52 protein-coding genes, 1 tRNA gene and 1 riboswitch (1 of these 54 running past the window's edge) are annotated in these 57551 nt (G+C 54.7%); of the genes, 14 read left to right on the forward strand and 39 right to left on the reverse strand.

Going from position 1 to position 57551, the window contains the following annotated elements; genetic code table 11:
• Positions 1 to 180 precede the first annotated feature (180 nt).
• The 7 genes from IMQ33_RS08775 to fabB all read right to left on the reverse strand — a co-directional run bounded on the left by IMQ33_RS08775 (position 181) and on the right by fabB (position 9785).
• On the reverse strand, positions 181 to 3324 hold the full coding sequence (locus tag IMQ33_RS08775; protein ID WP_196061804.1) for an efflux RND transporter permease subunit: 3144 nt from the start codon (positions 3322 to 3324) through the stop codon (positions 181 to 183).
• A complete protein-coding gene (locus tag IMQ33_RS08780; protein ID WP_196061805.1) occupies positions 3321 to 4763 on the reverse strand; it encodes an efflux RND transporter periplasmic adaptor subunit in 1443 nt (480 codons plus the stop codon). Before IMQ33_RS08780 ends, IMQ33_RS08775 begins: the two co-directional genes overlap by 4 nt.
• Complete coding sequence (locus tag IMQ33_RS08785) at positions 4760 to 6019, reverse strand: TolC family protein (protein ID WP_065683054.1); 1260 nt, start codon at positions 6017 to 6019, stop codon at positions 4760 to 4762. Before IMQ33_RS08785 ends, IMQ33_RS08780 begins: the two co-directional genes overlap by 4 nt.
• A 10-nt stretch (positions 6020 to 6029) precedes the next feature.
• Positions 6030 to 6350, reverse strand: coding sequence for a copper-binding protein (locus IMQ33_RS08790; protein WP_065683053.1), 321 nt, complete (start codon positions 6348 to 6350; stop codon positions 6030 to 6032).
• A 70-nt stretch (positions 6351 to 6420) separates the two neighbouring features.
• Positions 6421 to 6849, reverse strand: coding sequence for a hypothetical protein (locus IMQ33_RS08795; protein WP_065683052.1), 429 nt, complete (start codon positions 6847 to 6849; stop codon positions 6421 to 6423).
• 191 nt (positions 6850 to 7040) lie between these two features.
• Positions 7041 to 8051 (reverse strand): magnesium transporter, encoded by a 1011-nt coding sequence (locus IMQ33_RS08800; RefSeq protein WP_065683051.1) that lies wholly within the window; start codon positions 8049 to 8051, stop codon positions 7041 to 7043.
• Between the two features lie 59 nt (positions 8052 to 8110).
• A riboswitch (M-box (ykoK) riboswitch) is annotated at positions 8111 to 8281 on the reverse strand.
• A 289-nt stretch (positions 8282 to 8570) separates the two neighbouring features.
• Positions 8571 to 9785 (reverse strand): beta-ketoacyl-ACP synthase I, encoded by a 1215-nt coding sequence (gene fabB, locus IMQ33_RS08805; RefSeq protein WP_021806051.1) that lies wholly within the window; start codon positions 9783 to 9785, stop codon positions 8571 to 8573.
• A 170-nt stretch (positions 9786 to 9955) separates the two neighbouring features.
• On the opposite strand from fabB, the gene mnmC reads away from it, so the two are divergent.
• The gene (mnmC, locus tag IMQ33_RS08810; RefSeq protein ID WP_196061806.1) at positions 9956 to 11977 is read left to right on the forward strand and encodes a bifunctional tRNA (5-methylaminomethyl-2-thiouridine)(34)-methyltransferase MnmD/FAD-dependent 5-carboxymethylaminomethyl-2-thiouridine(34) oxidoreductase MnmC; all 2022 of its coding nucleotides are present in this window, start codon (positions 9956 to 9958) and stop codon (positions 11975 to 11977) included.
• A gap of 42 nt (positions 11978 to 12019) precedes the next feature.
• Here the strand turns inward: mnmC and IMQ33_RS08815 are convergent, their stop codons facing one another.
• The 6 genes from IMQ33_RS08815 to prmB all read right to left on the reverse strand — a co-directional run bounded on the left by IMQ33_RS08815 (position 12020) and on the right by prmB (position 16798).
• On the reverse strand, positions 12020 to 12301 hold the full coding sequence (locus tag IMQ33_RS08815) for a YfcL family protein (protein ID WP_024529153.1): 282 nt from the start codon (positions 12299 to 12301) through the stop codon (positions 12020 to 12022).
• Between the two features lie 32 nt (positions 12302 to 12333).
• Positions 12334 to 12879, reverse strand: a complete 546-nt coding sequence (locus tag IMQ33_RS08820) for an elongation factor P hydroxylase (RefSeq protein ID WP_024529154.1) — start codon at positions 12877 to 12879, stop codon at positions 12334 to 12336.
• A gap of 75 nt (positions 12880 to 12954) precedes the next feature.
• Entirely contained in the window at positions 12955 to 13755 is an 801-nt protein-coding gene (locus IMQ33_RS08825; protein ID WP_065683047.1) for a sulfite exporter TauE/SafE family protein, read from the reverse strand.
• 103 nt (positions 13756 to 13858) lie between these two features.
• On the reverse strand, positions 13859 to 14686 hold the full coding sequence (gene mepA / locus IMQ33_RS08830; RefSeq protein WP_021806056.1) for a penicillin-insensitive murein endopeptidase: 828 nt from the start codon (positions 14684 to 14686) through the stop codon (positions 13859 to 13861).
• A 9-nt stretch (positions 14687 to 14695) separates the two neighbouring features.
• Positions 14696 to 15781 carry a chorismate synthase gene (gene aroC, locus IMQ33_RS08835; protein ID WP_021806057.1) on the reverse strand — a complete coding sequence of 362 codons (1086 nt, stop codon included), beginning with the start codon at positions 15779 to 15781 and terminating at the stop codon, positions 14696 to 14698.
• 84 nt (positions 15782 to 15865) lie between these two features.
• Positions 15866 to 16798 (reverse strand): 50S ribosomal protein L3 N(5)-glutamine methyltransferase, encoded by a 933-nt coding sequence (gene prmB, locus IMQ33_RS08840; protein ID WP_024529156.1) that lies wholly within the window; start codon positions 16796 to 16798, stop codon positions 15866 to 15868.
• A gap of 182 nt (positions 16799 to 16980) precedes the next feature.
• Between prmB and smrB the strand changes: the two genes are divergently transcribed.
• The 3 genes from smrB (at position 16981) to IMQ33_RS08855 (ending at position 21899) form a co-directional block, all read left to right on the forward strand.
• Positions 16981 to 17511, forward strand: a complete 531-nt coding sequence (gene smrB, locus IMQ33_RS08845) for an endonuclease SmrB (protein WP_021806058.1) — start codon at positions 16981 to 16983, stop codon at positions 17509 to 17511.
• A 452-nt stretch (positions 17512 to 17963) separates the two neighbouring features.
• Positions 17964 to 20066 carry a filamentous hemagglutinin N-terminal domain-containing protein gene (locus IMQ33_RS08850; RefSeq protein WP_196061807.1) on the forward strand — a complete coding sequence of 701 codons (2103 nt, stop codon included), beginning with the start codon at positions 17964 to 17966 and terminating at the stop codon, positions 20064 to 20066.
• A 171-nt stretch (positions 20067 to 20237) separates the two neighbouring features.
• Positions 20238 to 21899, forward strand: coding sequence for a ShlB/FhaC/HecB family hemolysin secretion/activation protein (locus IMQ33_RS08855; protein WP_196061808.1), 1662 nt, complete (start codon positions 20238 to 20240; stop codon positions 21897 to 21899).
• Between the two features lie 56 nt (positions 21900 to 21955).
• Here IMQ33_RS08855 and sixA read toward each other — a convergent pair whose 3' ends face one another.
• The 4 genes from sixA to IMQ33_RS08875 form a co-directional block, all read right to left on the reverse strand.
• A complete protein-coding gene (sixA, locus tag IMQ33_RS08860) occupies positions 21956 to 22438 on the reverse strand; it encodes a phosphohistidine phosphatase SixA (RefSeq protein WP_065683044.1) in 483 nt (160 codons plus the stop codon).
• Positions 22439 to 22843: 405 nt separating this feature from the next.
• Positions 22844 to 25012: a fatty acid oxidation complex subunit alpha FadJ gene (gene fadJ, locus IMQ33_RS08865; RefSeq protein WP_196061809.1), complete on the reverse strand. Its 2169-nt coding sequence runs from the start codon at positions 25010 to 25012 to the stop codon at positions 22844 to 22846.
• Positions 25009 to 26322 (reverse strand): acetyl-CoA C-acyltransferase FadI, encoded by a 1314-nt coding sequence (gene fadI / locus IMQ33_RS08870; protein WP_196061810.1) that lies wholly within the window; start codon positions 26320 to 26322, stop codon positions 25009 to 25011. The genes fadJ and fadI overlap by 4 nt, the downstream gene beginning before the upstream one ends.
• Positions 26323 to 26520: 198 nt before the next feature.
• A complete protein-coding gene (locus tag IMQ33_RS08875; RefSeq protein ID WP_021806065.1) occupies positions 26521 to 26817 on the reverse strand; it encodes a YfcZ/YiiS family protein in 297 nt (98 codons plus the stop codon).
• 407 nt (positions 26818 to 27224) lie between these two features.
• Here IMQ33_RS08875 and fadL point away from each other — a divergent pair, with 407 nt between their 5' ends.
• Positions 27225 to 28547, forward strand: a complete 1323-nt coding sequence (gene fadL / locus IMQ33_RS08880; RefSeq protein ID WP_065683041.1) for a long-chain fatty acid transporter FadL — start codon at positions 27225 to 27227, stop codon at positions 28545 to 28547.
• Positions 28548 to 28627: 80 nt separating this feature from the next.
• On the opposite strand, the gene IMQ33_RS08885 is transcribed toward fadL, so the two are convergent.
• From IMQ33_RS08885 to ccmA, 12 genes are all read right to left on the reverse strand, one after another.
• A complete protein-coding gene (locus tag IMQ33_RS08885; RefSeq protein ID WP_196061811.1) occupies positions 28628 to 30415 on the reverse strand; it encodes a flotillin family protein in 1788 nt (595 codons plus the stop codon).
• Between the two features lie 51 nt (positions 30416 to 30466).
• A complete protein-coding gene (locus IMQ33_RS08890; protein ID WP_065683040.1) occupies positions 30467 to 31093 on the reverse strand; it encodes an OB-fold-containig protein in 627 nt (208 codons plus the stop codon).
• Between the two features lie 330 nt (positions 31094 to 31423).
• Complete coding sequence (gene mlaA / locus IMQ33_RS08895; protein ID WP_065683039.1) at positions 31424 to 32185, reverse strand: phospholipid-binding lipoprotein MlaA; 762 nt, start codon at positions 32183 to 32185, stop codon at positions 31424 to 31426.
• Between the two features lie 34 nt (positions 32186 to 32219).
• Positions 32220 to 33434 (reverse strand): c-type cytochrome biogenesis protein CcmI, encoded by a 1215-nt coding sequence (gene ccmI, locus IMQ33_RS08900; RefSeq protein WP_098930293.1) that lies wholly within the window; start codon positions 33432 to 33434, stop codon positions 32220 to 32222.
• On the reverse strand, positions 33434 to 33901 hold the full coding sequence (locus IMQ33_RS08905) for a cytochrome c-type biogenesis protein (protein WP_065683037.1): 468 nt from the start codon (positions 33899 to 33901) through the stop codon (positions 33434 to 33436). Before IMQ33_RS08905 ends, ccmI begins: the two co-directional genes overlap by 1 nt.
• Positions 33898 to 34449 (reverse strand): DsbE family thiol:disulfide interchange protein, encoded by a 552-nt coding sequence (locus IMQ33_RS08910; RefSeq protein WP_024529169.1) that lies wholly within the window; start codon positions 34447 to 34449, stop codon positions 33898 to 33900. Before IMQ33_RS08910 ends, IMQ33_RS08905 begins: the two co-directional genes overlap by 4 nt.
• Entirely contained in the window at positions 34446 to 36416 is a 1971-nt protein-coding gene (locus tag IMQ33_RS08915; protein WP_065683035.1) for a heme lyase CcmF/NrfE family subunit, read from the reverse strand. Before IMQ33_RS08915 ends, IMQ33_RS08910 begins: the two co-directional genes overlap by 4 nt.
• The gene (gene ccmE, locus IMQ33_RS08920) at positions 36413 to 36907 is read right to left on the reverse strand and encodes a cytochrome c maturation protein CcmE (RefSeq protein ID WP_024529171.1); all 495 of its coding nucleotides are present in this window, start codon (positions 36905 to 36907) and stop codon (positions 36413 to 36415) included. The genes IMQ33_RS08915 and ccmE overlap by 4 nt, the downstream gene beginning before the upstream one ends.
• Entirely contained in the window at positions 36904 to 37155 is a 252-nt protein-coding gene (ccmD, locus tag IMQ33_RS08925; protein WP_098930291.1) for a heme exporter protein CcmD, read from the reverse strand. Before ccmD ends, ccmE begins: the two co-directional genes overlap by 4 nt.
• Complete coding sequence (locus IMQ33_RS08930) at positions 37152 to 37889, reverse strand: heme ABC transporter permease (RefSeq protein ID WP_021178631.1); 738 nt, start codon at positions 37887 to 37889, stop codon at positions 37152 to 37154. Before IMQ33_RS08930 ends, ccmD begins: the two co-directional genes overlap by 4 nt.
• A 116-nt stretch (positions 37890 to 38005) precedes the next feature.
• Positions 38006 to 38665, reverse strand: a complete 660-nt coding sequence (ccmB, locus tag IMQ33_RS08935; RefSeq protein ID WP_021806074.1) for a heme exporter protein CcmB — start codon at positions 38663 to 38665, stop codon at positions 38006 to 38008.
• Positions 38665 to 39297 carry a cytochrome c biogenesis heme-transporting ATPase CcmA gene (ccmA, locus tag IMQ33_RS08940; protein WP_065683366.1) on the reverse strand — a complete coding sequence of 211 codons (633 nt, stop codon included), beginning with the start codon at positions 39295 to 39297 and terminating at the stop codon, positions 38665 to 38667. Before ccmA ends, ccmB begins: the two co-directional genes overlap by 1 nt.
• A 236-nt stretch (positions 39298 to 39533) precedes the next feature.
• Here ccmA and IMQ33_RS08945 point away from each other — a divergent pair, with 236 nt between their 5' ends.
• From IMQ33_RS08945 to IMQ33_RS08965, 5 genes are all read left to right on the forward strand, one after another.
• Entirely contained in the window at positions 39534 to 40484 is a 951-nt protein-coding gene (locus IMQ33_RS08945) for a formate/nitrite transporter family protein (protein WP_065683033.1), read from the forward strand.
• 145 nt (positions 40485 to 40629) lie between these two features.
• A tRNA-Arg gene (locus IMQ33_RS08950) sits at positions 40630 to 40704 on the forward strand.
• Between the two features lie 262 nt (positions 40705 to 40966).
• Complete coding sequence (locus tag IMQ33_RS08955; protein ID WP_065683032.1) at positions 40967 to 41227, forward strand: type II toxin-antitoxin system RelE/ParE family toxin; 261 nt, start codon at positions 40967 to 40969, stop codon at positions 41225 to 41227.
• A 61-nt stretch (positions 41228 to 41288) separates the two neighbouring features.
• Positions 41289 to 41648, forward strand: a complete 360-nt coding sequence (locus IMQ33_RS08960) for a helix-turn-helix domain-containing protein (protein ID WP_065683031.1) — start codon at positions 41289 to 41291, stop codon at positions 41646 to 41648.
• Between the two features lie 208 nt (positions 41649 to 41856).
• Entirely contained in the window at positions 41857 to 42396 is a 540-nt protein-coding gene (locus IMQ33_RS08965; RefSeq protein ID WP_065683030.1) for a DUF2058 domain-containing protein, read from the forward strand.
• A 158-nt stretch (positions 42397 to 42554) separates the two neighbouring features.
• Here IMQ33_RS08965 and IMQ33_RS08970 read toward each other — a convergent pair whose 3' ends face one another.
• From IMQ33_RS08970 to IMQ33_RS09000, 7 genes are all read right to left on the reverse strand, one after another.
• Positions 42555 to 42764 carry a hypothetical protein gene (locus tag IMQ33_RS08970; protein ID WP_021178640.1) on the reverse strand — a complete coding sequence of 70 codons (210 nt, stop codon included), beginning with the start codon at positions 42762 to 42764 and terminating at the stop codon, positions 42555 to 42557.
• A 159-nt stretch (positions 42765 to 42923) separates the two neighbouring features.
• On the reverse strand, positions 42924 to 43724 hold the full coding sequence (locus IMQ33_RS08975; protein WP_196061812.1) for a molecular chaperone: 801 nt from the start codon (positions 43722 to 43724) through the stop codon (positions 42924 to 42926).
• A gap of 7 nt (positions 43725 to 43731) precedes the next feature.
• Complete coding sequence (locus tag IMQ33_RS08980) at positions 43732 to 44865, reverse strand: fimbrial protein (protein WP_196061813.1); 1134 nt, start codon at positions 44863 to 44865, stop codon at positions 43732 to 43734.
• Positions 44856 to 47408 (reverse strand): fimbria/pilus outer membrane usher protein, encoded by a 2553-nt coding sequence (locus IMQ33_RS08985; protein ID WP_196061814.1) that lies wholly within the window; start codon positions 47406 to 47408, stop codon positions 44856 to 44858. The genes IMQ33_RS08980 and IMQ33_RS08985 overlap by 10 nt, the downstream gene beginning before the upstream one ends.
• The gene (locus IMQ33_RS08990) at positions 47374 to 48144 is read right to left on the reverse strand and encodes a molecular chaperone (RefSeq protein WP_024529236.1); all 771 of its coding nucleotides are present in this window, start codon (positions 48142 to 48144) and stop codon (positions 47374 to 47376) included. Before IMQ33_RS08990 ends, IMQ33_RS08985 begins: the two co-directional genes overlap by 35 nt.
• Before the next feature lie 52 nt (positions 48145 to 48196).
• Positions 48197 to 48742 (reverse strand): fimbrial protein, encoded by a 546-nt coding sequence (locus IMQ33_RS08995; protein WP_196061815.1) that lies wholly within the window; start codon positions 48740 to 48742, stop codon positions 48197 to 48199.
• 463 nt (positions 48743 to 49205) lie between these two features.
• Positions 49206 to 50108, reverse strand: a complete 903-nt coding sequence (locus IMQ33_RS09000; protein ID WP_196061816.1) for a transcriptional regulator — start codon at positions 50106 to 50108, stop codon at positions 49206 to 49208.
• A gap of 213 nt (positions 50109 to 50321) precedes the next feature.
• Between IMQ33_RS09000 and IMQ33_RS09005 the strand changes: the two genes are divergently transcribed.
• Both IMQ33_RS09005 and ypdK read left to right on the forward strand, forming a co-directional pair.
• The gene (locus IMQ33_RS09005; protein WP_065683026.1) at positions 50322 to 50768 is read left to right on the forward strand and encodes an antitoxin HicB; all 447 of its coding nucleotides are present in this window, start codon (positions 50322 to 50324) and stop codon (positions 50766 to 50768) included.
• A 525-nt stretch (positions 50769 to 51293) separates the two neighbouring features.
• Complete coding sequence (ypdK, locus tag IMQ33_RS09010) at positions 51294 to 51368, forward strand: membrane protein YpdK (protein WP_099782600.1); 75 nt, start codon at positions 51294 to 51296, stop codon at positions 51366 to 51368.
• A 68-nt stretch (positions 51369 to 51436) separates the two neighbouring features.
• Here the strand turns inward: ypdK and IMQ33_RS09015 are convergent, their stop codons facing one another.
• The 3 genes from IMQ33_RS09015 to IMQ33_RS09025 form a co-directional block, all read right to left on the reverse strand.
• Complete coding sequence (locus IMQ33_RS09015) at positions 51437 to 51961, reverse strand: cytochrome b (protein ID WP_098930270.1); 525 nt, start codon at positions 51959 to 51961, stop codon at positions 51437 to 51439.
• 553 nt (positions 51962 to 52514) lie between these two features.
• Positions 52515 to 53747, reverse strand: coding sequence for an alanine transaminase (alaC, locus tag IMQ33_RS09020; RefSeq protein WP_098930269.1), 1233 nt, complete (start codon positions 53745 to 53747; stop codon positions 52515 to 52517).
• Between the two features lie 119 nt (positions 53748 to 53866).
• Entirely contained in the window at positions 53867 to 54409 is a 543-nt protein-coding gene (locus tag IMQ33_RS09025) for a GNAT family N-acetyltransferase (RefSeq protein WP_196061817.1), read from the reverse strand.
• A 169-nt stretch (positions 54410 to 54578) separates the two neighbouring features.
• On the opposite strand from IMQ33_RS09025, the gene IMQ33_RS09030 reads away from it, so the two are divergent.
• Together IMQ33_RS09030 and IMQ33_RS09035 are read left to right on the forward strand one after the other, a co-directional pair.
• Positions 54579 to 55823: a DUF1479 domain-containing protein gene (locus tag IMQ33_RS09030; RefSeq protein ID WP_186528634.1), complete on the forward strand. Its 1245-nt coding sequence runs from the start codon at positions 54579 to 54581 to the stop codon at positions 55821 to 55823.
• A gap of 108 nt (positions 55824 to 55931) precedes the next feature.
• Positions 55932 to 57551 carry the 5' portion of a sensor histidine kinase gene (locus IMQ33_RS09035; RefSeq protein WP_065683022.1) on the forward strand. It continues 72 nt past the right edge of the window, so the window shows 1620 of its 1692 coding nt (coding positions 1-1620); the start codon lies at positions 55932 to 55934; the stop codon falls past the right edge of the window.

Here is a 57551-nt window from a genome sequence, read left to right on the forward strand (position 1 = left end):
CACAGGGAGAGGGGACCGATCGAGTTCGCTGATTTTTCTGTGTAATATGTGTGAGTCCAGTAAAAGTTGATATCCCATTCCCTCTCTTCTTACATTCCGCTTCCCGAAGTTGCACGAAACCAACCAACCACTCCGGTCAGCTCCCTCTCCCTGTGGGAGAGGGTTGGGGTGAGGGGCCGACTACTCTGCCTCAGCACCGGGTTTTTCATCCTTGCGGTGCAGCAGCGAATACACCGCCGGGATCACCAACATCGATAACAATGGCGCACTCACCATACCGCCAATCATCGGTGCGGCAATCCGCTGCATCACCTCTGAGCCAGCACCGCCGCCCCACATAATCGGCAGTAAACCGGCCATAATGGTCGCCACCGTCATCACCTTCGGCCTGACGCGCAACACCGCCCCTTCGCTAATCGCCGCCATCAGTTGCTGATGACTCAACGGCTGACCGGGCTGACGATGTTTCGCCAACGCCTGATTAAGGTACAGCACCATAATCACACCAAACTCCGCCGCCACCCCGGCCAGGGCAATAAAACCTACCGCCCCCGCTACCGACAGGTTGTAATCGAGCAGATACAGCAGCCAGACCCCACCTATCAGCGCAAACGGCAGCGTCGCCATGATCAGCAGCGCATCGCTCACGCTGTTGAAGGTGACAAACAGCAGCACGAAGATGATCGCCAGCGTTACCGGCAGCACAATCTTCAACTGGGCGCTGGCGCGTTCCAGATACTCAAACTGCCCGGACCAACTGAGGGAAACCCCGGCAGGCAGCTTCACCTGCTGCGCCACCACCTGTTGCATCTCTTCCACCGCCGATTTCAAATCGCGCCCGCGCAGATCGACATAGATCCAATCCGAAAGCCGGGCGTTCTCGCTTTTCAGCATCGGTGGCCCTTCGGTGATGCGAATATCCGCCAGTTCTGCCAAAGGTACTTGCCCACCCGTCGCCGTCACCACCGGCAATTCACGCAGCTTTTGCAGCGAATCACGGATCTCCCTTGGATAACGGACGTTGATCGGATAACGCGCGCGTCCTTCAATGGTTTCAGCGATGTTTTCCCCACCCACCAACGTAGAGACCACCGATTGCAGCTCTTTCACCGAAACGCCGTAACGTGCCGCACGCTGGCGATCGATATCGATATCCACATAGCGCCCTCCAGCCAGGCGCTCCGCCAGCGCGGAAGTCACACCTGGAACCTGCTTCACCACCTGCTCAATCTGGCTGGCCGCCTGCTCAATATCGGCAATATTGCTGCCGTTGACCTTGATACCTACCGGGCTTTTGATGCCGGTCGCCAGCATATCCAGACGGTTACGGATCGGCGGCACCCAGACGTTGGCAATGCCGGGCACCTTGACCACGCTGTCCAGTTCGGCCACCAGCTTGTCCATCGTCATGCCGTGCCGCCACTGGTCGCGGGGCTTAAAGCGAATGGTGGTTTCCAACATGGTTAGCGGAGCCGGATCGGTTGCCGTCTCCGCCCGCCCGGCCTTGCCAAAGACCGTGTCCACTTCCGGCACGGTTTTGATCAACCTGTCGGTCAATTGCAGCAGCCGTGCCGCCTCACGGGCCGATATCCCCGGCAGGGTCGAAGGCATATACAGCAGATCCCCTTCGTCCAATGGTGGCATAAACTCGCTGCCCAGGCGGCTGAGTGGGAATAAGGTCAGCACCAACAGCAGAGCGGAAATCCCCAGGGTGGTTTTAGGCCGCGCCAGTACCGCCGCCAGCAACGGCTGATACATGCGGATCAAGGCGCGATTGATCGGATTGGCATGTTCGTCCGGAATGCGGCCCCGGATAAAATAGCCCATCAGCACCGGTACCAGCGTGATGCCCAATCCGGCGGATACCGCCATTGCATAGGTTTTGGTGAACGCCAATGGCGCAAACATCCGCCCTTCCTGCGCCTGTAGCGAAAACACCGGAATAAACGACAGGGTGATGATCAACAGACTACAGAACAGCGCCGGGCCAACCTCCACCGCCGCCTGCTCTGAGATGTGCCAGTAATCTTTTGAGGTGGGCTGCTGGCCGGGATGACGTTGCCGCCACTGCTCCAGCACTTTGTGCATGTTTTCGATCATCACAATCGCCGCATCCACCATCGCGCCGATGGCAATGGCGATCCCCCCCAGCGACATGATGTTGGCATTAACGCCCTGGTAATGCATCACCACAAAGGCACCCAGGATCCCCAGCGGCAGAGTCACCATCGCCACCAGTGCCGAACGGAAGTGGGACAGGAATAAAGCGCACACCACCGCGACCACCAGGAACTCTTCCAACAGCTTGAATGACAGCGTATCGATCGCGTTTTCGATCAGTTGCGATCGATCATAAACCGGCACGATCTCCACGCCCGGCGGCAGGGTGTGCTGAAGCTGTTGCAGCTTGGCCTTCAGCGCATTAATGGTTTCCAGCGCATTCTTACCATAGCGCATCACCACAATACCGCCCGCCACTTCACCTTCACCGTTGAGTTCTGCCACGCCACGGCGGATTTCCGGCCCCTCACGTAATTCTGCGACCTGTGACAACAGGATCGGCACACCGTCGCGGGCAGTGATCACCACGTTATTAAAGTCGGCCAGTTTTTTCAGGTAGCCGGAGGTGCGTACCATATACTCAGCCTCCCCCATCTCCAGCAGCGCACCGCCGCCTTCCTGGTTGGCATCCTGAATGGCGCTCACCACCTGCTGATGGGTAATATTCAGCGCCCGCATACTTTGCGGATTTAATATCACCTGATATTGCCGCACCATGCCGCCAACGCTGGCCACTTCCGCGACGTTAGGCACGGTTTTCAGTTCGAACTTGAGCGTCCAGTCCTGCAAGGCACGCAGATCTGCCAGGCTGTGTTTACCGGTACGATCGACCAGCGCATACTCATAAACCCAGCCAACGCCGGTAGCATCCGGCCCCAGCGCCACTTTGACCTGCGGCGGCAGCGAGGACTGCACCTGGCTGAGTGACTCCAACACCCGCGAACGCGCCCAGTAAGGATCGGTACCGTCTTCAAACAGAATGTAGACGTAGGCGTCGCCGAACATCGAGAAGCCCCGCACCGTGCTGGCTCCTGGCACCGTCAGCATGGTGGTGGTCAGCGGGTAGGTCACCTGATCTTCAATCACCTGCGGCGCTTTGCCCGGATAGGTCGCCCGGACGATCACCTGCACGTCAGAGAGATCGGGCAGCGCATCCAGCGGTGCCTTCTGCAACGCCCATACGCCCCACCCGGCCAGTAATATCGAAGCCAGTAATACCAACAGGCGATTGCGTATCGACCAGCGGATCACGGAGGCGATCATTGGTGGCCTCCTTGCGGCATGATCTGGCTAATGTGCGAGCCGTTTTCATCCACGCTAAAGTGGAACATCACCTTGCTGCCGATACCAATCCCGGTGGGTAAGCCACCCGCAGGCAGGGTGAAATCCATGGTCATCGCGGGCCATTGCAACTCTGCGACCGGATCGTGCGACAGCGTGACGGTATCATTATCCACCGCCTCTACCACACCTAGCGTCTGATACTGTTTTACCCCCTCCTGCGCGGCCATCTGTGGCAAGGCGCTGCGCATGCTGGCTTCGGAATCAATCAGGAACTGGCCCGAGGTGACCACCTGTTGCCCGGCTTGCAGACCCTGTTTAATTTCTACCCAGCCGTCCTGTGCCAGGCCGGCGACCACGTCAACCGGAGCAAAGTGGCCGTTCCCTTCCGCCACCAGCACCCGGTTGCGATCGCCACTGCCGATCAAGGCCTCCTGCGGGATAGCCAGCACTGGCTTGGCCCCGGCGTTTTGGGCCAGTTGCACCTGCAAATACATGCCCGGTTTCAGGCGCTGTTGGGGATTTTTCAGCACGATACGCGCTTTAAAGGTACGGGTAAGCGGATCGACGTTAGGCAGCAGCTCGCTAACCTCCCCGGTAAAGCGTTCACCCGGCCAACTGGCGGAACTGGCTGCCACTGCATCGCCAACCTGTAACAGCCCGGCCTGCGCCTGCGGGTAATCAATCACCATCCACACCGGATCGAGACTGGCCAGCTCAAACAGTCCCTGCGTCGCGGTGACCTGCATCCCTTCCCGTGCGTCCAGCTTGTTGATAAACCCGCTCTCCGGGGCGGTAATGGTAATGCGGGTCTGAGGTTGGCCACTGCGTTCAACCTGGCGAATGATGGCTTCAGGCATAAACTGCAATGCCAGACGCTGGCGGGCGGCAGAGGTCAGTGCGCTATCGCCCAGTTTGCGGATCGCCAGGTATTCCTGCTGTGCAGCACTCCAATCCGGGATCCATAGCTGTGCTAACGCTTGCCCTTTTTTTACCTGCTGCTGGCTGGCACGCACATAGAGTTTGTCTATCAGCCCGTTGGCCCGGGCGGCAATGACCTGAACGCCGCGCTCATCGGTGGCAACGCTGCCATAGGCATCAAGCTGCAAATTCAATTCACGCAGTTGTGCTGCCGTTGTACGGACGCCCAGATTCTGCTGCTGGCGGGCGCTGATAGTGACACCACCATCATCCTGCTGCTCATCGGCATAGCGTGGCACCAGTTCCATATCCATAAACGGCGATTTGCCCGGCTTATCAAAACGCTGGCCTGGCACCATCGGATCGTACCAATACAGCACCTGCCGTTCGGCACCGCCGCTGGCGGGTTGCGCCGCGGTTTTTTCCCCGGCAAGCCAATAGCCGCCCATAGCACCGCCCAATAGGGCGACTAACAGCGTCAGGCTAAAACGCATTTTCATGACTTTGCCTCCTGCACGGTGAGATAACGGATGGCGGCCCACAGCTGAGCCAATTCACGCGCGGCCTTACCGGCGCTAAGGCGGCTGTCGAGCAAGGCCCGGCGCGCCTCCAACACCGAGGAGAGATCGCTTTTGCCACTGCGGTATTGCGCCAGTTGCAGTGCCACACGCTGTTGCTGCAGCGGGATCGCCTGCTGTTGCTGACGCTGCCATTGCGCCTGCGCGGCCTGATACTGCGCCAGCAGGGTATCCAGCTGGGCCTGATGATCGCGGATCAATAATGTCAGTTGGTCGTTGGCTTCCATCGAGCGGGAAACGTCAGCGGCATAGTCCTTATCCTGACGCTGTGAGCGGAACAGGGGCAGATCGACGGTAAACATCACACCCGCCATATCCTCATAGCCATCGGCCCGTTTGCCATACGACACCTCTATCCCAACGTCCGGAATGGCGGCCACCTCGGACTGTGCCGATCGCGCCTTGGCCACATCGGCCTCACGGCTCGCCTGCACTACCTCTGGATGCTGTTTGATCGCTTGTCGTAACAGGTTGCTCTCGGCGGGCAGGCGCTCGAAGCGTGGCAACGGGCCACCGATCCCCTCAACCTGCTGCCCGGTCAACTGGGTCAAGCGCGCCTGGGCGATGGTGACGTCACGCTGCGCCTCACTAAGCCGATCCTGCATCGCCAACAGCGTCAAACGAGCATCGATAACGTTAGCGGCTGGCGAACTGCCACTGGCTACTCCGGCATGTTGCGCGGCGATCTGACGCTCACTCTCCTTGAGCAAGGCCGTAGCATCCTTCAGCGTCTGCTGGCTCAACGCCAACTCCAACCAGGCTTGTGCCGTCTGCTGCTGCAAGCGGGCGCGGATCGTCGCACTGCTGGCTTCGGTTTTATTGGCCTCGGCCCGAAGGGTGTCCGCCTTACGTTGGCGTTTGGTGCTGCTGACATAATCCTGCATGATGCCAACCCGCTCCATGGTCATCCCGTCACGGGTCAAGCGCCGGGCGCTACTGCCTTGTACCGGCACGTTTTCAATGCCGAATTTCAGCTTGGGATCGGGCAGTTCCATCGCCGAATCCGCCATGTTTTGCAACGCATTCACCTGATGCTGATTGGCCGAAAGCTCGGCGGAATAGCGCTCCGCCGCCGCCAACGATTGCTCCAACGTCAGGCCGGTTGCCTGCGCACTCGCCGTCCAACAGGCGAGCAGCAGCCAGCCCACCCGCAATGGGTGAGAAAGTAGTCTGGACATGGTGCCCCCGTTAGTCTTGGCTGGCGCTGATGGCGGTCAGCTGATAGCCGCCGTCAACCTGACGGAAGCTGAACTCCACCGCAGTCCCGGCAACCAAGGCAGGCAACGGCGGCTGGGGCTGAAGGAAATTCATGGTCATCGGCGGCCAGTTCAAGGCAGGGATGGCAGGATGGGCGAGCGACACTTTCTGCTCACCCCAGGCCTTAACGGTCCCTTTAGAGTGATAGACGGCGGCGTCTTGGCTGGCATGTTGGTGATGTTGCATCTCCGCGGCGGAGACAAATGAAGAGAACATCAGAGAGATGAAAACGGCAGTGATCAGATTACGCATAACGATAGCTCCATAACATAGACAAAAACAACTCAGGTCGCCGTGCTGGACGGCAAAGCGGTTGGTTTGGCTATTCACGGAAGCGGCAGAAGACGATCTCTGCCGGTGGGCCTGCTATCGGAGGGGTTTGCCAATCGAGGCGTAAGAACTGTGCCTGAGGCTGAGGAGCGGCAACCAACAGCTCACTGCTGGCAGGTATTACTGCCGCCAGGGCAAGATTACCGTGGTCTTGCTGGGCCGAATCTGGAACGCAGTGCTTTTCACACACCGGCCCTTCGGCCTGCATCATCTCATTTGCTAGCGGATCGGCGGCCTGCATATGCATCGTATGCTGCGCGGCTGGCGCAACGGTGGTGAGTTGCAGGTCACAGTGATGGCTGGCGATCGCCAGTTGGCTGTTGAGCAGGAGCCAGCAGACGGCCAATAGCCATGCTGCGGCCCGCTTCTTGGCGAAGCGCAACCGATGCATAGATATTGAGATGGACGCCAAAGCCGACATGCAAAAATTCCAGATGAAGAAACTGCGCTGAGTATATCGGCAGAAAACTGCCGCAGGAACGGAATTTACACCCGCTGACAAAGCCGACTCGGAACAATCCTGCAAACTGGAAATGCTTTGATTTCAGTCAACTACACATCTTAAAAATCCCGCTAATCATAGCAAAAAACCGGCTTTCGCCGGTTTGCATATTAATTTAGCCCCAAGGTCCACTGGGCTATTTTGAAGTAGATGATCAAGCCGGTGCCGTCTATCAGCGTGGTGATAAACGGGGCGGAGACTACGGCAGGATCCACACCGAAGCGTTTCAGTGCCATTGGGATCACGGAAGAGACAATCGCGGCCCACAGCGTAATACAAACCAGGGTCAAGCTCACGATGAGCGTAATCTCATAGCCGATCCCCATCATCCAACCACGGAACGCGCCAGCACAGGCCAACGTTAACGCGATCATGATCGAGGTCGTCATTTCCTTGCGTAGCACGCGCCCCACATCGCGCATGCGGACCTCTCCCAAGGCCATGGCCCGCACAATGGTGGAGGTGATTTGCGTGCCGCTGTTACCACCTGTACCCACCAATAGTGGGATAAAGAAGGCCAGGGCAATCGCCGCTTCCAATGACTCTTCAAAATGCTGAATAACCGTGCTGGTATAAGCCTCGGCGACGAACAGCAGCAGCAGCCACACACTACGTTTTTTCCACAGTTCGAAGGAGGTCATTTCAAGGTAAGGCTTATCCAGCGGCAGGCTTGCCCCTTGCATATGGGCATCCTCGGTGTTTTCATCCTCGATAATCTGGGCTATTTCGCGCTCGGTTAAGCAGCCAACTAAACGGCCATTATCGACCACCGCCACAATATCTAAATTATTATTGTCCACCAGTTTAGCGATATGTTCACGTTCGTCCGTGGGTTTTACATGGAAGAAGGTGGTCTCCATCATATCCTTGATACGCTCGCCATTATGTTCTTCCTGCAATAAGCGTTTAACAGAAAGTACACCCACCAGTTTGGTGCCGTCTTCAATAAAGATTTGTGCGGGAATATCGTCGTTGGACAGTTGATTAACGAATATTTTCCTGGCTTCGCCAACGTAAAGATCTTGATGCAGAACAAAGACTTTTTTGTTCATATAACGCGCGATGGCGTCGTCTTCAAAGTTGGCGTTTTGGTAAAGGTCTTGCAATACAACATGTGACATTCTAGATACTCCCGATTGAAAGATGGAGTCTCATAGAGGCGACAAGACAGGACAGCGAAAGCCGATCCCCACGTCTTGGGTTTAGCACTATACAACGTATCCCCAGGGGGAAGTTACCTTAGCAATGCCTTGATTCGGCTAATGCTTGTTTTACCCTTGGTGGCCTCTCTCGATGCCATTAGAGCGGTAACTTGTGTTCGTATAGGAGCCTCGCCATAACGAGATCGTAAAGCTAGATAAAGCGTGGGCATTATGACTGGTTTGGTTATTCGTATCGGGAAAAGGGGTATTTTGTTGAGGTGTTATTTATTATTCGGGCCAAAAAATAACCGGATTAATTTATTATCCTTTCAGGCCACGGCTAAATTAAACGAAAAACCACCCGCTGTTTAAGTTATCTGCTGTCATTTTTTTGATCTGCGAAATCTTAATTCGTACTGATGTAGGGTATAGCTTTTAAAACGCAAAAAAAATCGGGCACCTATTACGGTGCCCGATTGATAATATGATGCTCTGCGCTTACTTCTGCAGTTTACGCATTACCAGCGTGGCGTTGGTGCCGCCGAAACCGAAGCTGTTGGACATGACCGTGGTCAGCTCACGCTTGGTTGGCTCTGTCACGATGTTCATGCCAGCCGCCTTCTCATCGAGGTTATCGATGTTAATGCTTGGCGCAATGAAGCCGTGCTCGACCATCAGCAGGCTATAAATCGCTTCCTGCACGCCCGCCGCACCCAGTGAGTGGCCGGTCATGGCTTTGGTTGAAGAAATAGCCGGGGTGTTATCGCCAAAGACTTCACGGATCGCGCCCAGTTCTTTCACGTCGCCGACCGGCGTAGAGGTGCCGTGTACGTTCATGTAGTCGATTGGGGTGTCTACGCCCTGCATTGCCATCTTCATGCAACGCACCGCGCCTTCACCCGATGGAGCCACCATGTCGGCACCGTCTGAAGTGGCACCGTAACCGATGATTTCCGCATAGATATGTGCGCCGCGAGCCAGAGCATGCTCCAACTCCTCAACCACGACCATGCCGCCGCCGCCTGCGATAACGAAACCGTCACGCGCTGCATCATAGGTACGGGAAGCTTTTTCTGGCGTGTCGTTATAGCTGGTAGACAGCGCGCCCATGGCGTCGAATTCGCAGGCCATTTCCCAGCACAGCTCTTCACCACCGCCAGCAAAGACGACGTCTTGTTTACCCAGTTGGATCAGCTCAACGGCGTGGCCGATACAGTGTGCTGAAGTTGCGCAGGCAGAGCTGATGGAGTAGTTCACGCCGCGAATTTTGAATGGGGTAGCCAGGCAGGCAGAAACGCCTGATGCCATCGCCTTGGTCACCATGTATGGGCCAACGCCACGCAGGCCTTTGGCGCGCATACCGTCAGAACCCGCCACCTGGTTACGTGGAGAACCACCACCGGAACCGACCACCAGACCGGTGCGATCGTTGGAAACCTGATCGGCTGCCAGGCCGGAATCTTGAATCGCTTGTTCCATGGAGAGATAGGCGTAAACCGACGCGTCGCTCATAAAGCGCATCACTTTACGGTCAATCAGACCGGTAGTGTCGAGTTTAACATCACCCCATACGTGACTACGCATGCCGGAATCTTTCAGCTCCTGAGAGAAGGTGATCCCAGAGCGGCCTTCCTGCAGACTTGCCAGGACCTCCTGCTGGTTGTTACCAATGCTGGAGACGATTCCCAGGCCAGTAATCACTGCACGTTTCATTCAAGTACCTCTTCCACAATTTACATTCGGGATTTTGCATCGCACTTTAGCGTACAGATGTACGCCGAACAAGTCCGATCAGAATAATTTTGCATTATCTTTACCCAGTTTGCACCTCGGGGCTACCCCCGTTAAAATCGCTTTATCCCTTGAATTACGAGCAACCTACCGTGAGCAATGCCCCCATCCAAACCGCAGCGTTAAGCTGGAATGAACAAGGTACACCTGTTTCGAAACAGTTTGATGACGTCTATTTTTCCAACCAGGATGGGCTGGAGGAAACCCGCTACGTCTTTCTGGGGGGCAACCGGTTGCCACAACGCTTCAGCGATCACCCACGCTCATTGTTTATTGTGGCAGAAACCGGCTTCGGTACCGGGCTGAATTTTCTGACTCTGTGGCAGGCCTTTGCCCGTTTTCGGCAGGAGACACCGGCGGCGAGTTTGCAGCGCCTGCATTTTATCAGCTTTGAGAAATACCCGCTGCAGTTGGAGGATCTGGCGGCAGCCCATGCCCAATGGCCAGAACTGGCCCCCTTTGCCGATGAACTTCGCGCCCAGTGGCCTTTGCCGCTGCCAGGGTGCCACCGCCTGCTGCTTGCCGAAGGGCAGATCACGCTCGATTTATGGTTCGGTGACGTCAATACCCTGTTGCCACACTTTGACGCCAGCATGAACGATCAAATTGACGCCTGGTTCCTGGATGGCTTTGCGCCGTCCAAAAACCCCGATATGTGGAGCGAACCGCTGTTTGCCACCATGGCGCGTTTTGCCCGCCCAGGCGGCAGCTTTGCCACCTTCACTGCCGCAGGGTTTGTCCGCCGTGGATTGCAGCAGGCCGGGTTTGAGGTCAGCAAATGCAAAGGCTTTGGCCAGAAACGCGAGATGCTCACCGGCCAGCTCCCCGCCGACACCCCGGCAAGCGTCAATCCAAGCCCGTGGTTCCTGCGCCCGGCAGCGGAGAATACCGACGATGTCGCCATTATTGGCGGCGGCGTAGCCAGTGCGCTCTCCGCATTGGCCTTATTGCGCCGTGGGGCCAGGGTTACCTTGTATTGCGCCGATACACAGCCCGCAGAGGGAGCATCCGGCAATCGCCAGGGGGCGCTGTACCCATTGCTGAATGGCCGGGGCGATGCGTTGGAAAACTTCTTCTCCGCCGCCTTCCCCTTTGCCCGCCGCCAGTATGACGCCCTGCTGCAACAGCAGGTTGAGTTCGATCACCAATGGTGTGGCGTCAGCCAATTGGCCTATGACGAGAAAAGCGCGGGGAAGATCGCCAAGATCCTGGCCGTTGCCTGGCCGCATACTCTGGCACAACAGGCCGATCGCGCTACGCTTAGCGCCCTGTGTGGGATCGATACGGGGTTTGGTGGCATTCACTATTCGCTCGGGGGCTGGCTGTGCCCTGCTGACCTGACGCGTGCCGCGATTGCCCTGGCCGAACGGCAGGGATTGGTTTGCCACTATCTGCATACGCTTTCCGATCTGAACCGCAATGATGAGGGTTGGCAGCTGCATTTTGCTGAGGGTGAAACTCACCAACATGCGACGGTGATCCTGGCTAACGGGCACCAACTCACCACTCTGGCACCTAGCGCCGCACTACCGGCATATGCGGTGCGCGGCCAGGTCTCACATATTCCCACTACGCCAATCTTAAGTGAGTTAAAGCAGGTACTGTGTTACGACGGTTATCTGACGCCGGTGAATCCTGACAATCAGCAGCACTGCATTGGTGCCAGCTACCAGCGCGGTGAATCAAACACTGAATATAGCCAGGCAGAGCAAGAAGAGAACCGCGATCGCCTGCTGCGCTGTCTGCCAGAACAGAACTGGACGCAAGAGGTGGATATCAGTGGCCAGCAAGCACGCTGTGGCGTACGCAGCGCTACGCGAGACCATATGCCGATGGTCGGTGCCGTGCCAGACTATCAAACCACTCTGGCGCTGTATGGCGATTTACAGCTGCAACGCCAGCGCGGTGAAGCAATTGCCGATGCGCCAATGTATCCGGGGTTGTTTATGATCGGAGCCTTGGGCTCACGCGGCCTGTGCTCGGCGCCGTTGGCCGCGGAGATTTTAGCGGCTCAGCTGTTTGGCGAACCCTTACCGGGGGATAGCGAGATGTTGGCAGCGTTAAACCCAAACCGCATGTGGGTCAGGAAGCTACTGAAGGGACGCGAGGTATAGTTCATTTGAGGGGCCAGCGTAATGCTGTCCCCTTTAAAGCAATTACTCAGTCGGCAACGCTGTCTGATACAGGTTTTCCCACATGCCCAGCACCAGTATCTGATCCGGCGGGGAAAGCTCCCCGGCCTTGATGGCCTTGTCCAGGCTGCTCTGCACCCGCACCTTGAGCTGCTCGGCGCTGTGTTCGGCATGTTCTTCCGATTCCGCCACCGCCAAAGTCAGATGACCGCGCAGGTAGCCACCGGCAAACAGTTCATCATCGCTGGCGTGCTCTACCATGTCATCAATCAGCGCCAGAATGCGCGCTTCAAATTCTGCGATCATCAAATTTCCTCGTTAACAAACAGACTCTGGCCTCAGAGATCTTCCGGGTAGGGAAAATGCTCGGCCGCCAGCGGAGGCGTATTGTAAAACGATTGCAGCGCCTGAATAAAGCGCGCAGGTCGTGTGGGTATTCCCCGTTCCAGCAATTCCAGCACTCGGGTACGGACTTTACGCTGAAAACCGATGCGATCCGGCTCGCAATCTCCACTGAGATTGTCGCAGCTGACGTTGAACGGGAAACCGGCCGCCACGCAGAACATCCACTCCAGCGCCTGCGGATTAATCTCGACCGCCTCGAATTCACTCTGCGTCTGGGCATCGCGCCCATCCGGGCAATACCAGTAACCGAAGTCCACCAGCTTGCGGCGTTCTGCTCCGGCGATGCACCAATGGGAAATTTCATGCATGCCGCTGGCATAGTAGCCGTGTGCAAAGACGATGCGATTATAAGGCAGCTCATCATCGGCAGGCAGATAGATAGGCTCATCGTCGCCTTTGACCAGGCGGGTATTGAACTCATCGCTAAAACACTGATTAAAGATTTCAATCAGTTGCGGATACTGGTGTGTGTTTGGCATAAAAAACTCAAATAACCACAAAATTAAGGAGGCCATTATAGCCGATATCTCTCAGCTTGCCGCCCCTTTGAAATGTTAAAAATGCAACGCCAACCACTGCTGGATTTCCGCACCGTGATTGTCGTACAGCAGTTTGCAGCTCATGATCAGAGACACTATCACGATCATCGGCCGGATCAGCTTCTGGCCCTTGGTCAGCACCATGTGCGCCCCAAGACGGGCTCCGAACACCTGCCCTACCAGCATCACCAGACCAATGCTCCAGATCACTTGCCCGCCGATAATAAACAGCACCAGGCTGCCCAGATTGGAGGTGAAGTTCAGCACCTTGGCATGGGCGGTCGCCTTGGCCAGGTTAAAACCGCACAGCGTCACATAGGCCAAAGCATAGAACGAACCGGCTCCTGGCCCGAAGAAACCGTCGTAGAACCCTACGCAGCCCCCAGCTACCAGGCCAAAGGGTAACGCCCCCAGCCGACGCTGGCGATCGTTTTCCCCCAGCCGTGGCGTCAGCAAGAAATAGACGCCGATACCGATCACCAACAGCGGCAGCATCTGGCGCAGTATATCGGCACGCATGTGCTGCACCAGGATCGCGCCGATCACTGAGCCCACCAACGTCAGGAAGATGGTCAGCTTCTGGGTATTAAGATCGACAGCCCGACGGCGGACAAAGTACAGGCTGGCGGAAAACGATCCCCCAACCGACTGCAATTTATTGGTCGCCAGTGCCTGCGTTGGCGGTACGCCAACGGCCAGCAGAGCCGGTACGGTCAACAGCCCACCACCACCGGCGATCGAATCGATAAACCCGGCGAACATTGCTACCAAAAACAGAATCCCGAGCAATTCGGGACCTAATACCAGCCCATCCATAAGTCGTCTGCCTGCAAAAGTGGAGCCACTTTGTTTGCCGCACACACTACGCCTTAAAACCCAAAAAATAAACGCCCCATTCGAGGCGTTTTTTTCCAGGCTATCAGCGGTTGGCGAAGTGGCTATCCAGCAACGCCTGACAGGTTGGCGGCAGCGGTGGTGGCTCCTTCTTGACCGGATTGGCATTCGGCTGATGCGGTTTGAACCAGCTGGCCAACTCGGCACCACAGCCATCGCCCACCGGCGGCGCATCCTGATCCAGACACTCCAGGCTACCCGCCGGGCAACGCAAGCGTACGTGCATATGCGCACGATGCCCAAACCAAGGCCGAACCTTATGCAACCAACCGCGATCGGCACCGGCATCCTGGCAAAGACGCTGTTTAATCGCCGGGTTAACGAAGATCCGCGTCACTTCGCTGTCCTGCGCCGCCATCTTGATCAAGGATTCGATTTGCGGCTGCCACTGGCGATCCACTACTTGCTTACCGTCGCCAGAGACCAGATCGATCGGCTGCGGTTTCAACAGTTGCTGAGCGCTCCAACGTTGGCGCGGCAACTGCAACCAGATATCCACGTCCAAACCGGATTGGTGGCTGGCATGGCCGCTGCTGAAGCGCCCACCGGCCGGCATTGCCATATCGCCGATCAACACCGTGCCCAGTGCTTTCTGGTTGGCCTGGCTGCTCAGGCGCTGAATAAACGCCAGCAGGTCAGGATGGCCGAAGTAGCGCCGCTGGTCGGTACGCATCACCTGATAATCCGGTGAGTTAAGCGGCAACGGATGCGCCCCGATGATACAACCATTGGCGAAACCGCCAACGGCCTGTGCAGTACCACTGACCGGGTGGTCAATCTTTTGCCATGGCGTTAACGCCAAGGCAGAGCTGGAAGCGATCAACGCAGCGAAGCCCAGCAGCCATTTTTTCATCGTAGTCCCTTACCAGCGTGGTACGTCGGAAATCACATCACCGTTTTGCGCACGCTGGCGCAGCAGATGATCCATCAGCACGATCGCCATCATCGCTTCGGCGATCGGCACCGCACGGATCCCGACGCACGGATCGTGGCGGCCACGGGTGACCATTTCCACCGCTTCACCCTGACGGTTGATCGTACGGCCCGGCACCATGATGCTGGAGGTCGGCTTCAGCGCCAGATGGGCAATCACCGGCTGACCGCTGCTGATACCACCAAGAATGCCGCCAGCGTGGTTGCTCTGGAAACCTTCAGGGGTGATTTCATCGCGGTTTTCGCTGCCACGCTTGGTGACCACGGCAAAACCGTCGCCAATTTCCACGCCTTTGACCGCATTGATGCTCATCAGCGCATGCGCCAAGTCGGCATCCAGACGATCGAACACCGGCTCGCCCAGCCCTACCGGGACGTTTTCCGCCACCACGGTCACTTTGGCACCGATGGAGTCACCCTCTTTTTTCAGCGCGCGCATCAGTTCGTCCAGGGCTTCAAGCTTGTCCGGATCCGGGCAGAAGAACGGGTTCTGCTCAACCTGATCCCAATCTTTCAGCTCGCAGCTCACATCGCCAATCTGCGCCAGATAGCCGCGCACCTGTACACCAAACTTCTGCGCCAGATATTTTTTGGCGATGGCACCGGCGGCAACGCGCATCGCGGTTTCACGCGCCGAAGAACGGCCACCGCCGCGATAATCACGCACGCCGTACTTCTGTTCGTAGGTGTAATCGGCATGGCCAGGGCGGAACACATCTTTGATCGCGCCGTAGTCTTGCGAGCGCTGATCGGTGTTTTCGATCATCAGGCCGATGCTGGTGCCAGTGGTGACGCCTTCAAAAACCCCGGAGAGGATACGCACCTGATCCGGCTCGCGGCGCTGGGTGGTATAGCGCGAAGTGCCAGGGCGGCGACGATCGAGATCGTGCTGCAAATCAGCTTCTGTCAGCGGAATACCTGGCGGCACACCGTCTACGATACATCCCAGCGCCACACCGTGAGATTCACCAAATGTGGTGACGCGGAAAAACTGCCCAATACTGTTCCCTGCCATCACGGCTCCTTACCGTTGGTTGTCATCCCGTTCGCGTGCAAACGGGGCATACAGGCCCGCACTATGGCGAGCCCAGGTTGTTGGTTAGCTGCGGTAGAGGCTGAAATGATCTTTGCAGTCAATCAGCTGCTGTTTCGTCAGCATGAAGACGCCGTCCCCGCCGTTATCAAACTCCAGCCAGGTGAACGGAATATCCGGATATTGTTCCATCAGATGTACCATGCTGTTGCCCACTTCACAAATCAGCACGCCGTCATCGCTCAGGAAGTCTGGCGCACAGGCCAGAATGCGGCGCACCAGTTTCAGGCCGTCGCTGCCAGCAGCCAGGCCCAGTTCCGGCTCAAAGCGGAACTCTTGCGGCAGATCGGACATATCTTCCGCATCGACATACGGCGGGTTGGTGACGATCAGATCGTATTGGATCGCAGGGACGTCACGGAACAGATCGGAGCGGATCGGGATCACCTGATGTTCCACGCCGTGCGCCTGAATATTACGCTCGGTCACGGCCAGCACGTCGGTAGAGATATCTACCGCATCCACTTCCGCTTCCGGGAAGGCATAGCCACAGGCGATAGCGATACAGCCACTGCCGGTGCACATATCCAGGATATGGCGTGGCGGATGGGGGATCAGCGCGCTGAAACGATCGTTGATCAGCTCACCAATCGGTGAACGCGGTACCAGCACGCGCTCATCGACATAGAACTCCAGGTCGCAGAACCAGGCTTTATTGGTCAGGTAAGCAACCGGGATGCGCTCGTTGACACGACGGATCACTCGCTCAACGATGCGGTGACGCTCGCTGGAGGTCAAACGCGCAGTGCGCATATCTTCAGGAATATCCAACGGCAGGAACAGGCTGGGCAAGACCAATTGCACGGCTTCGTCCCACGGGTTATCGGTTCCGTGGCCATAGTAGATATTGGCGGCGTTGAAACGGCTTACGGCCCAGCGCAGCATATCCTGAATGGTGTGCAGTTCATTCACTGCTTCTTCGACGAAAATTTTGTCCAATTTGCCCTCCGGCAGGCACGATGATTCATGATTTAGCCCCGTAGTTTGCCATGAAGCCTGCGACAAATCAGCAGCAATAGCAGCGTAGCAGCATTCTGGTTGGCATTCAGTGCCAGTTTTGCGTCGACAGAAACCTTCGAGCAGGTAAACTAGCGCGATAAATGATAGGCGACGAGCGAATAATGAAGAATAAGCCCCCTCTGAGCAAAGATGAATTATTGCTCTTTAGAGAGTCGGTAGCTGGAGCAAAGAAGCTGCCGCAGGACACCATCGTCCACCCAAAACCTAAAATGAAAACCAAGCAGATCGCGCCGCAGCGCCTGTTGCAAGAGCAGGTGGATGCCAGCTTTTACTTTTCCGATGAGTTTCAGCCGCAGTTGGAAGATGAAGGCCCAACGCGCTATGTACGTCCCGGCTATAGCCACTATGAGTTGAAGAAACTGCGCCGCGGGGATTACGTGCCGGATCTGTTCCTGGATTTGCATGGCCTGACACAGATGCAGGCCAAGCAGGAACTCGGGGCGATGATCGCCGCCTGCAAGCGTGAGCACGTGCATTGTGCCTGCGTGATGCACGGCCACGGCAAACACATCCTCAAGCAGCAAACGCCGCTTTGGTTGGCGCAACATCCGGACGTGCTGGCGTTCCACCAGGCCCCCAAAGAATGGGGGGGTAACGCAGCAATACTGCTGTTGATCGAACTAGCAGAATAGCGATATAAAATGGCACTTAGCGGTGCCAAATAATCCGCAGTGACGGTTCCAAGCAGGGGGCCATGAGTTGAGAACGATCTTGACGAAATAGCCCCTACCCATCCTGGCAAAAACTTAAGCTCTCTCCCCAATACCATACCCCCTTAAATACACCAAACGCTTTTAATCTTTAATTTCAAATAAAACATTTGTTTTAAATATACTTAAAACAAAAATCATTGATGTGATTTAAAATTCACGAGAAAGATCCTGTATTAACGCCAAAAAGTAGACAGGGAAAATATTGTCAGTAGAATGCGCATTTTGTTAAACGCAGATAAAGCGTATACATTGTCATCCGCAGTTAATAGCTACTACGAATAGCCACATGGCAAATATAGCAACTTGAGCTAATAAAATAATAGCATATACCTCCTGCACAACTGGGGGATGTTCCTTCATGGTTGACAGAAATGAAGTCGGTTGCAAAACCTTTTTCCACCAGTTCGGCTACCCATATTGATAGCCTTTGCATTTCAAATATTATAGGAAATAATATTATGACCCTAAAAAACAAACAGAAACCGTTTTTTGCCAAACTTTCGCCAATTTGTTTCTTTAGCCTGCTGGCCTTACAAGGAGTAACCGTTGCCCAAGCCGCTATCGTTTCCGCCCCAGGTGGCCCATCGCTCGGTGCCAGCTCCATCAAGGGCGGTACGGTTATCGACATTAATAAGCCCGGCAGAGGGGGCGTATCTCACAATATCTATAACCAGTTTGACGTAGACCATGGTGGAGTGGTGCTAAATAACAGCGCACAAAATTCAACGACCCAGGTGGCGGGTGCCATTAACGGCAACAAGAATTTAGCCAACGGTGCCGCCAACGTTATCCTCAATGAAGTCAACTCCGCTAAAGCCAGCCAACTCAACGGTCTGATTGAGGTCGCAGGCCAGAATGCACAGGTTATTATTGCCAACCCATCGGGGATTACCTGCAACGGCTGCGGTTTTATCAACGCCAATCGTGCGACCTTGACCACGGGCAAGGCCTCGGTGGCTAATGGCCGCGTCCTCGATTACGTTGTCAACAAAGGTAAAATTACCCTTACTGGCGATGGCTTGCAGAGCTCCAGCGCCAACTATACCGATCTAATCGCCCACACCGTTGCCATTAACGCCGACGTGCAGGCCCAGGATCTACGGGTCACTTATGGCCAAAACCGCGTTAATGTCGACAACACCAAAGCCACCCTGCTCTCTGCTGCTCGTCAGTCTGGCATAGGCCTTGACGTTTCCAACCTGGGCGGCATGTACGCCAACAAAATTACGCTGATCGGTACCGGGAATGGCGTGGGCGTGAACAACGCTGGCACCCTCGCCGCTTCCGTTGGCGATGTGGCCATGAACATGAATGGTTCACTCACCAATAAGGGGACTATTTCAGCCCAAAAGGATATCAGGGTGGTATTAACCCCTAGTAACAACAATACATACGTAATAAACAGCCCAGGTGGTTATCTTGAAGCTGGCAATGATATTGACATCAAAAGCTCTTACGTGAGAAACATCAAGGGGACCATGGTGGCCGATGGCAATATCAACATCGACAGTTCCGCAGCCTTATCTTCAAATGTAGGGGTCGATAATGATAATGGTGAACTCAGCGCTGGAAAGGGTATCACGATTAACACCAAAGGAGCCTCAATCAAGAACAGCAGCGGTATCATCAGTGCCGTGGACGATGTCACCCTGGACGCCAAGTATGGTGTGAATAACTACGTGGGTAGAATTGTATCAGATGTTGGTGGCGTGACTGTTAATACCGCTAACACTCTCTTCAACGACAGAGGGATTATTGAGGCCAACTGCTGCGTAACTCTGAATGCCTACAAGATAAGCAGTCAATATGGCCTCATCCAAACCAAGGATGACGTTGTTATCAACGTATCCTCCGAGCTGAATAACACCCAGGGTGAAATTCTGGCAGAAGGCAACATCGCTATAAAAGCGTCAGAGATTAAAAATAACTCAGGTAAAATCATGGCTCAGGAAGGCTTGAATATCGAAGCCGCCCGGCTGGTTAATAGTGCTTATCACAATCCAACCCAAGAATACGGCATATTCAGCGGTGGTGACATGAGCCTAAACTTGAGCTCATCACTCAATAATGAGTATGGTGTCATCGCTTCTCAGGGTGATATCACCATTACCCCTAACTATCTCATAGCCAATAAGCATGGGCATATTGGGAGCGATAAAAACATCACGCTGACTGCGGCCAGCATTGGCAATCACAATGGCAATATGATTGCTGGCGAAAATCTGGTGGTTAATGCCTCACGTTTAGATAACGGCTCATCGGCCAGCACCGCTGGAAACATTGAGGCCGGTGATACTTTAGAGATCAACATGAAGCGCGGCCCACTTTCCGGTGGTCAGCAGGTCGATGGCAGCTTCTATAATCAAGGGACCTTGGCTGGCAAAAACAAGATAAAGATCGATACGGACGGGAAATTCGGCAATTACGGCAAAATGATTTCGGACAACACTGTAGAAATCCATACCAAGTACTAATCCAGAGCCAATACTGAGGCGATAAATACCCCTATCACGTCTATTAGCCTCGCGAGATAGGTAATAACAAGCTGATAGCCATGTTATCAATGGCTATCAGCTGTTTTTCACTCCTGCCTATCTTCACACTGCACCCGATTAAAGAAAAATCATATTAATAAGGAAGTTAACATGCGTTTTCGCTCTCCCAATGCTTGGCTATTGCTTATTCTCACTCCACTGGTTCAGGCAGCGGAAAATGGCCAATTTATTGAGCAGCAAATGAGCCACCAGCAGGAACAGGAAAAAGCACGCTATAACCAATTGGAAACCGTAGGAAAAGACGTTCGCTCCGCTGGTAACGCTGGACTAAGCACCCACATTGACTTTCCCGAAGAACAACCCTGCTTCACCATTCAACGGGTTGAACTGAATAAGGACGACAAGATCCCTCATTGGATACCCTTGCGCAAACTGACAGAACAGGCACAAGGCCGCTGCTTGGGGATCCTGGGGGTGAAAACACTCGCGACTGCCCTACAAAATGACCTGATTGGACATGGCTATATCACTACCAGGGTAATGATCCCACAGCAAAATTTGACGCAAGGGCTTCTCACTCTGGATATCCTGCCCGGCACCATTGGCAACGTCAGGCTAACCGATGACAGCGATAAGTACGTCAACTTGCACACCACATTTCCTGGCAGCCAAGGGGATCTGCTGGATCTGCGTGCGATTGAGCAGGGGTTGGAAAACATGCAGCGCATTCCTGATGTTGTTGCCAACATTTCACTCCACCCAGGCAATAAGGCGGGTGAATCCGACCTGGAAATAACGCGTGAACAACCCTCATTCTGGCGTTTGGGCGGTTGGCTGGATGACTCAGGCAGTAAACAAACCGGCCGCTATCAAAGCGGCCTGGCTTTATATATTGATAACCCGACCTCGATGAACGATCTGTTCTACGTTTCTGCCGGTCGTGATTTGCAGTTCCAATCGAGCCGTCATTCTAATAATGGCTCGTTGTACTACTCGGTGCCCTATGGCTTCTGGTCATTGGACTTATATGCTGGCCGCAGCGAATATGTACAAAATATCCATGGCATCTATACCGATTTTTCCTACCGCGGCAAGTATCGCAACCTTAGCTTAAAAGTTAATCGCCTGTTGTATCGTAACGCGAGCCAAAAAAACACGCTCAGCTTTCAAGTCCTCAAGCGTAACTCGCATTTTTATCTGAACGATACGGAGCTGCAGTTACAACAGCGTAATATGGCCAACTGGAGCATTGAGTTCAATCACCGCCACTATGTCGGCCAGTCCATTGTCGATGCCATGTTGAGCTATCAGCGTGATACCACCTGGTTTGGTGCCGAAAGACCGGTGGACAGCGCTCCGTCAAGCCGTATCGTCAACCTGGATATCAGCACCTATACGCCATTTACCGTGCAAGATCTCTCAATGAGTTATCAATCCCGCTTTCGCCAGCAATACAGTCCGGATCGCCTGACCACTCAGGATCAATTCAGTATCGGTAACCGCTGGACCGTACGTGGTTTTGACGGTGAAATGAATATGATGGCCAACAAGGGCTACTCCCTGCGCAATGACCTAAACCTGAATCTGCCAAAACTGGGGCAGCAATTATACCTGGGTATGGATTATGGCCGGGTGAAAGGAGACGGTAGTCACGACTTTGCCGATGGCCACCTGCTTGGTAGCGTTGCCGGTGTTCGAGGGAAGGTAAAAGCGGTCGGTTATGACGCCTTCGTAGGGGTGCCGCTCTCCAAGCCTGATAATTTCACCACCAGCCCGGTCAACCTCGGCTTTACGTTACAGTGGCAATTTTGAAGACGTTAATGACAAAGGGCGATGTTTATCATCGCCCTTTGATGGTGAGAACAAGCTCAGACCTTGGCCATCACCTGTGACGGGCTGACCTGCCATTCAAACTTGCCGACGCTGCCATCCTCGGACAGCTCGACATTAGCAATGGCGGAGGTCGCAAACATTGGCGGGCATTCTCCAGGGCACAGCTCGGCCACCAGATAACCCACCAGCGGTAGATGGGAAACCACTAACACCGCACCGATGCCCTCTTTTGCCAGCGCCTGTAAATAACAGCTCACCAGCCCAGCGTCGCCCCCAGGAGTCAGCTCCGGCAGCACTTCTTCACCTTCCGGCAGCGTTAACGCTTCGCGTACCGTTTCCAGCGTCTGCTCGGCCCGCAAATAGGGGCTGACCAGCACTCGTTCAATATCCACAGACTTGGTATTCAACCAGGCCGCCATCTGACGTGACTCATCACGGCCACAAACGGTAAGAGGCCTTACCGAATCGCTGGCTGCATCGAGTGCCGCCTCTCCGTGACGCATAATCAAAACTTGCATATTGCACCGCTGTTGTTGACAAAATAACGCTATACAGAAACGCCGAGCGTGCTGTATCGCCGAGTTGCACTCAAGAACACAGGCCTGCTTCAAACGATAACGCGCCGTCTCTCTATGGCGGCCGGGCATTTTGCCTGAAAGTTCGCGTAAAGAAAACGCTGTTTTTTACAACATTTGCGCCCTTACACAAATTCATCGCTGACATAACAACCAATTCAACGGGTTAAATTTTAACCTTGTTGCTATGAAATTTTGGTAGCGCTGAGTGAGCTACCCACCAAAACGCTACGTTACCCCTCCCCAATCTCCCTGTACAGCTTCCGGGATTGCCCTAATTGCAAGGAGTGATGGCGATCACAGTGCGGCCCTGATCAAACTGTAGCGCAAACCGGGCCGCCATGCTGGTTAACTGCCTTGCGGATAGAAGCGTTCCCCCTGCTCAGCCATGCGCTGCAGGCGTTCACAAGGAGCAAAATATTCACCGTACTGCTGTTGCAGATAACGCAGGGTTTTTACCACTTTCTCCGCGCCTAGCTCATCCATATAGCGGAACGGGCCGCCAAGGAACGGCGGGAAACCAATGCCAAACACCGCGCCGATATCACCGTCGCGTGCGCTGCGGACCACGCCCTCATCCAGGCAACGCGCCGCCTCGTTGAGCATCATCATCACACAGCGTTGGGCGATCACCGCATGTTGAATATGCGCCTTGGCGGTGATACCCAGCAGTGGATAGATGCTGCTGTCTGCGCTCTTGTGCTTCTGGCGTGACCTACTACCCTCAGCCGGGTACAGATAAAAACCACGGCCATTTTTGCGCCCTTTGCGGCCATCCTTCAGCACCGCGTCGAACGCCGCTGGAGCCGCAAAGCGTGGCCCCAGTTCCGCCGTCAGGATCGGGATAATCTTGGTGCCGACATCGATACCCACTTCATCCAACAGCATGATGGGGCCCACCGGGAAACCAAAATCGACCAAAGCCTTATCCACCGATTCGATCGGTTCGCCTTCCAGCAGGCAACGCGCCGCCTCATTAATATAAGGGGCGAGAATACGGTTCACGTAAAAACCAGCGCGATCGGCGACCACGATCGCCGTTTTCCCCTGCTTGTGGGCCAGGGCAACGGTAGTGGCAATGGTTTGTTCGCTGGTAGTGGCATGTGGGATCACTTCGACCAACGGCATTTTATCCACCGGGCTAAAGTAATGCAGACCAATAACCTGCTGCGGCCTGGCCGCCTGCGCCGCGATTTGGCCTATCGGCAATGATGAGGTGTTGGAGGCAAATACGGTATGCGGCGCGGCATACTGTTCAATATCGGCCACCATCTGCTGCTTGAGCACGATATCTTCAAATACCGCCTCTACCACGATGTCGACCCGCTCAAAACCGCTGTAATCGGTGCTGCCTGAAATCAGCATCATCTGTTTCTGACGCTCTGCCGGACGCATGCGTTTGCTGCGTACCCGCTTGCCCAACAGATCCCAAGTGTATTTCAACGCATGGTTGATCCCCTGCTCATTCACGTCTTTAATGCGCACCGGTAGCCCACCACGAGTCGCCGTGACGCAGGCGATACCGCCGCCCATCAAACCACCGCCAAGTACACCGACGCGCTGTAATTCATGGGGCTGAGCATCCCCGCCGCGCTCTTTTTTCAACGCCGTAGAGGCAAAAAACAGGCTGCGTAATGCGGCAGACTGTGGCGACATCGCCAGCTCACCAAAGGCACGTGCTTCCGCTTCATAGCCGCTGGCACTGCCCTGATCCAGACCAGTGCGCACCACCTTAATAATACGCTCCGCTGCCGGGTAGTTACCGTGGGTTTTCTCCAGGGTCTTCTTGCGCACGATGCTGAACAGCAGGCTTCTGCCCAACGGACCGTTGAGCAGGCGTTCCTGCCACGGTAACGCACGGCGCGATTTCCACCCCTGTTTTACACGCTCGATAGCGGTTTGCAGCAGAATGGATTGCGGTACGGCCTCATCCACCAGGCCCATACGCAGCGCCTGACGCGCGCGAACGTGTCTGCCCGTCAGCATCATATCCAACGCTTTGCTGGCACCAATCAGGCGGGGTAAGCGCTGGGTGCCACCAGAGCCAGGCAGCAAACCCAACTGGACTTCCGGCAGGCCGAGCGCCGTTTTGTCATCCAGCGAGCAGACGCGACTATGGCAGGCCAAAGCCAACTCCAGCCCGCCCCCAAGGCAAGCACCATGAATGGCGGCAACCACCGGCACCGGGAACGCGGCAATCTGTGCCAGCGTGCTCTGCCCCTTCTTCGCCAGCGCTTGTGCCTCTTGGGCCGTATGGCACGCGGCGATCATGGTGATATCTGCACCGGCAATAAAGGAATCTGGCTTGCCGGACAGGATCACCAAGCCTTCCAAGGTGGCAAGCTGCTGTGCCTTGAGCAGCACGTCGTTGATCTGCTCAACAAACTCCGCCTTCAGCGTATTGACCTTCTCCCCCGGCACATCGATGGTGATCACGCCAATATTGTCCGGGCGCAAGGTCAGATGAAATGCCGAAGGCTTGGCACGCTGTTCGTGCAATGCGTTTTCGAAACTCATTTGTCCACCTCCACGATCATCGCCGCACCTAATCCCCCAGCCGCACAAGCGGTGGCCAGCCCCAGACCGCCACCGCGCCGTTTAAGCTCGTGCAGCGTCTGGGTGATCATGCGTGCGCCAGTAGCGGCAAACGGGTGGCCGTAAGCGATGGAGCCGCCCAACACGTTGAATTTTTCCATATCCACCTCACCGATCGCCTGCTCACGCCCCAGCTTCTGTTGGGCAAACTCGGTGCTGGCGAACATTTTCAGGTTGGCCAGCGTTTGCGCCGCAAAAGCTTCGTGCATATCGATCAGGGTCAGCTCAGCCAGGGTAATACCGGCACGATCCAGCGCCAACGGGGTGGCATAGGAAGGACCGAGCAACATATCCTCCCAGACATCAATGGCGGCAAAGGCGAAGCTGCGAAGGTAGCCTAGAGGCTCCAGGCCAAGTTCTTTCGCACGGGACTCGCTCATCATCAGCACCGCTGCCGCACCATCGGTCAGTGGCGTACTGTTGGCGGCCGTGACGGTACCGTGGCGGCGATCGAATGCCGGTTTCAAACGGGCATAAGACTCCAGGCTGGAATCTTTGCGGACGTTGTTATCTTCGGCCAGCGGGGTTTTATACGGCGGCACATAGGCGGTCATCACTTCATCGCGCAACAGCCCCTGCTCCCAGGCTTTGGCGGCCAGTTGATGCGAGCGGTGTGCCAAGGCATCCTGCTGCTCACGAGTAATGCCGTGGGTTTTCGCCATTTGCTCGGCGGTATCCCCCATGCGCAGGCCGGTAGAGTATTCCGCCACGGCGGGTGGCACCGGCATCAGATCGCGGAACTTAAGCTTACTGAACAGCTTCAGGCGCTGTGACAGCGTGCGGGCCTTGTTAACGTCCACCAACGTGCGGGCCAGCGCCTTGCTAACGCCAATCGGCAGCACGGAGGAAGAATCCGCCCCACCGGCAATGCCAACACTGATGCTGCCAGCCATGATACTTTCCGCCACGTTGGCAATCGCCTGGAAGCTGGTGGCACAGGCACGTGAAACGCTATAGGCATCGGTGTGCACGCTCATGCCGGTGCCAAGCACAATTTCCCGCGCAATGTTAGGCGCTTCAGGCATTTGCACCACCTGGCCAAATACCAGTTGCTCAATCAGGGCGGGATCGATGCCGCTACGCGCCAGCAGCTCGCTCACCGCAGTCTTGCCAAGATCGACCGCAGGTATACCGTGATAAGCGGTAGCCTGCTTGGCGAAAGGGGTACGCAGCCCTTGAACAATGGCGATACGGTCGCCGAGACGGGTAACCAGCGGCAATGCCTTACTCATAAACGCTCCTGAAGAGAGGCCGTCAACACAACGGACAAAAAGAGGTCTGACCTGATGAGGTCATTGTTAACCAAATGTTTACATTTGGCAAACCGGCAGAAGTGAAAACTGAGAGCGGGAGCAACTTTCTGGTAGGGGGTAAAGCGGTGCGGATACCAGCAGGGGCGGATATTACGCCCCTACGGGATCGGGTCGGGATTAACGCAGGCCGAGCTGGAAGATCATGGTTTCTGCCTGGCAGGAGAAGGTGAAATCCACATCCAATTGCACGCCGCCGTCAACCGGTTTAATGCTACTGCTGATGTCACAAGGATCGGACTCCACGCCGCGCGCCTTTTCAGTCAGTGCTGCCAGCGTTTGCTCTGCATCTTGCTGATTGGCAAACACTCGGCTGTAGGAAGCGGTGCAATCGGTGTTATCCATCACGGTTCCGACATCGACACAGCAGCAGGCCGCAGTTTCCTGAGCGTTACATTTATTGATTGCATCTGACATAGTTGAAATCTCCTCACGGGCCGCAGTTACGCTCGCCCAAATAGCCATTTATGATCTGGCGCAAATAAACAAAATTCTGTGTTTATTTTACTCCTCGGGCTTGCCAATCACTAGCCTTACTTTTTGTAAGCATTTTAAGTGACGGAAATCACATAACTAAATCGCCCTGCGGTAAAAAAACATAAGAGTTTTGTTATGTGCAGGTCATTTTTTGTTATGTGGATCTCTTTTCTGATATCAATTTGGAAATATTTCAAAAACAAACTTGCAACATCTTAACAGGTCGGACCTATAATTCAGCCACTGGTCTGATTTGTCAGATTGATAACGGACCCTACAATCGCGCGCTCCATGTTACTTTGTGTAACATTGTTTAAATAATAAACACATAAAATGAGGTTTTGGTCATGAGCCAGAAAAACCTATTCACTAAATCAGCTCTCGCAGCTGCAGTGGCAATTATTTCTTCGAACGTGTATGCCGCAGGATTCCAGCTGAACGAATTTTCGGCGGCTGGTTTAGGGCGAGCCTATTCTGGCGAAGGCGCAATGGCGGATACCGCTGCCTCGGCAAGTCGTAACCCGGCAACCATGATGATGTTTGACCGCCCTTCTCTCACTGCGGGCGCCGTTTTTATTGACCCAGACGTTAACATTACCGGCACCTCACCTTCAGGCCGCAGCCTGGATGCGAAGAACATTGCCCCGACCGCCTGGGTACCCAACCTGCACTACATTCAACCGCTGAATGACCAATGGGCCGTCGGCGCTTCCGTGACCAGTAACTATGGCCTGGCTACCGAATACAACGAAGGCTACACCGCTGGCTCCGTCGGCGGGACTACAGACCTGACCACCGCCAATATCAACCTGAGCGCCGCTTACCGCCTGAACCAACACTTCAGCTTCGGTCTGGGCTTTGATGCGGTGTATGCCAAAGCCAAAATCGATCGCTACGCCGGTGATTTACCGCTGCTGATCGCAGGTTCAGGACAACTGCCTCCGGCGCTGGCTGGCCAGGTAGCTCAAATCCCTGCTGATACCCAGATTTCTCATCTGGAAGGCAATAAATGGGGCTATGGCTGGAACGCAGGCGTGCTGTATGAAGTGGATGAAAACAACCGCTACGGCTTTACCTACCGTTCTGAAGTGAAAATCGACTTTGACGGTGACTACAGAAGCAGCCTGCCTTCAGCCTTTAATCCTCTGCTCGGAAAACTCGGCCTGCCAATGGGAACAGACGGCAACAACGTCCCAGGTTCTCTGACCCTGAATCTGCCAGAAATGTGGGAAGTTTCCGGGTATAACAAAGTGGCACCGCAGTGGGCGATCCACTACAGCATGGCCTACACCAGCTGGAGCCAGTTCCAGGAGCTGAAAGCGACCGACAGCAACGGCAACACCCTGTTCCAGAAGCATGAAGGCTTCCGTGACGCTTACCGTATCGCGCTGGGTACTACCTACTTCTACGACGATAACTGGACCTTCCGTGGCGGTATCGCCTTCGATGATAGCCCGGTCCCAGCACAAAACCGCTCTATCTCGATCCCGGATCAGGATCGCGCCTGGATCAGCGCCGGTACCACTTACGCGTTCAATAAAGACGCTTCTGTCGACGTGGGTGTGTCCTACATGCACGGCCAGAAAGTCACCATCAAAGAAGGCCCATACACCTTCGAATCGAAGGGTTCAGCCTGGTTGTACGGTGCTGGCTTCAACTACCGTTTCTAATCTGTTTTCCTAAACAGAAACGTAAAAACGGCGGGATTACCCCGCCGTTTTCTATTGTGTTAACCCCATCCAGCCTTAACTCAGGAAAGGTTTACCGCCGTGATGCTGTGCTCCGTTGACGGTGCATACGACTCCGGTTTTTGTTCCGCAATCTCTTCCTGCACGACTACAGCGTCAGGCTCCACCAACGGAGCAACTGGCTGTGCCTGTGGTAAAGCAGCGGTCAGCGCCTGCAATGAACCGCCGCTGATACCGATTTCCTGTAGCAGGGAATCGATAACCGGGGCGTGCGTGCGATAGGCAAGAGCGGCAGACATCGCCTGCTCGGCCAAGTTGCCGCCACCGACCGAAGCCGCCGTCGCACCTGCGGCACCGCCAGAACGGTTCAACCCATCAACCTGGAGGATCTTGATGCCGTCGATGGCCTTCATCGGCTCAACGGACTTCTCGATGATCGCTGGCAGTGCCTGCAGCAGCGCCAGTTTGAACTTCAGGCTGGTCTGATCGCTGGAAAGCATGTTGACCGCTTCGTTCAACGCGCGCTGGGTTTCCGCCTCTGCCAAGCCTTTCTTACGCGCGGCTTCAGCCAGTTCGATGATGGCAGCGGCCTGCAGTTCAGCAGCCTCTTTCTCCGCACGGGCTTTCAGCGTCAGTTGCATCGCTTCGGTTTCCGCCCCTTGGCGGGCTTCGATCAGAGCGACCTGTTTGGCACGATCGGCTTCAGCGGTTTGGCGCGTGGTTTCCACGTTTTGCTCCGCTTTCACCGCTTCGGTCAACGCGTCATTGGCGCGCGCCTGAGCCTGGGACTGCTGCTCAGACTTGGCAGCAATGGCGATGGCCTTATCCTGTTCGGCGATTTCCGTCACTTTTTTCTGCTCGATGGCGGCCATTTCGGTGACTTTATTCTGCTCGATCTCTTTAACACGGATTTCACGGTCGGCCTCTACCTTACGGGTCCGTACCGCCTGCTCACGCTCGATTTCCGCCTCCTGAATCTGGCGCTCGGCGGAGATACGGCTCTGTTCGGCCTCGCGGCGGCGTTCCGCTTCAAAGGTGGCGATCCGGGAGCTTTGCTCGGCGCTGCGGGTCTTGACCTGCTGCTCCTGCTCAAGCGACATGAAGGCTTCCTGCTGCTCGATCTCCAGCTTGCGTGACATGGCATCGCGGTTTTTCTCGCGTACTGCGACCTCCACGTCTTGCTCAACTTCGTTACGCTCGCGGCGACGGCGTTCGGTTTCCTGCGTCAGCTTGGTCAGACCTTCGGCATCGAAGGCGTTGTTAGGGTCGAAATACTCTTTCGAGGTCTGGTTAAAGTTGGTCAGCGACACGCTTTCCAACTCCAGGCCGTTTTTCGCCAGATCTTCAGATACCGTGCTCTGCACGCCCTGCACGAAGTTTTCGCGCGTATCTTGCAGATCTTGCATGGTCATCTGCGCTGCGGTGGAGCGTAAGGCGTCGACAAACTTGTCTTCCACCAGTTGGCGCAGATCTTCCGGTGACAGCGTACGCTGGCCCAAAGTCTGTGCTGCAGTGGAGATCCCTTCAATGGTCGGTTGCACGCGGACAAAAAATGCCACTACCACGTCCACACGCATTCTGTCCTTGGTGATCAGGCTGTCGTGCATGGCACGGCTGACCTCCAGCTTCAGGGTCTTCATGTTGATTTCAACAATCTCATGAAACACCGGCAGGGAGATGGCACCACCGCTCAGCACGACCTTGAGACCGCCCAGACCGGTACGTACCAACGACTGTTCCGCCGAGGCACGGCGATACAGGCGTGAAAAAATCAGTCCAATAATCAGCAGGACAACAAAGATGCCACCCGCAATCGAACCCCAAAACGTAAGACCGTCACTAATTATCACTAGGGCTACCTCTCCATCAGTATTATCAAAATAATTCCGTTAAAACCGCGTTCACAGCAGATCCGGCCAAGGGTTGGCGCTGCCGCTGAAGCGGGATCCGGAGATGCGCGCCGTCACCAACACCTTAGCTCCACGCACAAAGGCGACGTCCGCCTCATCCGGCTCGATCAAAATGTAATGGGTACGCCCGTGCTCATCCGTCAACCTGGCTTCTGCCGGGGAGCCAGCCGTGGCCGTTGCGCCGGTCATAATTGCCATGCGGCCGATAAAGCTGTCCGTGGAAACGGCGCTGCTTTCGTCACGTGGCAAGTAGCGAGCAATGCCGCGGCCACACCAGCGTACGCTGAACACAGCGACGATAAAGGCAACGATCACCGCCAGCCACACCGGTAGTTCACCGCCTGCCAACCATTGCAGTATCAGGCCACTCAGTGAAAAACCGCCGAGAAACAGCACAATGATGACCAGCAGCGGCAAGCGCCCGATATGCAGCCAGCTCAGACCCTGGGCGAAAACGTTCTCACCCAGGGTAATATCCGGATGGGAGTCTATAGCCGCGTCGAAATGGCTGGAAAGGGAAGCACCGAGAAACACCGCCAGCGTTTCCAGCACGCCGATAAACAGCAGCAGGAGCAGGGCGATCAAGAAAGGGGCATTACCTGAAGAAAGTAGGTCCATATTGGCGTTCTCCGTGCGCATCAAAGCGAAAATATCGCGGCAACAGAAAACAGGCAGGAAAGAGGGTACAAAACGCGGTAAAAGGTGATGCTGCAATCCGCTATAAACGCTCCTTGTTCCACACAAGCCGGTTCCCAAGCCACGGGCTCTGCCTTCCATGTAACCAGCGGCAGTCGCCTGGCGCAGATTTTAGCATTTACTGCCCCGCCATCCCAGAAAATCATCAATAAAAATGATTATCATTTACATAAATAAAAAAGGATCCCTAGGCTTCCGGGATCCTTTTTCAAACGCTATTCACCACAGGATAAGTTGAAAAAAACCTAATCCTTAGTTGGCAGAGTCGATCTCGTCCAGATCGCCCTGGATAGCCTTGGCATTCGGGTTTTCCTGCGGCTTGAGCACCCCGCCATTCGCCAGGAAGTCATGCCGTTGGAAATAGGCGTCACGCACCATCACATAAGGATCGGAAGAGTTGCGCAGCAACCCATCGGAATCCAGCAATTGAGCACGGGTTTCAACCCCTTCCACTACCCATTTACCCGCCGACATCCAGAAGGTGAGATAACTCAGCACCGGATAAACGCTATCCGCCCAGTCGCCACCGTCTTCACGGATAGTGAAGCTGCCATAGACCGGTAAGTGGACATACGGGCCGTAACCTACGCCGTAGTTCCCCAAGGTGCCACCGAAGCGGCGTGGTTCTTCACGCGCCAGTTTCGGGTTAGCCATACTGGCCACGTCGATCAACCCGCCCATCCCCAACAGGGTGTTGAGGAAGAAACGGTTAAAGTGCTTCATGCCCTGATAAGGGTTACCACGCAGAAATTCGTTCACCATGCTGGCTGGCTCTTCCAGGTTGGAAGTAAAGTTGCTCAAGCCATTACGCGCAGGCGTCGGGACGTAATCGCGCCATACCACCGCGACCGGGCGCAGCACGTAGGGATCCATCACGTTATAGTTGAAGTTAAACATCGCCCGGTTAAACCCTTCAAGAGGGTCGGAACGCCCTTGCGGATCGTCACCAGGCGAGCTGGCACAGCCTACCAATAACACCGTTGCGAAAGCCAGCCCAGTCAGGCGAAAGTTCATATTTATCTCCATGAAAACCCTTGGATTCTTTTTATCAGGGAACCTGTTTATCAATCTGAACGCTGACCTGCTCCTTGCCGCTATAGGCTTGCAGCGTACTATCGCCAAACCAGTCGCCCGCCTGCGGCGTTGCCAGACCATCCTGTGACAGCCTGACATGCACCTTCACCTTCTGCTGAGCCGAAAGCAGACGCTCAGGCATCATGGCGTTGCTGTCATCCAATGTGAATGATAGCGGGAAACGACTAAGTGGCAATTGCTTGACAGCTACCGGCACCGGGTTGGTTCCATCGGTAACCGAAACGATCAGCGTTCCTTGTTGTGGTAATGCTTTTGCCGCCTCTGGCGACAGCGTGACAGTGACGGAGAGTTTAACAGTTTCTGCGCCCACCTGAACTTTTGCTTGCTCAATGCTGCGCTTTATCACTGCAACACGCTGGTCATCGGCTGGTAACAGTTTCAACATTACCTGCCAGGCACCGATCGCCTGTTGGTAATCGCCCTGTTCAAAGGAGTTGAACGCCAGCAGGCTCAGTACGCGCACGTTGGTGTGATCTTCAGCCACCATGGTGCGCAGCATCGCGGTGGCCTGCTTGTTGTCTTCCGGATCGCCAGAGCGCGTCAGCACTTCGGCATAGCCCAGGCGCACGTCCATATTGCTCGGATCCAGGCTGTAAGCATGAGCAAAGGCCTGGGTCGCGGTGGTGGCATTATTCAACGCCATCCCGACACGGCCAAGCATCATCCAGTCGTTCAGATTCCTGTCATCGTCCTGCAATGAGGTGCGTAAACCCAAGCCAAGACGGGCGATCTCCTCCATGCTCAGCGGTTGGGCACGCTCATTGGCCACCCGCGCACGCAGTTCCGGCATTTGGGATTCTACCTGATGCCAGGCCGTAACCTGAGCCAAACCGCCAGTTTTCAGATAAAAGCCAACCGATACCACCACCAGCACCATCACGCCAGGCACTAAAGCCCAACGATTGATAGGCCGTGCAGGCTGTTCATCCGGTTGCCCAGGAATATCGTTCAGCAAGTTCTGTTGCAGCTCTTTGACCAGTTCAGGGCGTTCCGTAACCACCCCTTGATCTTCATCTTGCGCCAGTTCGTCAAGGCGATCCTGGTAGAACGCCTTGTTGAGCGTATCGCGGCTGGCCGCCGTACTTTCTTTGCCTTGGCGCATCGCAGGCACGACCAGCAACGCGCTCGCACCGACCAACAGCACTATAATTATCAGCCAAAAAGCCATTAGGGTTTCTTCCTGTCAGTCTCTTTCAACAACGCTGCAAGGCGCTGCTGCTCCTGCTCGGAGAATTCCTCGTTGACTACGCCCACCCGACGTTGACGGGTCCGCAGTATCACCACCGCCCCACCAATCAGCACAAACAGCAGCGGCCCGACCCACAAGATCAAGGTTGCTGGCGTCACCGGGGGTTCATAGGTCACAAAATTACCGTAGCGCGCCACCATATAGTCGATGACCTGCTGCTTGTCTTGCCCCTGCATCATCAGCTCATACACCTTGGTGCGCATATCTGCCGCGATGATGGCGTTGGAATCGGCAATGCTGTTGTTCTGGCATTTAGGGCAGCGCAGCTGTTCTGTCAACTCGCGGTATTGCTGCTCCTGCTCCACCGAATTGAATTTGTAGGTGTCAATGGCCGCAGCGGCACTCCAGCTCAGCAATGCCGCCACCAGTAAGGTTATCAGCCTCATGCGTCGCCCCCATATTTACGATACAGCGGTAACACTTCCTGCTGCCAGACACGCTCGTTCATGTCCCCGGCGTGGCGGTAGCGGATTATGCCTTCACCGTCGATCAGGAAGGTCTCCGGTGCGCCATACACGCCGAGATCCAGCCCCAGCATGCCGTCGCCGTCGTACAGGCTCAGCGCATAAGGGTTACCCAACTGATTGAGCCACACCACCGCCTTCTGGCGATCGTCTTTATAGTTTAGCCCCACTACGCGGATGCCTTTGGCCGCCAGAGTATTCAGATACTCGTGCTCCGCCCGGCAAGTAGGGCACCAGGTCGCCCACACGTTCAGCAATATCGGTTTGCCAGTGCGCAGCACCGCCTGATCGAAGGTTTTACCCGGATGATCCAAGGATTCAAGCTTGAAGGTCGGCACCGGTTTACCAATCAAAGCAGACTCCAGCATGGTGGGATCTTCACCGCCGGCGTTACGCGTCAGCTGTACCAACAAGGCCACCACTAACAGCAGGAACAGGATTAACGGAATAAATAACAGTTTGCGGTTCATGCCTGCTCCCCTTGTTTGGCTTCACGTTTGAGTTTTTTGCTCATGCGATAGCGCGGATCGAGAATACACAACACGCCGCCAAGCGCCATAAACACCCCACCGAACCAGATCCAGCGGACAAAAGGTTTGTAGTAAAGCCGCACGGCCCAGGAGCCATCGTCTAACTCTTCACCTAACGCGGCGTACAGATCGCGCGTCAGGCCACCGTCGATGGCGGCCTCCGTCATCATGCTGCGCGCCACGCTGTAGTAGCGTTTTTCCGCATGCAGGGTGGCTTCGGCCTTACCGTTGCGGGTGACATCGATAATCCCGACGCCGCCGGTGTAGTTTGAACCACGGATATCGTGAACGTCGCGGAAGATGAAGCGATAGTCGTGAATTTCCACGCTATCACCGGCCTTCATGCGGACATCACGCTCAACGCTGTAGTTTTGGCTGAAAGCGATCCCGATCACCGTGACCGCCACGCCAAGATGGCCTAACACCATGCCCCAATGGCTACGGGAAAGGTGCCTGAGCCCCTGCCAGAAACCGTGGCGATGGGTCGCTCGCTCATGCAGCTCCATCAGGGTCAGCAAAATTACCCAGATGGCCATGATCAGCCCGACCACCGTCATGCCGACGATACTGTCTTGCAGCAGCCAAGGCAGCAGAATTGACAACACCAGCGTAATCACCAGCGCCACACCCAGGCGACGCCAGAGCTTGGTGGGTTCGTCACGACGCCAGCGCACCAACGGCCCGATGCCCAGCAACAGCGCCAGCGGTGCCATCAGCCAGGTAAACATGGTGTTGAAGAAGGGCTCGCCGATGGAAATACTGCCCAACCCCAACTGTTTATGCACCAACGGCAACAAGGTCCCCAACAACACCACCAGCATGGCGGCGATCAGCAAGACGTTATTGCCCAGCAGGAAGGTTTCCCGCGAGAAGGTTTCATGCTGCACCCGGCTACGCACCTGCCCGCCCTTCACGGCATACAGCAACAGCGAGCCGCCAATCACGATCACCAAATAAGCGAGGATAAACATCCCACGCGCCGGATCGGAGGCAAAGGAGTGAACGGAAACCAGCACGCCGGAACGCACCAGGAAGGTGCCCAACAGACACAGGGAGAAGGCCGTGATCGCCAGCAGCACCGTCCAGGCTTTGAAGGTCCCGCGCTTTTCGGTGACCGCCAGCGAGTGCATCAAGGCCGTACCGGCCAGCCATGGCATAAAGGAAGCGTTTTCTACCGGGTCCCAGAACCACCAGCCGCCCCAGCCCAGCTCATAGTAAGCCCACGCTGACCCCAACACGATGCCCATGGTCAGGAAGACCCAGGCCGCCGTAGTCCACGGACGCGACCAACGAGCCCAGGCCGTATCGAGCCGCCCGGCCATCAGTGAGGCAATCGCGAAGGCAAAGGCCACCGAGAAACCCACGTAGCCCATATACAGCAACGGCGGGTGGAAGATCAGCCCGATATCCTGCAACAGCGGGTTAAGGTCACCCCCGTCGATCGGGAAACTAGGCAAGGTGCGGGTAAACGGGTTGGAGGTCATAATGATGAACAGCAAGAACCCGGCGGTGATCATCCCCATCACCGATAACACACGCGCCACGGCATCCTGCGGCATCGCACGGCTGCACATGGCAACCGCCAGTGACCAGCAACTCAGCAACAACACCCACAGCAGCAGGGAACCTTCGTGCGCTCCCCACGTTGCCGCAATGCGGTAATACACCGGTAGCTTGGTGTTGGAGTTGGCTGCTACATAGGAGACGGTAAAGTCATTGGTAATAAACGCATACACCAGGCAGGCAAATGCCAGGGCGATAGCGATAAACATGCCATAGGTTAACGGGCGGGCTACCGCCATCATGCGCGTATCCTGACGCGCCGCTCCCCATTGCGGATAAATGCTCAGCAGCAACGAAATCGCCAACGCCAGGCACAGCAGAAAACTTCCAAGTTCCGGCATCATGACTTGTTGCCCCCGTCCGGCGAATTGCTATAGGTAGCGGCCGGGCTTTTATGATTCTCTTTCATGGCATCCGCGACTTCTGGTGGCGTATATTTTTCATCGTGTTTGGCCAATACTTCGCGCGCATTGACCACGTTACCTTCCCCCAGCACGCCTTGTGCCACTACGCCCTGCCCCTCACGGAACAGATCCGGCAAAATCCCGTTGTAGGTTACTTCGATGGCCCCGCGGGCGTCATATACCTTGAAGCTCACCTGCAGGCTTTGCTGATCGCGTTTGACCGAGCCAGGCATCACCATGCCACCGATACGCAGGCGCTGGCCCACCTCCGGCTTTTCATGCTTTTCGCCCTTGCCTTGCAGGATCTCGCTCGGGGTGTAGAACAGGTCGATATTGGAGCGCAAGGCATACAGCATCAGCGTGGCGGTAAGCGCGACGCCAATCAGTACGACAATGACCAGATAGAGGCGGCTTTTACGACGTGGATTCACTGTGATTTCTCCCGCAAGTTAACAGACTGCGGTGTTGCCGCTGCTTGCTTTGACTGTTGTGACTGGCGGATACGCCGTTCACGTGACGCTTGGCGGCTGACTTCGGCCAGTAGCTGCTTGCGCTGCCACAGGGTGTGGACCAATAGCCCCAGCAGGGAAAGCAGGGTTGCGGCCACGGCCAACCAAACGTAAAACGCGTAGCCGCCCATGGCGAAAAACGCCTGCCAGGAACTGAATGCAGCATTCATGACTGACGCTCCTTGTTAACCAACTCGGCGACCCAAGGGCGCTGACGTTCCTGGAAAAGGATCAGGTTGCGCAAGCGCATCAAGGTCAGCGTAATAAAGAACAACAGGTAACCGAAGATCGCCCAACGCAGCGGGTAACGCATGCTTGGCGCAATGCTCTGCTGCATATTGGTTGAGCCCTGGTGGAGGGTATTCCACCATTCGACCGAGAAGTGAATAATCGGAATGTTGATCACCCCCACCAGCACCAGAATACCGGCGGCTCGCCCGGCCAGGCGGCGATCGTCGAAAGCGTTATACAGCGCAATGATACCCATATAAAGGAACAGCAATACCAGCTCTGAGGTCAGGCGTGCGTCCCACACCCACCAGGTGCCCCACATCGGTTTACCCCAGGCAGATCCGGTGACCAATGCAATAAAGGTGAACACCGCGCCGACCGGAGCCATGGCCGCGACCACGGTATCGGACATTTTCATCTGCCAGACCAGGCCGATAAACGCCGCTATCGCCATCGAGCCATAAATGCCCATCGACCAGATGGCCGCCGGAACATGAATGTACATGATACGGAAGCTGTCACCCTGTTGATAATCTTTAGGTGCGAAACCGAAGCCCCACACCCAGCCGACCAGCAGACAGATGGCGCCCGCTATCCCCAACCAGGGGACAAAGCGGCCACAGACATGGTACAGCCGTTCCGGCTTGGCAAATTGATGTAACCATTTCCACATTGTCGTCATTGCTCACGGTAAGAAATCATTCGGTAGCCGCTCCCTGATGGCAGAACGGCGAAAGTCTTGCGCACGGAAAAGCTCTTAGAGGCATTCATCCGCGATTAAATTTCCAGCTAGTGTACGCTTACACGCAACGCAGCTGCGGTGGCAAAAGGCGCCAGCGTGATGCTGCCCGCCAGCATCGCACCCAGGATGGCCAGGTAACCGTCAATCGGCATCCCCATCGAGGCGGCATCTATCGCCGCGGTAGCGAAAATCAGTACCGGAATATACAGCGGCAACACCAGCAAACTCAGCAGCACGCCGCCTTTGCGTAGCCCCACCGTCAACGCCACACCGATAGCACCAATCAGGCTCAACGTTGGGGTGCCCAGCAGCAGAGTCAGCGCCATCGCCATCCAGGTATTCACATCCAGCGACAGCAGCAGCGCCACCAGCGGCGACAGGATCAACAACGGCAACCCAGTCACAACCCAGTGAGCACACACTTTGCCTAACACCGTCATTGGCAGCTGCGTTGGCAATAACAATAACTGTTCCAATGAGCCATCCAGGTAGTCATCACGGAACAATCGCTCCAGTGAAAGCAACGAGGCTAACAGCGCCGCTACCCAGATAATCCCCGGCGCAATACGCGCCAGCAATTGCGGTTCTGGCCCAACGCCCAGCGGAAACAGCGTGATCACGATCAGGAAGAACCACAGCGGGTTGACGATCTCGGAGCCTTTACGAAAGGCAATTTTCAGTTCCCGCCGCAGTATGATAAAGAACATCAGGCGATCTCCGCGCTGGTCTGTGTCAGGCGAATTTTCCTTACCGCCTGCCGTGTTCCGGTTAAATCTTGATGCGTCGTTAGCAGCACCATACCGCCCTGTTGTGCATGTTGCTCAAACAGCGCGGTCAGCTCCAACACGCCCTGCTTGTCTATGGCCGTCAAAGGTTCATCCAGGATCCACAGAGGGCATTTGCTGAGCCAGAGCCGTGCCAGCGCCACCCGCCGCTGCTGCCCGGCGGAAAGCTGCGCCACCGGTAAATCCTCGTACCCCACCAAGCCTACCTGCTCCAACGCCTGCCAGATGGCCTGACGATCGGATGCCTGGCTAACGGCCTGGTAAAACTGCAAATTCTCAAACGGGGTCAGCATGGATTTAATCCCCGGCTGATGCCCCAGAAACAGCAGATCCAGATGATATTGCTCACGCCGATGACGCGTATTTTCGCCCTGCCACAGCACTTCACCCGCGTCTGGCTGCGCCAACCCGGCCAAAATGCGCAGCAAGCTGGTTTTGCCAGCCCCATTAGGGCCTTCCACCTGAATAATGTCCCCCGGACTCACCAAAAAACTCAACCTGTCAAACAGAGTACGTTCATCTCGTACACAACTAAGATTTCTGGCTTCCAGCATGGAGGACTCATATTTTTCTTTGGGATAGCGAATCATAGCATAAGCCACAGTGCGCTCGAAGCCCGCAGCCTGGCTTGGATGTACTCCATTAGAGGTAATATTGCGCATCAGATCAAAATTGCGTAGAAAAAAACAGCAACGTTAAAATTTCGTTACTTTTTAATCATTTTTCCGGCGCACTTTCCTTCGCCCCATCAGCAACTACGCTTAGTTATCAGCCAATAGGAGAATGACCATTGAGCGTAAAACCAGATCGTCAAGCCAACAGCGATAAAAGCAGCGTCAAGGTCGAAAGCGAAGAGCACGATCGGGGCAAATCCACCATTGAGGTCGATGAGCAAAAACTGCCCTCGCGCGCCGCTGCCGTACATGAACAAATCCGCATGGAGGGGGAGAAAGAACTGGAGCGTGACTGGCTGGCGCTATTGCTGTCAGCCTTGGCGGCTGGCTTGTCGATGGGGGCTTCCCTGGCAGCAAAAGGGATTTTTCACGCACGGCTACCGGATGACCCAAGCCGGTTTTTTATCGAGAACATCGGCTATACCTTCGGTTTTATCATCGTCATCATGGCTCGCCAGCAGTTGTTTACTGAAAACACCGTCACTGCGGTATTGCCCATCATGCATAAACCGACGCCTAAAAACTTCGTCATTCTGTTCCGCCTATGGGGGATAGTGCTGTTGGGGAATCTGCTCGGCACCGGCCTGGCCGCGCTGGCGTTTATCTATATGCCTATTTTTGATGAGAATACCCGTGCGGCCTTCACCAGCTTGTCACAGGAAATCATGCATAACACCCCGGGAGAGATGTTTGCCAACGGCATCCTGGCAGGTTGGATCATCGCCACGATGGTGTGGATGTTCCCTTCGGCCAGAGCCGCCAAGATCTGGGTGATCGTGCTGATGACCTACCTGGTGGCGATTTGCGACCTTACCCATATCGTGGTTGGTTCCGTCGAAATTCTGTACCTGGTGTTTAGCGGCGCACTCCCCTGGCAGGAATTCTTCTACCCGTTCGCCATCCCGACGCTGGCGGGCAATATCATCGGCGGCAGCTTTATCTTCGCCCTGATCAGCCATGCGCAGATCCGCAACGATATGAGTGACAAGGCCAAGGCCGAACGACTGAAGGCTCAACGGGAGAATCAACCCAGGAAGGAACACACGGATAAATCAGACCGCGAATAAAACTTCTCCAACCCGTTCGCGGCACATTAAAAGGTGGATAATCGGGAAAATGGGGCATAACGGGAGAAAACCGATTATATTTCAGGCAATCAGACCAATAGCCCCTTAAACCCAAGCGCAAAAATAGGTATACTGCGCCCGCCGTGTCCCCTTAGTTAAATGGATATAACGAGCCCCTCCTAAGGGCTAGTTGCAGGTTCGATTCCTGCAGGGGACACCATGTTGATGCCAACAAATCTCCCCCACACGAACAAAGCTCAGTCACAGTACAACCAAAAGACAAACATACTGTCTGCTCATAGATTCGGCAATCCGTTATCCAGCATGCAATACCATCTCATCATCCCGACCAACGTTCCCTTCTTGCGAAGCACATCGCAAAGTATCGTATTTAAATCGCATTTTTGTTGAGATAACCGCAATTAAATCTTATTATCTAATCGACCAGTTAGGATAGCGCTCCTTAACAAAATGAGGAAATGATGGTTACGGTTCAATGGACGAAGAAAGCACTCAAGCAGTTGCTGTCAATCGACACCAGGTACCGCAAAGCCATCAGTGAGAAGGTTAACCAACTTGAAAATCTTCCCGCCGTAAAGCTCGACATCAGGAAGCTCCACGCAACTGATAACCAGTTCCGGCTTAGGGTTGGAGACTATAGGGTAATCTTCGAAATCACTGACGGTGAACCGGTCATCTATGAGATTGCAGCAGTTAAGCGTAGGTCATCGAAAACGTACTAAGGCGGGAAAACCCGCCCTTTCCTCATGTAGCTATCTAAAGTAAAAACAGGAGTAACCGAAAATGGCAGTGCAAATTATCCGCAACGATAAAGGCGAACCACAGTATGCCGTGGTGCCCTACAGCGAATATGAAAAACTTATTAACGCAAAAAATGATTGGGAAGATGTGCCCTACACTGCCTCAAAATCCGATGATGTGACCGTGCCTAACGCGATCGTCAAGATCATGATTGACCAGGAAGTTTCTCTTCTGGCGGCCTGGCGGGTCTATCGGGACCTGTCTCAATATGATGTGGCCGAAAAACTCGGCACAACCCAATCCACCGTTTCACAATGGGAGGCATCAGGCCGTCCTCAGAAGCGTACCCGTGAAAAACTAGCGGCGCTGTATGATTGCTCCCCCGAGCAGTTGATCCCCTAATCTTGCTCAGTGTAGGGATGCGGCAATGCTCGACCCTTTAGATAAACAATGGGTTAACTCAGGCCGAACATATTCGGCCCTTACAAATCAGCACCCATGCTGGCGCTGAGGACAGGGTATAATGTGTGACCGGCGCCCGCTACCTAGCACAACCTCATACGTTAAGGGTATAATCCAAGGCATTATTTAATCGGTTTCGGAAACGAACATGGCAAAGCTAACATTACAAGAGCAGCTGCTTAAAGCTGGATTGGTCAACAGTAAAAAACTGGCGAAAGTGGAAAGAACGGCGAAAAAATCGCGGGTTCAGGCTCGTGAGGCAAGAGAGGCCGTGGAAGAAAACAAAAAAGCACAGATTGAACGTGATAAGCAGTTGAATGAGCAGCAAAAACAGGCCGCTTTAGCTAAAGAGTATAAAGCGCAGGTAAAGCAGCTCATTGAAATGAATCGGATCGTTATTTCACATGGCGATATTGGTTATAACTTCACAGATAACAATTTAATTAAAAAAATATATGTGGATAAGACAACTCAATCTCAATTGATTAGTGGCCGCCTTGCTATTGCTCGGTTGATTACCGATAAGAACCCTGATGGCGAATACGCGATTATACCCGCGATCGTGGCCGATAAAATTGCGCAGCGTGATGCGAGCAGTATTGTATTAAATGCCGAACTAAGCAAAGAGGCTAAAGATGAAGAAGATCCGTATGCCGATTTTGTCGTGCCTGACGATCTGATGTGGTAAACAAACTGTCCAGAGGCTTACTGCGCCAGCCCACAAGCAACAACGCCCCTTGAGCTCAACCGCAGGGGCATTACGACCTACCTTTTCATCCTGCTAAGTAAATCACGCAAAATCGTATTTACATGAAAAAGCCCCGAAAACGGGGCCTTGGGGTAAATTCAAGCTGGCTGGCTCTGCTTTTTGTAGATAGAACGGTAATGATTGAGCCGTTCGAAGAAGTTATCGCTCTGTTCACGCGACATATTACCCGCCACGCCGTTAGCATCGACTTCACGTCCCTGAAACTCCAAGAATGCCACCGTAGAAGCGAGAAAATCCATGTTGCTGGTGTTCTTGGCATAGACATAGCACTTTTCCAAAGTTTCCATGCTCTCCTCCTCAACGTTTTACAGTAAAGTTGACGTGCCACAAGCAGGATGACAATCGCTCGTTAAATGTGCTGCACCTCTAAGAATACTCGCAAAAGCTAAAAAATATACGCCATACGTGCTGTGTGATTAAAAAACGAGCAAGGATCGCAAAAATACCTAGCGCGGCAAGGGCGACTGCGCAGCTTGCAAGACTTGTTCTGCCGTCACCACAGAGCCAAAATCGTCAAGCACCGAGTAAAACACCTTCATGCCAGCATTCACCGGGCCTTTAGCCGCCGTTAAGGCAAAATTAGCCTGCCCTTTTGGGCTTACCATACCGTTTTCCGGCACCAAGGTAGCGACTGCCTGCTGCTTATCGCGGCCCACCGTCATTTCTAGTAATGTCTGGTGAAAAGGCGTAGGGTTGCTGACCACCAACACTGGGTTGCCGCCCTGTTTTGCCAGGCTAAAGCGCAGTTGCTCCTGAACGTTAGTCGTGTTCATCGTCTGCAATGCCCGTGGCCGGTAGAATAATTTGATCCGGGTTCTGAACGCCATCTGCATCTGGCTGGCCGTATTGCTGGCCACTTTCGGCGGGATCTCCAACACGTTAAGCCAAAACACCGACTCACGGTCGCTCGGCAGCGTGTGTTCTGCCCCGGTAAACAACACTCTCAGACGCTGTGCCCGCTTCCCGTCCAGGCGCAAGATTGGCGGCGCTACGGTAAACGGCGTGGCGATTTTCTCCGGTTCCGCCTCACTATCACCATTGTCCACCCAGACTTGCAGCAACACCGCAGAGCGACCCTCGTTGGTCACGCGCAGCGTCGCTTCCTTATCCTTGCCGTTGACAATCAGGCGCGTGGCTCCCAGATATATCTCGGCGTGGCTCAGTGGGATAAATAAGGCCATCGCCGTAAGCAATAGCCAACGGCCAAGCCTGCGATATTGTGGCGTGAAACCATACATAGCTGCCATTTTCACCCTACTTGTAATTGAGCGTAAAAGTGATTGCGGTGTTGGCCGTACCTGCGGTTACCGTATTACCTATCTGGAACAAGCCGGCCTGCATAGGAACCCGATAGTTGGCCTTGGCCGAACTATCATAGTTATCCAGTAGATAAATAGTGCCAAACGTCACCGGAAGGTTGTTGCCACGCAGTAACTGGATCCCGACACCACCAGCGCTTGAGGTGGCATTCGGCGCCACTACGCCATTGGCGGCATCCAGCACCTGGGTCGTGGCTGCAAAGCTGTAACCAATGCTGGCCAAGCCAGCCGGGCATTGGTTGAACGCCAGCTCAAAGGCCTTACGCCCAGCCACCGAACCCACGCCGTTGAACTGACCGACGCTGGCCTCCGGCAGATCGACATTCACATTCGGAGTGGTGCAGGTGCCGCCACTGGCGATAGTGCCGCCGCTTTTGAACTGAGCAATCATGTAAGTGAGATCGCCGGGCGCAGCAATGCCGTTATACGTCTGCAAATGCCGCAGATAAATTGGATCGAACAGAGGAATTGCGCCAGCGGTCAGGCCGGTGGTTGTTTTCACAAACCGCACCTGGGCATCAACGCCCAGATAGAAGCGATTACCGCTGTAGTTGACGGTAATGGACTCAGGATGGGTCTGTTGCCCGCCCGTGCTGACGGTCAGCGGCTGCCAGTTGGTCGTTTTACCATTCAGGGTATAACGCCAACGGACGATATACCCCAGGCCGGCTTTTACCATGGTGTCGTACAGCATGTAAGTTTGCCCATCGACCACGATGGTATTGCGCGTGGTGTAAGGCGGGTAACCCTGAACGCTAAACTGCACCGGCTGCTGGTAGGCGCTATTGGGGGTACAGTTCCAGGCGGTGGAGTTGTAAGAGTTGATCCAGGGCCCCAGCACATCACCCACGGCGCTGTCTTTGCCAATCTCAATGGTGGCCGTATCGAAAAACTGATAATAGCCACTGTTACGCGCGCAACTGACCGCCAGCCCCTCGGCGCAGACTGCTCCGCCGTAGCCAAATATCAGCAATAAGCCAAGAAGCAAGTGCTTACACTGTTGTTGGAACCCAACACTAGGCCACAGCGTGAAAAAGCGGGCCAAAATCTGTGATTGCTTCATTGGCATATTACCTCCAGGCGGCGATAGTCCGATTCATCCCCAGGCGATACGGCGGGCAACTGATAGTTAAACCGGCAACGTTCTCCGGTCCCTTCCCCCCATTTCACCTCTAACTGGCCTTTAGGGTTGTTGACCCGCAGTAAGCCTTCGCCAGCTTGGCCGATATACCCCACGCTACGCTGCTGTTCATCGGACACGTTGGCGCCAAAGGGCAACGGATCACCAGCAACGTCTCGGGCCGTCACCAGGATCGAGTAGCCGCTTTCTGTCTCATAACGTAACAGCCCGACGGCACCGGCGGTAGGCGCGATCTTCTGACTGGTGTATTTCAGCTCCACATCCCTGGAAAGCCCTTTCGGATCCAACTCCACGGTATTCTGGCGGTAAGGGCTGAGGTAAGGGACCACCGCCTTCCCGCTGTTATCCAGGCGCAGACCGCTGTAGTTGGTGATCCTGGCCCCCTTGGCGTTTTCTGCCTCGACGATCGCCGACGTTTCCCCCAGCATCGGTGTAAACACCACTCCACCGCTATAAGCAACCAGGCCACCGGACATATTGGCACCATATTGTTGATAACCTTGGCCTGCGGAAACGCTGCCCCCAACGAAGGCATAAGGCGCGGCCCATGAGCCGTTGACGCCGCCGCTAACGCTGTTGCTACCATTTTTAGCATAGTCGTAGTTGGTAAAGGCGCTGTAGTTATACTGCCGGTCCTCCCCCAGGCTACCGGAAAGCGAGTTCTGCAACCCCTGGCGATCCTTTTGCTGGGTATAGCTGCTGGTCAGGTTAGGCGCACGCGAGCTGGAGCCCAATGGGATCGACAGGGTCAGCATGGCTTTGTTATCCCAGTTTCCGGTTGCCAGGTTGCGTGTCCGTGCGAAGTTAACCCCATAATTCAGCTTGTTATAGTGATTGTTGTAGCTAAGCTGATATTCGCGGTCAGTCTGGTCATGATCCCAATAATCCTGCACGTTGGCATTCAACGCGACCGTCCCAAAACCCTCCGGCAACGACTGGCTGGCGTTAATCTGGAAACGATTACGTCGTTTCCAACTGTTATAGTCAGCAAAGCCGCTATCGTTACTGTCGCGATCGCGCAGCAACATGGCGTCATCCACGTTGTAAAATCCTGAGCTGGAATAGCGGTAGCTGGCCAGCGTGATGTTGGTATCCACCACCGGCAAAATTTTCGCATAGGTGAGCCGTACGCTCTGCCCCTGCTCGTTAGGACGGTTATCAAACTGCGTTTGTGCCTGGGTAATATCCGCCGAGAGCGCACCAAAATCGGTATTGAATGCCAGACCGCCCGAGGCGGCCGCATAGCCATCGGCACCGATCACGCCGGTATAACCCGTCAGCAGGTTAGTGAAACCATGCCTCAAGGTGCCCACCGCAATGGCAGGTTCCTCGCTCACCGAATTATTGCGATATTTCCCCGCCATCAGTGAATAGTGGGTTACACCTGGCCGCAGCAGTTCGGCTATCGAAGCATAGGTGACGGTAAAGCTGCGTTCGGTGCCGTCGGCTTCGGTCACCGTGACCAGCAGATCGCCACCGCTGCCGGTAGGATACAGATCGTCAATAACAAACGGCCCTGGCGGTACCGTGGTTTCATAAATCTGGCTGCCACGCTGACTTACACGCACCAGCGCGTTGGTATTGGCGATACCACGCACCACCGGGGCAAAGCCACGTTGGGAATCGCTGTACATACGATCGTCCGAGCTGATCTGAGCGCCAATGAACCCAATGCTGTCAAAGACTTGGCCGTCGGTAGTCGATTGTCCCAGCACCATCCGGCTACGCCAGCCAACCAAAGGCCGCTCAAGATAGGTTTCATTGCTTTGATAGCGAAAACCCTCGTCATCATTCCAATTGGCCGACGCCCGGTAACGCAAACGCCACACGTCCCAGTTCAATCCGCCACGCAACCCCAAAAACTGAGTGGTTTGAGCAGATGAGTCGGAATGATCGGCACGGTAGGCGTTGTAGTCATATTGCAGGGTAGCCGCCGTGATGCCGTTATCCCACAGCTCAGGGCTGACATAACCACGGGCTTCATGCTGCAGCAAAGACTGCGGTGCACGCACATCCAACCGTTGGCCACCGCTATCAAAATTGCCCTCCACGCCAGGCACCAGTTCACCCAGCGCAATACACTGTTCCCCTTGCTGCAAGCGTGACAACACCGCCTTGTCCAGTTTATCCAAGGCAATGTCGAACAGGCTTAACAGTTTAAGATCGTAGCAAGGCTGAGCGATGCTGCTTTGCGGCGAAGCCAGGGAAAAGTTGACGTCCTGCCGCCCTTTCCATTGGTCGTTAAGATAGAGATCGATGCGGTGAATGCCGGGAGCAACCGGGTTACCGCTGGAGAACTGGCTGACATCGACGGACGAACGCAGAAAAGACTCGTTGAACTCAATAGCCTCGGTTTCATCCGCATAAGCCAACGCCAAGGGAGCCAGTAAAATGGCTCCCGCAATGTAAATCTGGTTGAGAAAAGAGGGTCGCCAATCAAGACTTACCACTGCCCGCCAACGTCCGCTCATTTTTGTTATCCCCACCGAAATCATCAATCAGGCTGTAAAACGCTTTTAAGCCTGCTGACGGTGCCGATTTCATTCCTTGAATTTTCATCACCAACTCGCCAAAGGGGGCCACCATCCTTTCCTGCGTTTTCCCCAGATCGCCCAGCACTGGCGCGCCTTTGGCGCTGCGAATCTCAATCTGGCGGAAAGTAAGGTAATAAGGCGATGGGTTCTTGGCGACGATTTCGTAACCCGCAGCCCCTTTGCGTAAGCTCAGATCCAGTTTTTCGTAAGCCTGAGCCGGGGTCATTGGCAGGTTATCCGGCCGGTAGAACAGTTTGATGCGGGTACGGAAAGAGAACTGCATCAGGTTGTCGCCCGCGGCTATTTTTTGGGAAGCCTTGGGTGGTATTTCCAACACATTGAGCCAGAACAGAGATTCACGGTTACCCGGCAATCCGCCGCCGGTACGTGCAATGCGCAACGCCTGCCCTTTGCCCGGATCGATACGGGCGACCGGTGGCGTCAGGGTAAAAGGCACCTTGACGGTGTCAGGTTTGGATTTGACATCACCGTTATCGATCCAGGACTGGATCAACACCGGGCTGGTCCCTTGGTTACGCAGTTGGGTAATCGCTTCACCGCTGTTTTCGTTATAAATAATGCGGGTGGCGTTGATGATCACACCAGCATCAGCGGCAACTGTCCATGTCAGCGCCAAGCTAAGGGCGGAAACGGTAAATAGAGTTCTTAACATGGCGCTGTCCTCTGAAAGGGATGAGGTTGCCCCCATCCCACGGCTGGATGTCTTACAGGTAGATGATGGTGTAATCCACCTGGGTATTAACCGTACCTGGCGTGACCGTCCCGTTCGCATAGTATTGCGCGTAATAATTCATTACGCCGCCACCGGAGCTGATATCAACGGCCAAATCGCCTTGGCTATGTGCATTACCCGCCATGATGCTGCCCAGATTGGCGTTCAACAGCTGAACCTGAACGTTGGTCGCCGTACCCGATGCCGAGTTGTTCAGGCGACCGGTGCTCTGTTCAACATAAGCACCTGCTTCAAAGAAGGTGCTGGCAGTATTAAGTGTAGCCCCCGCACAGTTGGTCAGTGCGATACTGAAAGGTGTTGCCCCTGCTGTTGCCCCAACGGCTGGCAGCGCAGAGATGGAAATAGTCGGCAAAGTTACCGTGGCGTCTTTAGACTGGTTGTTAACCGAAATATCGCAGGTAGTGTCAGTAATGGTACCGTTGATGGTAATGGTGCCATCGGCTGCCAGGGCAGAGCCAGCAAGCGTCATACCGATAACGGCAGACAGCAGGGTAGTTTTGGTGTTGTAAAATTTCATAATGATCCTAATCCGTTACAAGATAACTGTAGTTAACCAAGCACATTGCCGATTGGTGCGCCCGAGAATCTTTACTGTCATCGGTCCGTTATTTACCATCCTGCCGTACTTGTTTGTTTCCACCGTTCTGCGATTACTCCGCAGGTTCCGTGGTGAGCGTCACCAGTCAGTTACTTAAGAAAAATCCTAACCACCCGTTGACGAGAAAAATCTTAACCCACAGTCGGTACAAAAGAATCATTAACTATTAACTTGGAATTATTTAGGTTTAAAATCTAAATTTAATATTTTTTACAGCCTATTTAATGCACAAAACTCTGCATGATCTCTTGGTTAAGCACAAAAAACTTGTTTGTTTTATGTTCAAAACATACAAAATTTAAACAATTTGGTGGGGAATCACCCACCCCACCCAAAAACAAGACTACTGTTGCGATGATCAGGCCTATTCTTTTACTTAGCCTTACTGTAACAACGGCAAACTGTCGTTCTCTAGCCCTGAGCAAAACTCTATTTTGTGCTCACGTACGATGGTGCAGCGAACAAAAAACAGGCGGTTCACGCCAGAAATAAAAGAGCGAACCTGGTTGCTACGTACCACCAGTAGATATTCATCTGCCCGGCATTCGGCTTTTCGTTGCTCCACATAGGACAACATGTCCTTATTGAGGCTGGAACTGGGGACACCAGACTGCGTGGATGTCGACATAAATACCTTGCAACTCCCAGCCTTGCCAAGAAATACCTCCTGTCTGGCAAGCGAATTGGTGGCGTACATCGTAGATGCGATCCCCAGTACAAAAACCAAACCAGCAACCGTAGCGATCAGGCCCCAACCAAGACGTTTTTTGTTGGCAGGAGTGGCAATCTCTACGCTTGTCGGCAGATCGGGCTCACCCTCCCCCCCGGAAGCTGGAGCAACATCATCGTCAGTCTCAGCTTCGGCTTCCAGCCCGCTCTCTACTGGCAAATAGGCCTCATCACCCACTGTCTGTGCAGGGACTAACGGGGTAAAATGCCCATCGTCTTCCTGGCTGATTTCAACCTGGATCTCGCGGCGCAACATAAACCCTATCTTCGGCACGGTAACAATCACTTCATCATCGATCCCCATCACCTTAAGCACCCGGCGCAACTTGCTCACGCATTGATTAAGGTTGTTATTGCTGGAGATCATGCCGTAGTCGTCCCACACCTTTTTGAAAATCACCTCCCGTTCCACGGGTTTGCCATAGTTGGCGATCAGTAATAGCAAAAGACGTTTAGCAGGATTGGAAATAGAAGTGGGCTCGTCGGAAAAGTCGCTTGGACCCAACGTTCCGCTATCACCATCAAACAGCACACGATCGTTAAATCTGTATTTCATGTTAATCCGGACCATCATTGGGCTTATAGGATAATTCTGGCATAAGTTCCTAATAAAACATCAGTCACCGTTCAAAAAAGATACGGTGCAACAGTGCTCTCAGCTTGACGGCCTAAGCAGTGATTTTCCTCGCGCTTTAAGAACGCCAATCTCTGGCATTGTTGTCGCCAACCGGTCACAATGCGGCTCACTTCCCCCCAAGCAGGAAATATGATGCCTTGCCACTATCCCGCCCAATACGCCTTCGATAGCGAAAGCGATGCCTGGCAAATTACCCTACGCGATTTCCCCGAGCAGCAGGCAGCCTGCTACAAACGTGAGGACGTCGAGCTGGAGGCCCAGGAAAGCCTGCTGACGGCTATCGCCATTGAAATGGAAGAAGGGCGCCCGGTGCCTGCGGCCTCCGCATTGCAAAGCGGTGACATTGCCCTGCATTTGCCAGTGCTGGTGAAATTAAAGCTGGAACTGCATAACCACATGTTGAGCAGCAACACCTCAAAAGCGCTGCTGGCCCGCCAGATGGGGTTTAACGGCGCACAAATCGATCGGTTGCTGGATGTGGCCTATGCCTCGAAGGTTGAGGCCCTTGAGCAAGCCCTGTTTCTTCTAGGCTACGAAGTGCATACCACGGTAGTGGCGATCCGCCAGCCCTCAGAATAAATAGTTTGCCCAGAGAGTAAATTTTTACCGTTTTGCGCCGATAGGGTTATTAAACAACCACCGATTGCAAAGTGAAGGCTAAAAATGGAACTCAACCGTCGTCATGTCTGGGCCGCTATCCTGCTTTCTTGTCTGGTCTTCTGGGCTATCCTGATCGCTAGCGTCAGTGCTGTGGCCTGATGCCTTGTAACAAACTGTTACTTCAGGCATTTATCAACCACCACACCGCATAGGGGTGCTGTATTCTGTGCCCGTGTTAACTCCTTGACAGGGTAAAAAACCGGCAAAAAGTGTGATCAAAAACACAGTATTGAAATGGGTAGGATTTTGGGAGTACATTAGCGCCGATCCTGTTGTGATTCCTGGTTAACCTCAAGGAACTTGAATCGCAACGACCGGTAAATCGTAGCTCAGGACATTGTTACTTCTGATTGAAGAACCCGCCACCCGCTGCTGATTTGCCACAAAATACTCAGACAACAATCGGGATCGTTGGTTTGCGAGGACTCCACAAGGAGTTGTTACGTGAAATACTTTTTGATGGGCGTTTCATTCATGCTGGTTGCATGGGTAGGAACCTTCATGCTGATGGTTGCCTAACCGCAATCGCACCAGGTATATAGATAAAGGGGCGCTTATGCGCCCCTTTGTTGTTTCTGCACCGCGAGCTATTTGCCGGGCATCATCCGGCGCATGGTGTCGTCACCCCGCACATAGTGATGATAAATCGCGGCCAAGGCATGGATGCCGATGATGAAATACCCCGTGTTTGCCAAGGTTTCGTGCACCATTTTCAGCGTGCGGCGTATGCCCGCATCGGGCGTGACCCACTGCGGCACCTGCCAACCCAGCAGCATCCACTGTTTGCCACCGTAGGCCAACGTCAAGAAGCCCAATATCGGTAACGATAAAAACAGCAGATACAGCACCCAATGGAGAATTTTCGCCCCTAGCGCCTGTAAACCCGGCAAAGCCGGAGTGATCGGCGGCGTCGGATGCCGGTGGCGTAGCCCAAGGCGGATAAACATCAGCACAAACACCGACAGGCCAAAATTAAAGTGCAGATCCTTCACCAATGCCGCGCTTTCATCCGGCACTGAGTCCTTCAGAAGGATGGCGCTGTAAGTCAGGATCACCATCACCAGCGTCAGCCAGTGTAGGAGGATTTGTGATTTTGCAAAGCGAACGCTCATAGAGACTCCCACTAAATACGGTATTAGCAGAGCATAGCGGATAACAACTGAAGAGAACCTTAAGCCGAAGAAAAATCAGGATTGTGGGCACTTAACACGCCCCTCACCCTAACCCTCTCCCACCGGGAGAGGGAACCGATCGAGCATATTTGAAATTGTGGTGACTTACCTTGGATGAGAGACAATCGAGCTTGCTGAGATTATCGCTTTACTTCCAAACGAGCAGGGACTGCCAGCTCCCACAGGGAACCGTTCGGGCGTGTTCGAAATTGTGGTGACTTACCTTAGATGAGAGACAATCGAGCTTGCTGAGATTATCGCTTTACTTCCAAACGAGCAGGGACTGCCAGCTCCCACAGGGAACCGTTCGGGCGTGTTCGAAATTGTGGTGACTTACCTTAGATGAGAGACAATCGAGCTTGCTGAGATTATCGCTTTACTTCCAAACGAGCTGGGGCTAACAGCTCCCTCTCCCTGTGGGAGAGGGTTGGGGTGAGGGGCAACAGCGATTGCCGAGTCTCAGGCAACACACCAGCTCCCTCAAGATGAGGGATTATTTGGTAGCAGGGGTTGCCGTTTTAGCTGGCTTGATTAACCCATCGGCACGGAACATCGCCTTGATACCACGCACCGCCTGGCGGATACGATCCTGGTTTTCAATCAAGGCAAAACGCACATGGGTATCACCGTAATCGCCAAAGCCGATCCCTGGAGATACACACACTTTAGCCTCCGCCAACAGACGCTTGGCGAACTCCAGCGACCCCAGATGCGCGTAAGGCTCAGGAATTTTTGCCCACACATACATCGAGGCTTTCGGGTTCTCTACCATCCAGCCGGCTTCGTGCAGCCCTTTCACCAGCACGTTACGGCGCTGGCGATACTGCTCGGCAATGTCCAACACACACTGCTGATCGCCTTCCAGTGCGGCAATAGCGGCCACCTGCAACGGCGTAAAGGTGCCGTAGTCGTGGTAGCTTTTAATGCGTGCCAATGCGCTAACCAGCTCAGAGTTACCCACCATAAAGCCAATCCGCCAGCCGGCCATATTATAGCTTTTCGACAGGGTGAAGAATTCTACCGCAATGTCTTTGGCTCCTGGTACCTGCATGATCGAAGGCGCTTTCCAGCCGTCATAGACGATATCGGCGTAGGCCAGATCGTGGATCACCAGCACGTCATACTGCTTCGCCAGCGCCACTACCCGCTCAAAGAAATCCAGTTCTACACACTGCGCCGTCGGGTTGGACGGGAAGCCCAGGATCATCATTTTTGGCCGCGGAATGGTTTCACGAATGGCGCGCTCCAGCTCACCAAAGAAATCCACGCCGTCCACCAGCGGCACGGAACGCACCTGCGCACCGGCGATCACCGCGCCATAAATATGGATCGGGTAACTTGGATTCGGCACCAGCACCGTATCCCCGTGATCGAGCGTTGCCAACATCAGATGCGCCAGCCCCTCTTTCGAGCCGATGGTCACAATGGCTTCGCTCTCAGGATCGATATCTACCTGATAGCGTTCTTGGTACCAGTGCGAAATAGCACGGCGTAGGCGCGGAATACCGCGTGAGGTTGAGTAGCCATGCGTATCGTCACGCTGGGCTACGGTGCAGAGTTTCTCTACGATATGCGGCGGCGTCGGGCCGTCCGGGTTACCCATGCTGAAATCGATAATATCTTCCCCGCGACGGCGCGCGGCCATCTTCAGTTCAGAGGTGATATTAAATACATAAGGGGGTAGGCGTTCGATGCGCGTGAAACGGCGCGGGTTGTTATCAGACATAGCTACCTCGAAGAGACGTTAGCGCCCGGACCATCCGAGCGACGCTGGCCACAGAATGGCCGAACATCGAACATAACTCAGCCTTGTCAGGCTGTCGAGCCCCCCGCATAACAATTTTTTTACCGTTTGGCAGCCGCAAACTCCGTCGCCAGCAACCCCAACCGCCAGTCATTACACCACCGGTCCGCCAGGCGGAAATTGTCACGCAACGTCCCTTCCAGTTGAAAACCGCAGCTCTCCAACAGACCCCGTGAGGCTAAATTCCCCTCTGTCACCGTGGCATACACTTTGTGAAACCCGCAGGCATTGAAGGCAAAGTCCAAGATCACGGGCAGCGACTCTTTGCCATAACCTTTCCCTTGCCCTTCCGGCAGGCTGCCAAAACCCACTTCGGCCTGCTGGCAAGGGGACCACTCAGGGCGAAACCCGGTCATTCCCACCGCTTGACCGCTGTTTTTTTCTCTCATCACCAGACACAACCAGCGATCGCAATGCTTATCCCATGCGGGCAAGCGTGCTTCGAAACGTTCACGGATCTCGTGTTCCGGCAGCGGATCGGCAATGTAACGGATCACCTGGGGATCCTGGAACAAACGTAGGAATAACGGCCAGTCATCTTCCGTTAGTGATGTCAGCAGCAAGCGCGGTGTTTCCAATTTCATCAGGTAAATCTCCGAAAAACGAAAAAGAGGAAGTTACGAATGAAAGATATCCCTTTATTTTCCCCTATTAAACCCAGATAATCATTAACCAGGTTACAACAAAACAGCAACTTTATAACGCTACCCTACCACCACCATCCTCGCCCACCGGCGGGCCAAGGAGAACACCATGGCTTCATTACTCATCGATGATATTCCTGCCGCAATAAAAAGCGTCAAGCAGCAGTTACGCCAGGCTTTACCCAACTATCGCGAAGTCTTCCTGGAACTGGAAGGCAATATTCGCCAGCAGGTGGAGCAAATCCGTCAGGAACTGGCCAACGGCCAAGACCCGGTGCCGCAGGTGGACGCCGAAGATATCCTGCAACAACGCGTTACCGAACAACAAATTGCCCTGATTAAACAGCGCGGCGTGTGCGCTATTCGGGGCGTATTCCCACGCAGCAAAGCCGAGGCCTGGAACCAGGAGATCGGCGATTATCTCGAACGCAATAATTTCGTCGAGCGGCTAAAAAATGCCGCCGAAGATAACTACTTTGGCAAACTGGCTGCCAGTAAGCCACAGATCTATGGCATTTACTGGTCAAAGCCTCAGGTCGAGGCTCGTCAAGATCAGCGCATGCATGCGGTGCAGGTGTTCCTCAACAGCCTGTGGGCAACCGAAAGCAACGGTAAACAGCACTTTGACCCAACGCGTGTTGCTACCTATGCCGACCGTACCCGCCGCCGCCCGCCAAACTCCTCTTCGTTGGGCCTTTCCCCGCATGTGGATAGCGGCACCATCGAACGCTGGCTGGATGAGAATTTCCGCTATGTCTATCGTCACGTGTTTTCCGGCAACTGGCAGCAATACGATCCCTTTGCCGCCGATGGCCGCACCGAAGTGCGCGAGATCGCCTCACCGGCGGTTTGTTCCATGTTCCGCACCTTCCAGGGCTGGACAGCACTGACACCGCAACGCACCCACGCCGGAACGCTGAACGTGGTACCGATCGCCAACGCCATGGCCTATATCCTGCTGCGTGCCCTGCAAGATGATGTGGCGGATGACGATCTGTGCGGTGCCGCCCCGGGCCGGGCGCTATCTATCTCGGAACAATGGCATCCCCTTTTATTAAGTGGGTTATCCCCTATTCCCGATCTAGAGCCGGGAGATACGGTATTCTGGCACTGTGACGTGATCCATTCGGTAGAAAACGAGCATAACGGCGAGTTCGACAGCAACGTGATGTACATCGCCGCCGCGCCGGGCTGCGAGAAGAACGATGCCTATCTGCAACGGCAGTTGCCCAGCTTCCTGTCCGGCAAAAGCCCGGTGGATTTTGCTGCGGATGATTTCGAAGTGGATTTCATTGGCCGCGCCACCGTTGAGCTGCTGACGCCGCTAGGCAAGGAGCAATTGGGTATCAAATAGCCCTGATGAGCGCGGTGTGCTCCGGCCACCGCGCTCATTGCCTCGCTGTGATATACTGTGGTCTCCCGTTCGTCGCAGTGAGCCGCCGTTGTGCACCCTGTTTTTGAAATGTTGTTAGCGGTCTTCGATCGTGCCGCCCTGATGTTGATCTGCCTGTTTTTCCTCACCCGCACCCGGCTGTTTCGCCAGCTGTTGCAAAAGGAAGATCATACTCCGCTGGAACTGGCCGCAGTCACGGCCATCTTCTCTCTGTTCGCCCTGTTCAGTACCTATTCTGGCATCAACGTCGAAGGCTCTCTGGTTAACGTGCGTGTGATTGCCATTATGGCCGGGGGGATCCTGTTTGGCCCCTGGGTCGGCATCATTACCGGCATTATCGCCGGATTGCACCGCTATCTGATCGATATCGACGGTATCACCTCGGTTCCCTGCCTGATCACCAGCATTATTGCCGGGATAGGCGCCGGTTATATCAACCTGAAAGTGAAGAAAGGCCAGCGCTGGCGTGCCGGGATCTTGGGAGGCATGCTGTGCGAATCACTCACCATGCTGCTGATCGTTGCCTGGGCCAAACCCACCGAACTCGGGCTGGATATCGTGTCTAAAATTGCCCTGCCGATGATCCTCGGCACGGTGTGTATCGGCCTGATCGTGCTGCTGGTGCAAAGCGTCGAAGACGAAAAAGAAGTGATTGCGGCGCGGCAGGCCAAGCTGGCGCTGGATATCGCCCGTAAAACGCTGCCCTATTTCCGTAATATCAATAGCGAATCGCTGACTACCATTTGCGAAATTATCCGCCACGATATCAATGCCGATGCGGTCGCCATCACCGATACCCAACATGTGCTGGCCTACGTTGGCGTGGGAGCAGAGCACTACCCACTCGGGCGCGCAGGGCTGAGCAGAGTCACGCTGGAAAGCATCCAGCAGGGCAAAATCATCATCAAAAACAACCTCGAGAACCAGACCGCACCGCAGATCCATTCCCAACTGGTGATCCCGCTGTGGGAAAAGGGTGAGGTGACCGGGGCGCTGAAAATTTACTACTGCCATGCCCATCAGATCACCAATACGCTGAAGGTGATGGCGGTTGGCCTGTCGCAGATTATTTCCACCCAGATGGAAGTCTCGCGCATCGAGCATCTGCGCCAAATGGCGGACAAGGCCGAAATGCGCGCGCTACAAAGCAAAATAAACCCGCATTTCCTGTTTAATGCGCTGAACGCTATCTCGTCGTCAATCCGGCTAAATCAGGATACCGCCCGCCAGTTAATCATCAACCTGTCACGTTACCTGCGCTACAACCTGGAACTGAACGACGAACTGATCGATATCCGTAAGGAACTGCATCAGATCCAGGACTATATCGCCATCGAGCAAGCGCGCTTCGGTAGTAAACTGACGGTGATTTATGACATCGATGATGATATTGCCGTGCGCATCCCCAGCCTGCTGATCCAACCACTGGTGGAAAATGCCATCGTGCACGGTATTCAACCCTGTAAAGGGAAAGGCGTGGTGGTGATCGCGGTGAAAGATCGGGGCGATCGCGTCCAGATTTCGGTGAAAGATACTGGCAACGGCATCGATCCACGGGTGATCGAGCGCGTGGCGCGCAATGAAATGCCAGGCCACAATATCGGCCTGCTTAACGTACACCACCGTGTTTCCCTGCTGTACGGCGAAGGATTGCGCATACGGCGGCTAGAGCCGGGAACGGAAATCGCC

The sequence above is a fragment of the Serratia sp. Res13-Sevr-LER1-36-b genome (assembly GCF_015673035.1).
In the GTDB taxonomy this organism is placed as follows: Bacteria; Pseudomonadota; Gammaproteobacteria; order Enterobacterales; family Enterobacteriaceae; genus Chania; species Chania fonticola_C.

What these genes read in the sequence shown, in the direction of transcription:
- IMQ33_RS08775 (WP_196061804.1), bottom strand. Translation starts at nt 3,324, where the DNA reads ATGATCGCCTCCGTGATCCGCTGGTCGATACGCAATCGCCTGTTGGTA.
- IMQ33_RS08780 (WP_196061805.1), bottom strand. Translation starts at nt 4,763, where the DNA reads ATGAAAATGCGTTTTAGCCTGACGCTGTTAGTCGCCCTATTGGGCGGT.
- IMQ33_RS08785 (WP_065683054.1), bottom strand. Translation starts at nt 6,019, where the DNA reads ATGTCCAGACTACTTTCTCACCCATTGCGGGTGGGCTGGCTGCTGCTC.
- IMQ33_RS08790 (WP_065683053.1), bottom strand. Translation starts at nt 6,350, where the DNA reads ATGCGTAATCTGATCACTGCCGTTTTCATCTCTCTGATGTTCTCTTCA.
- IMQ33_RS08795 (WP_065683052.1), bottom strand. Translation starts at nt 6,849, where the DNA reads ATGTCGGCTTTGGCGTCCATCTCAATATCTATGCATCGGTTGCGCTTC.
- IMQ33_RS08800 (WP_065683051.1), bottom strand. Translation starts at nt 8,051, where the DNA reads ATGTCACATGTTGTATTGCAAGACCTTTACCAAAACGCCAACTTTGAA.
- fabB (WP_021806051.1), bottom strand. Translation starts at nt 9,785, where the DNA reads ATGAAACGTGCAGTGATTACTGGCCTGGGAATCGTCTCCAGCATTGGT.
- IMQ33_RS08815 (WP_024529153.1), bottom strand. Translation starts at nt 12,301, where the DNA reads ATGATCGCAGAATTTGAAGCGCGCATTCTGGCGCTGATTGATGACATG.
- IMQ33_RS08820 (WP_024529154.1), bottom strand. Translation starts at nt 12,879, where the DNA reads ATGCCAAACACACACCAGTATCCGCAACTGATTGAAATCTTTAATCAG.
- IMQ33_RS08825 (WP_065683047.1), bottom strand. Translation starts at nt 13,755, where the DNA reads ATGGATGGGCTGGTATTAGGTCCCGAATTGCTCGGGATTCTGTTTTTG.
- mepA (WP_021806056.1), bottom strand. Translation starts at nt 14,686, where the DNA reads ATGAAAAAATGGCTGCTGGGCTTCGCTGCGTTGATCGCTTCCAGCTCT.
- aroC (WP_021806057.1), bottom strand. Translation starts at nt 15,781, where the DNA reads ATGGCAGGGAACAGTATTGGGCAGTTTTTCCGCGTCACCACATTTGGT.
- smrB (WP_021806058.1), top strand. Translation starts at nt 16,981, where the DNA reads ATGAAGAATAAGCCCCCTCTGAGCAAAGATGAATTATTGCTCTTTAGA.
- IMQ33_RS08850 (WP_196061807.1), top strand. Translation starts at nt 17,964, where the DNA reads ATGAAGTCGGTTGCAAAACCTTTTTCCACCAGTTCGGCTACCCATATT.
- IMQ33_RS08855 (WP_196061808.1), top strand. Translation starts at nt 20,238, where the DNA reads ATGCGTTTTCGCTCTCCCAATGCTTGGCTATTGCTTATTCTCACTCCA.
- sixA (WP_065683044.1), bottom strand. Translation starts at nt 22,438, where the DNA reads ATGCAAGTTTTGATTATGCGTCACGGAGAGGCGGCACTCGATGCAGCC.
- fadJ (WP_196061809.1), bottom strand. Translation starts at nt 25,012, where the DNA reads ATGAGTTTCGAAAACGCATTGCACGAACAGCGTGCCAAGCCTTCGGCA.
- fadI (WP_196061810.1), bottom strand. Translation starts at nt 26,322, where the DNA reads ATGAGTAAGGCATTGCCGCTGGTTACCCGTCTCGGCGACCGTATCGCC.
- IMQ33_RS08875 (WP_021806065.1), bottom strand. Translation starts at nt 26,817, where the DNA reads ATGTCAGATGCAATCAATAAATGTAACGCTCAGGAAACTGCGGCCTGC.
- fadL (WP_065683041.1), top strand. Translation starts at nt 27,225, where the DNA reads ATGAGCCAGAAAAACCTATTCACTAAATCAGCTCTCGCAGCTGCAGTG.
- IMQ33_RS08890 (WP_065683040.1), bottom strand. Translation starts at nt 31,093, where the DNA reads ATGGACCTACTTTCTTCAGGTAATGCCCCTTTCTTGATCGCCCTGCTC.
- mlaA (WP_065683039.1), bottom strand. Translation starts at nt 32,185, where the DNA reads ATGAACTTTCGCCTGACTGGGCTGGCTTTCGCAACGGTGTTATTGGTA.
- ccmI (WP_098930293.1), bottom strand. Translation starts at nt 33,434, where the DNA reads ATGGCTTTTTGGCTGATAATTATAGTGCTGTTGGTCGGTGCGAGCGCG.
- IMQ33_RS08905 (WP_065683037.1), bottom strand. Translation starts at nt 33,901, where the DNA reads ATGAGGCTGATAACCTTACTGGTGGCGGCATTGCTGAGCTGGAGTGCC.
- IMQ33_RS08910 (WP_024529169.1), bottom strand. Translation starts at nt 34,449, where the DNA reads ATGAACCGCAAACTGTTATTTATTCCGTTAATCCTGTTCCTGCTGTTA.
- IMQ33_RS08915 (WP_065683035.1), bottom strand. Translation starts at nt 36,416, where the DNA reads ATGATGCCGGAACTTGGAAGTTTTCTGCTGTGCCTGGCGTTGGCGATT.
- ccmD (WP_098930291.1), bottom strand. Translation starts at nt 37,155, where the DNA reads ATGAATGCTGCATTCAGTTCCTGGCAGGCGTTTTTCGCCATGGGCGGC.
- IMQ33_RS08930 (WP_021178631.1), bottom strand. Translation starts at nt 37,889, where the DNA reads ATGTGGAAATGGTTACATCAATTTGCCAAGCCGGAACGGCTGTACCAT.
- ccmB (WP_021806074.1), bottom strand. Translation starts at nt 38,665, where the DNA reads ATGTTCTTTATCATACTGCGGCGGGAACTGAAAATTGCCTTTCGTAAA.
- ccmA (WP_065683366.1), bottom strand. Translation starts at nt 39,297, where the DNA reads ATGCTGGAAGCCAGAAATCTTAGTTGTGTACGAGATGAACGTACTCTG.
- IMQ33_RS08955 (WP_065683032.1), top strand. Translation starts at nt 40,967, where the DNA reads ATGGTTACGGTTCAATGGACGAAGAAAGCACTCAAGCAGTTGCTGTCA.
- IMQ33_RS08960 (WP_065683031.1), top strand. Translation starts at nt 41,289, where the DNA reads ATGGCAGTGCAAATTATCCGCAACGATAAAGGCGAACCACAGTATGCC.
- IMQ33_RS08965 (WP_065683030.1), top strand. Translation starts at nt 41,857, where the DNA reads ATGGCAAAGCTAACATTACAAGAGCAGCTGCTTAAAGCTGGATTGGTC.
- IMQ33_RS08970 (WP_021178640.1), bottom strand. Translation starts at nt 42,764, where the DNA reads ATGGAAACTTTGGAAAAGTGCTATGTCTATGCCAAGAACACCAGCAAC.
- IMQ33_RS08975 (WP_196061812.1), bottom strand. Translation starts at nt 43,724, where the DNA reads ATGGCAGCTATGTATGGTTTCACGCCACAATATCGCAGGCTTGGCCGT.
- IMQ33_RS08980 (WP_196061813.1), bottom strand. Translation starts at nt 44,865, where the DNA reads ATGCCAATGAAGCAATCACAGATTTTGGCCCGCTTTTTCACGCTGTGG.
- IMQ33_RS08985 (WP_196061814.1), bottom strand. Translation starts at nt 47,408, where the DNA reads ATGAGCGGACGTTGGCGGGCAGTGGTAAGTCTTGATTGGCGACCCTCT.
- IMQ33_RS08990 (WP_024529236.1), bottom strand. Translation starts at nt 48,144, where the DNA reads ATGTTAAGAACTCTATTTACCGTTTCCGCCCTTAGCTTGGCGCTGACA.
- IMQ33_RS08995 (WP_196061815.1), bottom strand. Translation starts at nt 48,742, where the DNA reads ATGAAATTTTACAACACCAAAACTACCCTGCTGTCTGCCGTTATCGGT.
- IMQ33_RS09000 (WP_196061816.1), bottom strand. Translation starts at nt 50,108, where the DNA reads ATGAAATACAGATTTAACGATCGTGTGCTGTTTGATGGTGATAGCGGA.
- IMQ33_RS09005 (WP_065683026.1), top strand. Translation starts at nt 50,322, where the DNA reads ATGCCTTGCCACTATCCCGCCCAATACGCCTTCGATAGCGAAAGCGAT.
- IMQ33_RS09015 (WP_098930270.1), bottom strand. Translation starts at nt 51,961, where the DNA reads ATGAGCGTTCGCTTTGCAAAATCACAAATCCTCCTACACTGGCTGACG.
- alaC (WP_098930269.1), bottom strand. Translation starts at nt 53,747, where the DNA reads ATGTCTGATAACAACCCGCGCCGTTTCACGCGCATCGAACGCCTACCC.
- IMQ33_RS09025 (WP_196061817.1), bottom strand. Translation starts at nt 54,409, where the DNA reads ATGAAATTGGAAACACCGCGCTTGCTGCTGACATCACTAACGGAAGAT.
- IMQ33_RS09030 (WP_186528634.1), top strand. Translation starts at nt 54,579, where the DNA reads ATGGCTTCATTACTCATCGATGATATTCCTGCCGCAATAAAAAGCGTC.